Genomic DNA, 57,113 nt, shown 5'->3' with positions numbered 1-57,113 from the left:
AGTTCATGGGCGAGTGCCGTATGCACGGCCTCGGTCAGCCCGATTTTCTTCAGCGCCGCGACCCTGCGGGCCAGCGCGTCAGTCTCCGGATTCTTGATATGGAAGGCCATGCGGCGCTCCTCTAGCGTGTATCGTGTATCCTTATATAACGTTCCGGATACACCGCGTGAAGGCCGGGTATTCTCGCGAAATCTGATGGAGAAGGTCGTAAAGCACACGGAGGCCCGAGATTTCTATGGTTAGCATTCTATGAATGCCACCTTCTGGCCTTCCGGGCCCTATTTCCCATCAAGACCACACGCCATGACCTCGACCGGGCTCGGGCTGAGGACAACCTGGTCCCGGCTCCTGAATTCATTAGGGCGCGGATCGTCGACGACTAGAAGGACGCGCGTCGGCGGCTGGAAGGCACAGATTGTTGTCAGCTGACAACATCCATTTCGTAGGCCCGGCTCTTATTGTCAGCTGACAACAATCCTCCAAGGTCGGTTGCTGCCTATGACCGCAGTGCGAGGCGACTTTCCGGTCGACCTCATTCGGCGCCACGCAAACCCGCGAGATTGGATTGTCGATCCGTCTTGCTGTCTGCCGATGGAGTGCCACTCCGACGCTGGATGCTGTGGATCAAACTTCCTGACAGGCAGGATCAAGGCGTGAGCTCAGCCTACTCTTCGGCTGGTTCTCCCCGAACGATCCACGGTCATGGCTCGAGCCGATGCCGGCCGTTGATCACCCAAGGTCCGGCGGCGCCTCCGCCTTACCCGACCGTGAAGCCGCCATCCCGTTGCGCTGGTCTAAGGGGATGTTGTCAGCTGACAACAATCTGTGCGGCGCCCCCGATGGGACTACGTTCCGCCGCGATCGGAGCGTCTCGTTCAGGAAGAGATTCGATGCGGCGTGCCCGCGTCGAAGGCTCACGATGGCATCTCGGGCAGTTGGCCAGGTGTGAAGAATGTATGCGGCCCGGCGCGAGGTCGCTCCGCCGCACAGCGGTGCCCGTTAAGGTGGTGGCCCGACTGAGCTTGGCTTCCTTCGCCGAAACAGATCGCATGTGCGGTCGATGATGAGCCCCCGCCGCGCTAGGTGCTGGTCGGCCTTGCGGCTGGTGGTCCGGGAACAGCGAGCGCGAATGACCCGGAATGCACTCGGTCGATTACTCGACCCTTGTTCTTCGGCTGATTGGCGGAGACCTGCTGCCGTGAGGGGCTTGCTTGTTGCCCTGGCAAGCGGCGGCCTAGCGAAGTGCCGCAGTGGCGCGTCGATCCACACTGCGACGGCCCGGCGAACCGACATCGCAAAATCCCGTCGCTCGCCACCAGCTCCGGCGCTTCAACGAGAGGGGGAGGGTGCTTTTGGGGGACCGTTGGTCTTCGGCATCAGGTACGAGCCCACCTACCTTACGAGGCATGCGATCTTCCGGGCAGCGACTTGCTGGAAAGCAAGGAATAGGGACGCTCGCGCGCCGATTGGTCAACGACCGTCAAGCACCGGTACACGCTGACTCGACCCCAGAAGGGAGGGTTTGCGGCGCATGGAAAGACGCCCCGGCGCATCCGCACGATAGCAACACTGATCGGAGTAGCGGCTGGCATCGTACCGAATGATGCTTGAGGGATCCACGCAGCCTCGCCGAATCGCGCTGTAGTAGAGGCTGGCTCGGCTGGCTGGGGCCATTGTTGTCAGCTGACAACAACAGGGCGACGCGCCAAAAAGCGGCTGCTCGCCGTTAGGCACGCCATCGAGCGTTAAGAACTCGTTAACCCTTTATTTCTTGCTCAAATCATAGAATCGTGGCCATCTCTCAAGACGGAGATTAGGCGTCTGACGCGCAGAAACCGTCTTGAGAAGGCAAATGGCGATCTTAGCGGAAGATTCGGTTACGATGAGCGAGACTGCGTCTGCGCGGATCTCTCGGCATGCCGGCATTCTTTCCGGCCAACTTCGCTCGCTCGCGACGACGCTTTTCCCGCCTTCGGCGAGCAAGTCGCTCCGGTCGTTCACCTCAGGAGAGGTCGCCCGAATTGCGGGCGTGTCCGATGGGTACCTTCGACAACTTTCTCTCGACGGACTTGGACCGACCCCGACGACGGGAACCGGTGGCCGCCGATCTTATACTCTGGCTCAGATTCATGAGTTGCGCGGGTATCTCGCCACCGCGCGGCCGCGCGAAGCATTGGAATTTCTCCCGCGCCGCCGCCTTGGTGACAAGCTCCAAATCATCACCGTCGCGAACTTCAAAGGCGGTTCCGCCAAGACGACGACGGCATTGTATCTTTCGCAATACCTCGCCCTTGCCGGCTTTCGGGTCCTGGCGATCGATCTCGATCCGCAAGCTTCGCTGTCAGCAATGTTCGGGTACCAACCCGAGTTCGACATCGCCGCGAACGAAACCCTCTACGGCGCCATACGATATGACGAACACCGGCGGCCAATGCGCGAGGTCGTTCGGCCGACCTATTTTGACGGGATAGGTCTCGTTCCAGGCAATCTCGAGCTTATGGAGTTCGAGCACACCACGCCTCGAGCAATGGTCGAGCGGCGTGAACGCGGACACGACCTATTCTTTCGCCGTGTCGCCAGCGCCATCGACCAGGTCGCCGACGACTACGACGTCGTCGTCATCGACTGCCCACCCCAACTTGGTTACTTGACCATGGGCGCGCTAAACGCGGCGACCGCGATGCTCGTGACCATCCATCCTCAGATGGTCGATGTCGCATCCATGAGCCAATTTCTCCTCATGACGTCGGACCTCATGTCCGTCATCGAGGAAGCGGGTGGGCGCCTCGACCACGATTTCATCCGGTATGTCATCACGCGTCACGATCCTAATGACGTGCCCGAAGCTCAAATCGTGGCGCTCCTCCGCACCCTTTTTGGATCGGATGTGCTCCAGGCCACGGTGTGGAAATCGACCGCGATCGCCAATGCCGGCCTCACTAAGCAATCACTGTATGAGCTGGAGCGCGGCGCCGTAGGGCGAGGCGCCTACGACCGGGCGTTGGAATCGGTCGACTCGGTCAATGCCGAAATCGCGCAACTTCTTAAGAAGGTGTGGGGTCGATGAGCAAACGCACAGACACCATCAAGAGCCTTTTCACGGCCCCGCAATCAACCGCGTTGTCAGCTGACAACGTGCCCGGTGCACTGCCGCGGGTCTCGTCAGGCTCGGTCCGCTCGTTGAAAGATTCCTTTTCCGAAGTCGAGAAAGAGAACGACGAGCTTCGCGAAAGAATTGCATCCGGGGCTGTGATCCTTGAAATTGACCCCTCGCTTATCGATCCGTCACCGCTGGCCGACCGGTTTCGCGATCAGGATGATAGCTCGTTCGAAGCACTCAAACAGTCGATCGCACAGCGCGGCCAAGAGGTGCCCATTCTCGTTCGGGAGCATCCTGAAGCGAAAGGGCGCTACCAGAGCGCCTATGGTCATCGCCGCGTCCGCGCCACACGCGAACTAGGCATTTCAGTCAAAGCGGTCCTGCGAGCGCTGTCAGATGAAGCGCTTGTCGTGGCGCAAGGACTCGAGAACGCACCACGCGAAGATTTGAGTTTCATCGAGCGCGCGACCTTCGCGATGCATATCGAAGATGCCGGGCACAGCCGGTCAATCGTGCAAGACGCCTTGTCGATCGATCGGGCAGAGGCGTCAAAGCTTCTTGCCGTGGCTCGATCGGTCCCAGCCGAAGTCATTCAAGCAATCGGGAAGGCTCCGAAAGTTGGCCGCGGCCGCTGGCAGTCATTTGCTGAATTGATCAAGGATGTAGCGGCGCTCAAACGTGTCAGGACGGCGATCGCCGAACCTAAATTTGCAGAGCGAGAAACTGACGCTCGATTCCTTGCAGCATTCACGGCGGCAAGCCGTCCATCTTCCGCGGGACCATCGAAGCCATCCGAAGAGAAGCCTGTCTTTTCCGTATCCGGAGACAAAATCGCGCACGTGCGTCAGGCCGAGCGCGAATTGAAGCTCACCATCGACAAGAATGTCTCGACGACATTCGCGGCATTTCTTGTCGACCAACTCCCGGCCCTGTTCGACGCGTTTTCCAAGACGAGCAGCGGTCAGGAAAGCACCGAGGCCTGACGGCCTCGTCCCGCAAACGCAGACCAGGAGCAGACAAGGCAAAAGAAAAAGGCCCCCGAAACGGAGTTCCGGAAGCCCTTCTCTTCAAGTTTGGCGACTGACAGAGAATCACTTTCGCGAATCGCAGTCAAGAGTTTCTACGCGATTTTATCGTCGTTTCGGCGAGCAGGTTTCCTTTGCCCAGCTGAGGCAAAGACATGCAGTCACACTCTCCAACGACGCCCTTCGGGCGGCGATCGCTGACACTTGCCCATGTGGCAAGCCATATGGTCGCAACAGAACGCCCGCCCGAAAAGATCGTGCACAAATGGAAGATCTTTCATGCCATCTGTACGGCACGGCCGCGGCTTGGCGTGTCCGAGCGCGCGCTCTCAGTGCTTAACGCGCTCCTGACCTTCCATCCTGAGACGGCGCTCACAGGAGAGGATGAACTGATCGTCTTCCCGTCGAACCATCAGCTCAGTCGGCGAGCGCACGGTATGCCGGCATCGACGCTGAGGCGTCACCTGGCCGTACTGGTCGACGCGGGGCTGATCGTCAGGCGCGACAGTCCGAATGGCAAGCGGTATGCGCGGAAGGACAATGCTGGCGAAATCGAGCTCGCCTTCGGCTTCGATCTTTCACCGCTCGTAGTACGGTCAGAGGAGTTTGAGGGCCTGGCGGCCGATATCGAAGCGGAAGCCCGTGCACTCAAGCTGGTGCGTGAACGGATCACGCTGTGCCGGCGCGACATCGCGAAGATGATTGCAACCGGCATCGAGGAAGGCGTCCCGACGCGAAGGGCAGGGCAGGGGCCTGCCGATTGGCAGGAGGTGCATGCCGCCTTCCGCGCAATGGTCGCTCAGATTCCGCGCACCGCGACGCGCCAGGAGCTCGAGCCGATCGCTGACGAGCTGTCGCAACTGGCTGACGACGTGCTCAATCTTCTGGAAACACACATCAAATCCAAGAATCCGAGCGCCAATGAGTCCCATTCTGAGCGCCACATACAGAATTCAAATACCGAAGCCCTCACTGATCTTGAACCTTGCCTTCCAAAAGGCAGGGCGGCGGGAGCTGAGCCAAGACCTCAACCATCGCGAGTCGCCGAAAGTTCGTATCCGTTGGGAATGGTCCTGAGTGCATGTCCGGACATCGTCGATTATGCGAAGGGTGGGATTTCGAACTGGCGCGATTTCCTCGCCACGGCGGCGGTTGTGCGATCGATGCTGGGGATCAGCCCGAGCGCCTGGGAGGAGGCGCAAACCGTCCTGGGTGAAATGCAAGCGGCGGTCGTCGTCGCCTGCATTCTGCAACGCGGCACCACGATCAGATCCGCTGGCGGTTACTTGCGTGGGCTGACGCGGAAAGCGGAGGTCGGGGAATTTTCTCTTGGGCCGATCCTGATGTCGCAGATCAACTCCCGGCTCCATGAAAAACGAACGGCCTGACGGATGGGTAAGCGTCTCTGTGCGCCACCGGCTCGGGCTGACGCGTACGTGGTTCGCTTGCGGTTGAGGTCGAATTTGATGGGGCCTTGGCTGCGGCGGCAAATCCTCATCAGGGTGCCGCGCAGGAGACTGGCGACCCCGAGATCGTCAGTGCGGCCATTGCGCACCCCGGGCGCCATGCGACAGCGGCCGGTCGGATGAAGCGGCCGTTTTACCGAGCACGCCGCGCTGCCGACCGACCGATCGGGCCCGCGAGGGGCGGCAGGGCAACGCTGCCAACGGGCCGAGCAAGATCGATGAGAAGGCTCGCGCGCAACGCGGCGCTAAAGGAACAACGCCTAGCGCGAGGATGACGAGAAAGTGGGGGACCGAAACGGAGCGTACTGCGCTCGAGGAGCGAGCTCGGGCGGAGGAAGTCCGCTGGCAAAAACACGAGGAGACGCCGGAGGAAGTGTCTACATCGTGCGCGCGAGTAGGCCGCAACTTCGTCGGGCTGTCTTCCTTCAGAACGGCGCCGGGCCAAGCGCGAGGCTGAAGGCCATGGCCGCCACAAGGGACAGCAGCAGACCGGCGCCGGAGAAGATCGCGACGGTCTTCAGGTCCTCGACGTCGGTTTCTGCACGGGCGCCGCGCGAGAGCGCCCTCGACAAGGTGGCTATCATCTGTTTCCTCCAAAGAACGCGGGACAGGACCATAGAGGACCGGAACGCGGAGCCGTGTGAACTAGGTCTCAATGACGGCTCGATCTTCGATAGCCGTTCTTGGGCAAGCTTGCTCGATGCGCCCAACTTCGTGCCACCGACTTGCAGTCGTTGACCGCGGATCCGGACGCCGTCGAATGCCACAATAGCTTCGCAGCAGATACTAGAGAGGTGGCGTCTGGACCGACCAGCGGCAGTCAGTGAACAGTCGCCCCGGTCTACGAAGACACGGAAAACCAACGACCGGACCGCGCTCGACTAGGTCCGCCGGGATGGATTCGTTAAGCTTGGCCGGACCCGGAAAAAAAGGGCCGCCGGCGTCGCACGCGGGAGCGGGTCGCCTCCGGATCCTGGTCTGCTCTTCAGGTCGTATCGTTGTGCCAGATCGAGCAGCCGCCGCCTGGTGAACGGGTCCGCCTTCTCGGCCAAATCGCGAGCCCGCTGCGCGAAGCCCCTGTAGAAATCTTCCACGACGCCACCCCCGCAACTTCACTGAAGGCTTAATTTCAATCTTGAGGCGCTACGCGTCAAGCGAGCGGCACCATCCGGACAGATTTCGGCGCGCACCGCTTGTGTCGGCGGGCTGCATGAAACTAACCTGGGCTCGGCAGGAAATATCGATTCCTGCGCAAAGTTCGAGCCGCAAGCTGTGCCCGTCGCGCGGAAAGGCGATGACGGCCATTCCCGTCGATGTCGCCGATGGGCGGTCGCGTTATGTTTGCCTTGCCTGCAAGGATGATCCGCTGCACGACCCCGCCGCCCGGAAGTGGGCGGATAGCCCGCTGCGGCCACCCGCCAAATAGCGTCCGATTGAAATCGAGCCCGGCAGCCGGATTGCTGCTGGGGCCGATTGTGCTGACAAACCTGTCTAATGCTGTGGGGTTGCAACCCGCACTTCCAGCTTCGTTCCGTCGTGCGTGCCGGCGGAATCGCTGCGGAGTCGGCGGCCGGCATGTCCACGACGCTAGCATCTGTTTGGCCCATTGGTCGCATGGATGCGGAGGGCGAGGTTGCATCCACATGGCGCGTACGTGGGTATGGGCGCAGCTCTCTAGAGCGTTTCACATTTTGACGGAAGCATATCCGGCGTTTGCGAAGTAGTTGCTGCATTCGCGAGGTTGGATTGTTGCGACGAGATTGCCGAGGTGTCGCCAAGTATCTTCGAGGGTGCGCTTCTGCGCGATGCGCATCCAGTGCTTGACCTTGGCGAAGGGCTGGTCGATCGGATTAAGGTCGGGTGAGTAAGGTGGCAGATACCACAGCCTGGCACCGTGCCCGCGGATGAGGCGACGCAGAGCAGCCGACTTGTGGCTGCCGAGATGATCCATGATAACGATGTCGCCGGGCCTGAGAACTGAAACGAGCTGCTGTTCGACATAGGCTTGGAAGCACTCACCGTTGATCGGCCCATCGAAGACGCAAGGGGCGATGAGGCCGTCACAGCACAAAGCGCCGAGAAAGGTCAGCGTCTGCCAATGCCCGCGCGGGGCAGACCCCGGCACCCGCTTGCCCTTTGGTCCCCAACGCGTAGCGGAGCCATGCTGGTCTTGATCCAGGTCTCGTCGATGAAGACGAGACGCTTGGGATCCAGGCCGGCCTGCCAGGACCGCCAACGGTGACGCGTCGTGCAACGTCGGAGCTGGCCTGCTCAAGGGCGAATAGTGTTTTTTTGAACCGCAGCCCTTCGCGCCGTAGAAAATCCGGACCGCATTGTGCGAGACCTTGATCCCACGCGCGGCCAGTTCGTCCTTCAGCTTGTGCAGCGTCAGATGCGGCGTCTGGCTGATCCGTTCCTTGATGAACGCGCGATGAGGTTCCAGCACCGGCTTGCGGTGTCCGCCCATCTTGCCAGGCGCCACCGAACCAGTCGCCGATGGCGTTGCGACAACACGCTCACGAAGATCGTTGGAAAGAGGTCGGCTCATCAGATGCTGGCCTCCAGCCCAGCCAGCATCTTGAATCACAAACCGCCTTCAGGGGAATCCCTATCGATTCAGCTTAGCCATGAAACGCTCTAGCGTCCGCTTCCGGGCAACGCGCCAAGGTCAGCTTGTGGCGCACTACGGTGTAAAGCATCAATCTCCTGACCGTATCGATCTTGGCTGACTTGCTCTGCGATTAAGCGATACAAGGCGATCTGACCTGCGGCCCAGGTTTCGAACTCCCACAGAAAGTCGGGCATGACCGTCACTGTGCGGCCGCCGGGATCAACTGCAAAGCAGCCGCGTCTCTCAGCCTCATTGAAGATATTGCCGATATGCTGGCGTGAGAGACGGAAGCGCTCTGCCAGTGCGCCGTAGGAAAGTAGCACAGGTTCAGCCTTACTGATGCCGCCGCCATAATGCGCACTCAGCACGGCCGAGAGAACCGGGTAGCCGCAATCCTGTTCAGTCAGCCGAACAATGTTCACGAAAGGCGTAAAGTAGAGGTCTTGCTGGACGAACAGATCGTAGGAATAGCCGAGCCAGTCGCCCAGCGTGTCGCCTTCGGCGCGCAGTTGTGTGGCGAGTGGTCTTGGCGGGGGATCAATGAGCTCGGAGGCTTCCAGAAACGCCAGTGGGGAGCGAGCAATTTCCAGGCTTAGCGTCATCGTAGGCTGCAGCCGCACAACGCGCCGATCGTCAGAAGAGCGGATTGCGACGACATACCCGCCCAACTTCAACGATGCGACGAGATTAGATACCTGCCGGGCGCTCGCATGCGCCGCCCGTTGAAGTGAGGAGAGCGTCGGCAGCTCTCCTCCGCTCCTCCGCCAACGGGCATCTTGACCGATCAAGGCATAGGAAACGAGATAGCGCAGCTTCTGCCCGAAGAACTTATCCGCCGGCCAAGCGCTCTCCGGCGGCTGCATCATCGCCTTGCAGTGGGCATGCAAAGCGGGGCGGAATGATGCCAAGCGGAGCAGGTCTCCCGCTCGGCGCCAAACCGGCCATTCCGCATAAGCAGCCACCACGGGATGAAGGCGCCCGGAGTTACAAGCTGGCTCGAAACCGTTGTTCATCGTGAGATACCTGCAAAGTTTGGACTTCGCCGTTTCCGGCATCTGTACGAGAAGCGGTTAATCCTACGCGGCTTCCCTCGGTTTACGCGGGTCGTACTCCTCACGCTTTTCTATGCTCCCGACCTTCACTAGGCCCCATGAACGTTGACTTAATCAACATGACCGCCTCCTCGTCTGGCGCCGGGTAAAAATGGTGCCCGATGAAGATCGTTGACAAATCTCGGTTCGTGCAGAGCTCCCGTTTCATTACAAGGAACGTGCGACGTTCGCAGCTGCGCGGAATTGCTCACGCCGTTGTTATCCTTGTCCTATTTGCGCCTCACCTTGCTGCTGCCCAGTCCGGAGGCAATGGCGGATTTGGCAGCGGCGCCCAGCCGGGCGGTGCAGGCGGCGGGCCCTTTATGGCTGGAAGTCCAGGCAGCGGCGGCACCGGAGGCGGCGGCGGAGGAGGAGGCGGGGCCGGTCAAGCTGGCGGCATCTCATCCTCCGGCTCAGCCGGCGGTGCAGCTGGCGTGGACGGGCACTTCAGCAACGGTGGCAAAGGGGGAGACGGCAACGGTTCCGCGGGCCCGGGCCAGAGCGGCAGCGGCGGTGGCGGCGGCGGAAGCGGCCTGGTCGCTGCCGGCGGGCCTGTGAATGTCAACAGCTCCTTCGCCGGAGGTGTCGGTGGCCGCGGCGGATTGGCATTAGAGGGTGGCGGTGGCGGTGGCGGCGCCGGCGGTTACGGCATTCTCGCCACCGGAGCAGGCGCGATCGTGGTCGATGTCAGAACATCGGGTGCAATCAGCGGCGGGGCCGGCGGTAATGGGTATGGTCCGGCCTCTCTCAACGCAGTTACGAATATCGGCGGCGGGTTTGGAGGCGGCGGAGGCGCAGGCGTCGGCTTCACCGCCGCGGGCTCTCGTCTCGATCTGTTGTCTGGCACCCTCGCGGGTGGAGCGGGAGGGATCGGCGGTGGTTGGGGAGGGGCTCTACAGGGGTCCACGATCGCCGGAGGGGATGGAGGAGCAGGGGGAGCCGGGGTGCTGGGCTCCGGCCAGGTCATCAATTCGGCCGGCACGATCATTGGCGGTGCGGGCGGAAGAGGCGGCAGCTCATACGACGCGCCCGCCAGTTCCGGAGGGGCGGGTGGAGATGCCATCCACGGATCGGGCAACACCATCTTCAACAGCGGGACTATTTTGGGCGGCAACGGCGGTGCAGGCGGATCCATCTATAACACTACGACGACGGGCGCCGCTGGCTTGGGCGGGATCGGCATTTCAGGTTCGGATCTGTCGGTCACCAATGCCGGGTCGATCAGTGGCGGTTTGGCGGATGGGGGCGCCGGCCCGCGAGCCAATGCGATATTGTTCAGCGGCGGTGTGAACCGGCTTGAACTGCAAGCCGCGAATGCTCGCGGGACCTATTCCGCGATCACCGGCAATGTTGTGGTCGATACCGGTGCGGGCGCCAGCGGAACGCTCGCCCTTGGCGGGACGAATGACGCTTCATTCGACATCTCGGAGGTCGGCGCATCCGGGCAATATCGCGGCTTCGCGTCGTTCGAAAAGCTGGGGGCCGCAACCTGGACCCTGATTGGCACCACCTCGAATGCCACGCCATGGTCCATTAACGGCGGTACATTGTCGGTTGCATCGAATGGCAGTCTGGGCGCCGGTGCCGCGGGCCTGAGCTTCGACGGTGGAGCCCTCCGCGTGACCGGAACGGGATTTCCGGTTCTTGCCCGCACGATCACTCTGGGTCCGGGAGGCGGCACGATCGATGTCGCGGATTCGACCCACACATTGCTGCAATCCGGCGTGATCAGCGGGACCGGCGCGCTCACCAAGGCGGGCCCGGGATCGCTGCTGTTGAGCGCGGCGAACTCCTATTCGGGCGGCACGACTATCGCAGACGGTTCGGTCACGCTAGCGGCCGCAGATGCGCTCGGCACGGGCGGCCTGACCATGGCCGGCGGAACACTGAATGTCGGCGGGTTCGACTTGCGGTTGCCTTATCTGCAGGGGAGCGCAGGCCGTATCAGCAACAATGTAGCCGGTTCCGCAACGCTCAGTGTGGGGTCCGGCTCTTTCAAGGGATATCTGGAGGATGGGGTTGGCCGTCTGTCTCTGGTCAAGGAGACTTCGGGCACCCTGACATTGGAAGGCAATAGCGCCTATACCGGCTCGACCCTCGTCAATGAGGGGAAGCTGGTCGTGAACGGGTCGATCGCGTCGTCGTCAGGCGTGACGGTGGCAGCGGGGGCACGGCTTGGCGGCTCCGGCGCGCTCCCTACGACAGTCGTCAATGGCGGCATCCTGGCTCCAGGCAATTCGCCGGGAACGTTGACCGTGAACGGCAATCTGACGCTCGGTGCAGGCTCAGTTTACGAGGCGGAGATACAGGGCGCGGTCTCGGATCGGATCAACGTCACCGGCACGGCCGCGCTCGCCGGCACGCTCAAGATCATTCCGCTCGGCGGCCCCTATGTTTTCAACACGCCCTATACGCTGCTTTCGGCGGCTGGCGGCCGCACCGGCACGTTCAGCCCCGTCGATGTGACCGGCACGTTCGGCGTCGGAGTCGCGATGGCGATGGACTATACTCCGACCGACGTCCAACTGACGCTCACGCCCCAGCAGCTGGCGCCGACCGTTGGTGCTCTCAATCCCGCGGGCGTCGCGCCAGCCAATGCCTATTCGGTGGCAACGGCGATCGACACGGCCGTCGCGGCTGGGGGCGATCCCTCCCTGCTGTTCGCGATCTACAACCTGCCGGCTGCGGTGATCCCAGCTGCGATCAACCAGCTTTCCGGAGAGATACACACCGCCGCCCCGGCTATGGCCAAGGTAGCAGCCGACCAATTCCTACGCGCGATGCTCGATCCGATGGCGGCAGGGCGACTTGGTGCCAGTGCAGCAGGCACGGGATCTGCGACCCTGTCCGGGCTGGTCCACAAAGGCAACGAGAAAACGGGCGTCGCGTCGCAGCTCGATGCGTCCGGTTATTCGGTCTGGGGCTCGGCCTTCGGTTCGCATGGCCGCACCGACGGCGACGCCGCGATCGGTTCGGCCCGACGCACCATCGACGATACCCATCTCGCCACCGGCATCGATATGCGACTGACGCCGGGCACGATCGCCGGCCTCGCCGTCGCCGGCGGCAAGGCCCGCGCCTCGCTGTCCGGGCTCGTCGGCAAGGTCGATGCCGATGTCTTCCAGGCCGGACTCTACGGCATGACCCAACTCGGCCCGGTCAGGCTCGGCGCCGCAGCGGGGTACGCAAGGCTCGAAAACGACGGCAGCCGCAGCATCCCGGCGCTGGGCTCGAGCCTGTCCTCATCCTACGAGACCACGGCCTGGAGCGGTCGGCTGCAGGCGAGCGCGGCCGCCGTCACCTGGAACGGACTCAGCCTCTCGCCCCTGGCCGCACTGCAGGCGACGCACGTCCGCAATCCGGCGGTCGTCGAGGCGAACTGGGCGGGTGCCAGCGCGGGGGCGCTCGCCTTGAGCAGGCGTAGCGAGACCACCTCGCGCAGCGAGTTCGGCCTACAGCTCGACGCCGACGGCCTCTTCGGCGGCGTTCCCGCCACCGGCTATGTCCGCGCGGCCTGGGCACATCACTTCCAGCGCGAGAGCGACCTAACGGCGAGCCTGGTGGGGCTGTCCTCCGCCGCCTTCAGGGCCACGGGCGCGGCAGCCGATCGCAACAGCGCGCTTATCGCCGCCGGCACCAGTGCCCGCCTCAGCGAATGCGTCACGCTCGGCCTCAACCTCGACGGAGAACTTTCCGCCAACGCCAACCGCATCGGCGGATCAGCGCAGATCAGGGTCAGCTTCTGAAGGTCTGTTTGGTATACTAAAGCAGCGCGTCGCCAGCTTTTGCTGCTGGGGCTTTTGTGTTGTCACGGCTGGGTCCATCTCCGGCCGTGACGCTGTCGCCGAACGTGCCGAGCTCGGGCGCGGGTATCACCGCCCTGAACGCGATTCCCGAGGCACCGCCGGGCGATATCGACCTGATCGCGCCGCTCGGGATCATTGATGCGGGCGAAGCCGGCATTCGCGTGTCTGGCAACGTCAATCTCATCAATGCCGCGAATATCTCCACGTGCAGGGCTCCGCGACCGGCCTTCCGACGGTGCAGGCGCCGCCGGTCACGGCATTGGTCACCGGCAATAACATGACCGCAGCGACGCAAAGGCTCAGCCGGCCGCGCCAGCACTAACGATCGTCCTTCGATCATCGTGGTCGAATTCCTGAGCAGCGGCGGAACGCCGGAGGGTGAAACGCCCAACCGTCGCTCCAGTCGCGCGCAGCGCTCGTCGCCTTCAAGTGATCGGTCTCGGCGATTGACCAGCGAGCAAGAGCACTTGCTGACCAACAACGAGCGGCGCAATCGCGCCGGACAATGAGTGATATGGAAAGATCTACGTGGGAAGGACGCGTCGTCAAGGCTGAGGTGCAATTGTACGCGATAACCGTCGAATTTGAGCTAATGGATCCAGCGTGTTTCGGCAGGGACTCGATCGACCGGGACTGCAAGTTGCGGGTCGATAAATCCCGAACATGGCGCTTTGGCGCCGATCGCCGCCGGCTTTCTACGCTGGAACGTTGCTCAATAGCTCCACAAGGAAAGGCTGTTCAATTGGAGGTGCGATCTTTCGTGCCAACTGCAATTGGCGAGAGGAACGGATCATCGTGGTGTCGGTTGGCGCAGCGGGTGCAGCAGCTCTGTGAGGAAACGATGAAGATCAAGACGATCAGCTTAGCCGCAATATTTGCATTGTCGTCCACCGTGGCGATGGCTCAATCCGGCAGCAGCGCCGGTGGTAGCTCGCAAGCTGGCGGGCCGGCTGCGAGCAAAACCACCACGGGAGAATCCATGAGTGGCTCGACGACCGGTGGCGGCGCGAACATGAAGAACAGCGGGACCGGACCCGCCGCGCAAAGCTCGGCTCCATCCGCCAAAGAGCCGAGCACCCAGGGGGCCGGCCCGGCCGGGGCTCCCGATCGTAAGGGCGATGCCGCATCGCCAGGAGGAGTCATGAAGAAGTAGTTCCGGCCTAGCGTCTAGCCTCGGCTCCTGCTCGGAGCTGAGGCCATATGCTGTGTGCCTCCCGACTTGCGACGAGGTTGGCTTCGGTCTGCGGCGAGAGCGATCGCCAGATAAATCCGCCGATCATCGGCGATTCAGTGGAGATTCCTCGTTTCGTGCCATCGGCGCAAATACTCCAAGCTGATATGGGCGGGAACTGATGACGCCTGGTCTAAACTCGTTCCGGGAAGCAGCAGGGTGCATTCCCGTGGCTGCCCTCGCTAGGTCGTTTGTAGAGCGGGTGTTATTGTGTCGCCGCAGAAGGAGGAAGACACGATATCGACTTCAAAGAAGCCGCTAAAGCCCAATGATTTTCCGGTGGGTGCCGAAGGCAAAAAGATGAAGAAGCAGGACGGCACGCCGATCGCGGACACTAAAGATTCACCTATCGCTGATGACGTGGCCGAGCGCCTCAATGAGGACGAAGCCCGCCGCGAACAAGAGAAGTGGTCGGCCTGATTGTCGTGCATCAGTCGACTGGCAGCGGCGTGCGATTAATTTGGATCAACGCGCCGATCAACTCGAGGAGAGGGCGGTGCTCGGGCCCGTTTGCCCCATCTCGAAGAAAATGGCCAATGGCTGCGTAGGAGGCCTGTCCCCCAGATTGTGGATTCGGCTGATGCCTCACGACAGGCATGTTGGACGACGGATCGTGCGTCAGATTGAATCGAACAAAACGGCCTATTTCCGCGGCGACCGTATCCCCGAGTCGCTCCCAAATATCGAACTCCGATGATCCGGCTGGGACCCCTGCCGGTCGGGGCAAGTGCCCGCGCTGGCTGGCAAACAGTTGGAATCACGCGGCGGATGGACGACTTCAGAATATGAGTTGGAGGGGCGGACTTCGCCTCCTCGAAGCGCGGTACGTTGGGCGGGCCGCGGCCGCCGCAAGAAACAGTCCCCCATCTCCTGGACAGGCGACCCGCTCGCCCGGCGGGAAGGACTATGGTCGCGACCAACGCGTGAGCTCCACTTGCGACAGCTGCTGCATTTCCCGAGATTAGAGGCCGCGCTCTCGGCGTAATCCAAATCGCCACATCGCAGCGATAATCGACAGCACCACTCGAAGTACAAGCACAAACATCGTGATCTGAAGCCAGATCAAACCGCCGATCTCTCGGAAGACGAACTCAATCCGTGGTCCCCACGGCGGCGGGATCGCGTCGCCGATGGCTTCTATGCCACGTTGCAGGAAGCGTTGGGCGCTGGTGAGCAACTCTGGCTTCTCATAGAAGGCTGCGACAATGAGCAGCCATGCGACGATGACCGTGAAGATGCGAAAGGAGTGAACCTTCAGGTGATGCCGGAAGTTCGGCCGATACGTATTCGGAAGTGGCGCCATCGTTATACCGGCCACGAGATTACATGCGTATTGACGGCGAACGTCCAACCGGGCTCACGGGTGAACGGGCTTCGACTCCGGCGGAGTTATGGTCCGGACCCGGCTGTCGTCTGGAGACGAGTTCCGTTCAGCATGGCAACGCGGGCATCTATAGGTCAGGCCAGAACTGGTCCATGGCCCCTGCGAGCCGGTCACGACCATTGGCCAGGCGCTACAGCGCGGACATTGGACGAGGACGTCATCGAAATTGGTCATCGCAAGACTCCGAAGCGGAGGCCCCATTTGCCCCGCAACCACAAATGCAAGCAAACGTTCCTCGCTCCAACGACTTTGCCGCGCGAGTGATGGAGATGAGAGACGATGGACGAAGCTGTCACATATCGTCGCGGAAGAGTGCCCGCCGCTGCGGAACGCTCGAAGTAAAAGCCGCTCTACGATGCCTGGCCTGGCAGACACCGGCTACCTTGATCTGGATCAAAAGGCGCAACTTGATTTCTCCGACCGTCAGGCCATGAAGCAGCCTCCAGAAGAGCTTCGACCGGATCAGGAAGCGCCGGAGCCCAAGCCGTCGCGCTTGGATGAGGCGCGCCATCAAAGAGTACGCGGACGATCTACGGGAAATTATCAGGAAGCTTCGTCGTCGTCCCGAGCAGTAAGGCCACGCGATGGAGCTCCGCCGGAGCCAAATGCGCTCTACGACGTCTGACCAAACGCAGGTGTCTTTGCCCACCTTTACTTAGGGGGTCTTTCGCTCGCAGTGCCGCCCGTTCCCCCGTTCGTGGTGGGAGGCGCTTTGCTTTCGCCAGATCGTCCAGGAGCATGGGCAGAGCCTCCCGGCTTTTCCTGCTCGCCGACGTAACCTGACTCACCCGATTGCCGTGTCTTAGCGCCCTTGTCCGCCTCCTCCTGCATCTGGGGGTTCGGCACGGTTTGCTGTTGCGCCGAGGCAGGCAGCGCCGCGCCGCTTGCCAGGGTGACTATGATCAAAACAGTTGCTCGCATATGCAGCGATCCTTCTAAATACTCCGCTCCCGACTTTTAACGCGCGGAGCGGCAAACATTCCAGTTCAAGTCAATGACCGAGCTGATCCACGCGTCACTGTCGGCGTTACTGCACTAACTTGGCCTGCAAAAAACGCGGCCAGAGCACCAAGCAGAAGAGCCAAAGCACCGAACAGAGCACCGCGCGACACCGTCTTGGCTGTTGTATCCGCCGCCTGCTTTGCTTGTATTTTGGCTTTGGCAATCGCTTCTCGGTATTGCTGTTGGTACTGTGCAACCTGAGCCTTCGCCTCATCGCGAGAAATATTCTGCGCCTTGGCCAGAGCATCAGCAGCCTTATCCGTCGCAGCGGCCTGTTGTGCGGGGTCTCCCGACAGCGCCGCACGAACGGCTGTTGCTGCGGCTTCTCGGAGCGCTGCGGGATCCTGGCCGCCCGAGGCGCTGCGAACCTTGTTCTCGATGGTCGCCATGGGATCGCTCACGTTGTTCAAGGAAGGCGCCGCGGTCTGGACCGCAGTTTGAACGGACCCGCCGACCGCTTTGCCAGCTCCTCCGAGTGCCGACGATGCCGTGCTCAGGGCGCCGCCGATCAGACCCGAGGCGGCCGATGAGAGCAGGTACACGACAACGAGGGTCGAAACCGCCCATGCAATAAGCCCGTGATAGGCAGTTGTCGATCGCGATGCCTTTCCTGAAAGCCGCCCAGCGATGTAGCCTCCAACTGCAGCCGCAATTATTCCGGATAGAACCCACCAGATACCGGCCGCGATGGAAAGTGACCCGGCGCTCGGCGTATCTCCGGCCGCGACGTCGATGGTCGATAGGCCTACGCCGACGCCAACCATATTCAGGATTATCTGCACTACAAGAGCAATCGTGGCACCGGCGAAGACGGCGCCCCAAGAGATCTCATTCAGCATGATGGTGCGGACCTCGTCGGCGGGAGCGACTGCACTCGCCTGGGGAGGATTTCGGTGGTCGCTTGGACGACCCACTTCCGGGGAATAGGCCATTTGGAGTGCCTTCTAAAAAAGAACTTGGGTCCGTAACCTCCTCTTTTCAACGATGTTCCTACGCTTGCGAGATTACTGCTTCGTCCAGCTAACACAGGCAGCTGCTTTTCCATTCCAAATTCCGAGCCGTCCACGAGTCGCATTCAGGTCGAGCGGGCAAATGTGCTGGCTCAAACGGCCCCAGTTCGCCACTGGGGCCGCCAACCTGGTTGGGGTGCCCACGCATCAATTCCAGTGAGGAAGAGGCAGCATGACTGACAAACCAGCGACCCTGTCGATTGACCCGGCCGAATGGCGGGCGTTGTTTGTGGAAAACGTTCAGCGGCTCGCGAACTTCGTCGGCCAGAACACCCACCGCATTCGCATGCCGCGGTCGACAATGCGCCGCATGCAGATCGTGGGCGCATATCGCGACGTCGAGCTGGGCCAGCCGACACAGCCGCGGGAGTCGACGGGGGACCTGGCAGGACTGGCGCGCAATTTTGAGGATCGGGGCATTCTTGCTGTCGCTCCATCGGGCAAGACCCGCTTGATTGAGTTCGGCCACCACGCGTCAGCCGAGCGCAAGAAGCGCGGCGTCGGTAGACCGGAGACCTTCGCGTTCTTGGACTTCACCTTCATCTGCGGCAAATCTCGACGGGGCGCCTTCCAATTACAGCGGAAGACCCGGCGCGACCGCATGCGGGCGAAGCTGCGGGAAATCAAGGCGGAGCTGCGGCAAAGAATGCACCAGTCTATCCCGTCTCAGGGACACTGGTTGAGGCAAGTCGTTACAGGCCACTTCGCCTATTATGCCGTGCCCACAAATAGTCGGGCGCCCTCAGCGTTCGGGCATTACGTGGCCGACGTCTGGCGCCGCACGCTTCGGCGGCGCGGCCAGAAAGACGGCTTTACCTGGGACCGGATGACGAAGCTGGTCGCCAGCTGGCTTCCCGCGCCGCGCATCCTTCATCCCTGGCCCGACCAGCGGCTTCGCCATGAAACACTCGAGGTAAGAGCCGGATGCGCGAATCGGGCTTGTCCGGGTCTGTGCGGGGTGTGCCCAGCAACGGGCATCCCTACCGCGATCCAAGGGCCGTTGCGGACGTAGTCAGAAGCTTCATAAACTTGGTTCGAGGAAAGACTTTATGGCGCCTCACCGCTGCGCGTTGGGGGAGGAGCCGATTAGAAGGAGGTCGCGATGAGGATTGAGAGCACCAGATTTGGCGCGATTACGATTAATGGAAAGACGTATGAGCACGACGTGGTCATTCGCCTTTCCGGCAAGGTTGTGAAGCGGAAAAAGAAGTTATCAAAGAAGTTTTATGGTACCTCGCACGTACTTTCAAAGGTCGAGGCGAAATTTCTCTTTGAGAAAGGATGCGACCAGGTCGTCATTGGCTCGGGTCAGATGGGCAACGTCGTCCACCTATCACCGGAGGCCGAAGCCTATTTCGAACGGAAGGGCTGCGAGGTCTTGTTGAAGCCCACAGCCGAGGCGATCCGGATGTTCAACCAGTCGCACGCAAAGAGGATCGGGCTGTTTCACGTGTCCCCTCCAGTGGAGGCTTGGTCGCGCATCAAGTCTCTGCGCAAACTGTACCGGAAAGTTCTAGCCGAAGATACGAGCGAAGCGCGGGGCTTGCGGCTTATGCGGGACCGGCTATCGCCAGACCAACGAGAGCAATTCGATGACTCAGGCTGTTTCGAGGTTGTCGGTTGCGACAGCGGAAAACGATACCGCATCTATTATGGTACAATTCCGCCGAACGTTTATGAGATCGACGATGCGGGCCGTCTAAAGACCGGTTTGTGTTTCATGCCGCTTGGCCGCCTGCCGGCGGGGGATGTCATTCTTGCCCAAAAGGTTGCCTTGGAGACGGACGAGCCCAGCGCATTAAAAGTCGCCAACAGGTTTTCGCCAAACCGAGAGTTGCTCCGCAGCCGAGCTCTTTGAGCCAAGTTTTTGGTGAATTCGAACGAACGGGCAGCCAACGGGGCCGTCGCGGGCGAGCGGGCGTAGGCACGTGGGCGCCACCTGTACCTCAATTCAAATCCCTGACTTCTCCGAAAGGAAATCGGATTTTCGCAAGGGGTGTCTAAGCATCGGAAGTCTCTCGGGAGGCAAACGCTGCTTCTAAGATGCGGTCAGCGCTCGCGGTCGGTCGCGCGATGCATCAGAGGAGGTGCCGCTGCGCAGACCGGGGCAGGGTTAGGCCATCGCCAGGGGAGTTTCTGGCGCCACAGAGGACAACCAGCGTTCAAGGGCTTAGACAAAGATCACAGTAGCGCAGCACAACACCGTCCTCCCGCGGTGCGAGCCGTGCAATGGCGGCGCGGGATCACCTTGTCGCGCTTCAGGAACGGATGCGCTGTCGCTTCCGTTGACTCCGAAGACAGCAACCTCCAGGAGGTCGACATGGCCGTGGAAGATCGGGAGACCGTCAGTCTCATCGGAAGCGATAAGGTCGAAGGCACGAACGTGTACGGGTCCGACGGGCAGAAAGTCGGGCACATCGAGCGCGTCATGATCGACAAGGTCGGTGGCAAGGTGTCCTACGCGGTGCTCAGCTTCGGCGGCCTGTTCGGCATCGGGGACGATCACTACCCGCTGCCGTGGCAAACGCTGAAGTACGACACGAACCTCGGCGGATATGTCACCGGCGTCACCCAGGATCAGCTCCGCGGCGCCCCAAAATACGCTGACGAGAGCAGTTGGGGTTGGGACGCGCAAACGAGGCGCTCGGTCGACGACTACTATGGGGTGCCGGTCGCCTAGCGAGGCGGTCCGACACGCACGTCGCGCACAGGAACGAAGCCGCCGCGTCACCGTTGTCGCGATCGGTTGCGAGGCCACATGAGAACGGTTTTCGCGCGTTGCGGGCGAGCGCACGGACATGCCGAGTATCGGTCGGAACGGTCCTGATCGCGATTGTCGCCGGCCTTCCGCTGGTATGCACCACCTCGCGCAGCGTCGCGGAGAGCTGAGGCCGGAGACCGATGCGGATCGCCCAACTTTACGGCGGCACGGAAGGCTCGTGGCCTGGCTGGTCGACGAGCTGGTCAATCTCAGGCATGAGGTGACCCTGTTCGCGAGCGGCGATTCCAGGACGCGCGGAGAATTGCATGCGCTGTGGCCGCGCGCCCTGCGCCTCGGGCGCCCGCGCGTCGACCCGAACGCGGCCTGCATACTCTTGATCGAACTTGATCGAAGTGGTCTCGCGTCGCGCCCGCGACTTCGATGCGTTCATGCGCACATCAACTGGCTGCACCTGCCGGCGCTCACCCGGTCCGGGATCCCGTTGAGCAAAGCGATTGGGCGATCTAACTGATCGCGCCGGACAAGCTCGCTGGCGCTCATGCGGTCGAACCCGCGCGGCTGGGCCCCAGATATGGAATGGGCGAAGAAGATTTTTTCCCCAGCCCAGCTAAGTAGCTCATGACGGCGCAGCAGGTTCCGACTTGGCACGCTGAACTCCGACGGGGACGACCTCCTGCTAGAGAGCCTGAGGAACGTTCCTCACTGGAACTGGTTGCCTACGGATGAATAAGCCTTTAGCGCCTCATCTCTCGGCCGACGAGCTTGAGGAGTTGCGTACCCGTTGCAAGGAGCGCGCGAAGATGGTTGCGGCGGAGATAACCAGCGAGCCCAGAGGCGGCGGACGCGAGTCCCGCGACGCGGCTGCCCGGTAGTCCCGGCAGGACGGCTTGATCTGGGACGCTCCGAGCGGCTCCGGAGCGAGGCTGTCGTCGGCAGAAACGTGCGCTAAGGCCGCGAGCAGCCTGGCGATGTCGTCCGTGTTCCGGCTCAAACGGTCGGGATCCGCCTAGAATTTGAGCGTCGTGCGCAGGCCGAAGACTGCCGCGTTCTTGAGCGCTCGGCCCGGCATCGGGCCCGCTGGGTCCGTCGCTCCGCCGCCCGGATGAATGATGTATTGGAAATTGGGCTGGAGAGTCCAGCCGTCCCTTAGCTGATACTGATACACCGCCGTCAACAATCCTTCGAAGCTGCGCACGGGCCACGCCGGACCGAAAAGTGCGCGGTAGTCGGCGTCGAGGGCCTGAGCCCGCTTCGAGACGTGCGCGTAACCAGCCGCGATGCCGAACTTGTCGTCCGGCCGTTTGTCGCTAAGGCCGATGAATTCGATTCCGGCGTCGGCATAGAGATCGATCAGATTGCGGTCGGCGGGAGCACCCGAGACGCGAACGAACACGCCAATTCCCCGGTCATCGCTCTTGGGCACGCGATAGATCTGCTGCTCGAAGACTGCCCATCCTCCGATATCTCCTGCCAACACGAGGGGAGTACCGCTGCTGGTCGACGACGCAAGCGAAACGCCGTTGCTGGCGAGTTGAATATCGGAGAATGGCCCGAAGTGACGCCAACCGCCGAACTTGATCTGGCCCGTCAGATTGGGATCGCCCTTCTTGTTGTTCCAGGCGTATTGGATTTGCCCGAGCAGCAGAGGCGGATCGTTGATCCGGAAGTTGACGCCATATCGGTTGCGTTCTTGTGGGTCGCCCGGCCCCGGACCTGCCTGGTTGCCGTCGAAGATGCCTCCAAGGACGGATAGCCGATCCGTGATGTTGACCAGCAGCCGGGTGCCCATTGCTGCCAACGGCGGCGACGGACCGCCGCTGGGCAGGTCGAGCGATGTGATCGCCGGCCAACCCATGGAGGCGTTGGTGAAGACATCGGTGTATTTCGTGTTGAAGAACTCGCTGTCGGCGGCGAGCTGCCCGAACTTCAGAGAGACCTTTTTGTCGCCCCACTGCTTCTCGAAATAGGCTTCGTAAAGCCGCGTCGACGGTAACGCTTCGATGCCGCTGATGACGAAGAGATTGTCGAGATAGTTGCGCGACAGTCCCTCGCCGTGAATCTGAAACATGTTGGCGTGGAAGGTCAGCTTGTCGACGCCGGCGAGCTTCTGCAGGTCGACATCGACCGCGAGGTTCAGCCGGCCTTCGTAGATCGCTCTCTGCTTCAGCCCGCCGGAGACATTTCCGAGCGTCTCGCCGATGTAGGTCGCGGCGAACTTGATCCCATATTTTTGGAACGGGTTCGGCAGAAGTTGAAGGGTCTTTTCCTCGACGGTGCTCTCGCCGGTGTCCGGATCGGCGGGCTTGTCTTCGTCGGTCTTCTTGTCCTCCTGCGCGAAAGCGTGAGCGCTTGCGAGGAGCCCTGCAACGAGGATGGCCAGCGCCCGGCATTTAATGGCCATGTTCAATCGAACCGCATACCGAGGTCTCCGCAAGGCGGTCGCATTGGGACATGGTCGACCGGCAAACTCAAGAGGGGGCGCCATAGCTTGTTCCGCTTCGATCCGGGAAAAGCTGCGGAAGGTGCTTTTCCACCCCCGTGATTTTGCGGCAGCGCGAGAACCGAGCCGTAGCTCTGCAACGACAGGAGGCCGGGAATAACCGGAACTTTGTCTTGGCGCCTCCGTTCGTAATTGGGGCCAGAATGGAGGAGACTGAGATGAATAGGCTGATCGTCTGCGGCGCTCTCGCCGCTTTCGTCCTCGGTGCGCAGGCTGCGAGCGCCGCCGAGTTCTACATCGTGCGCGATGCCACGACCAAGAAGTGCACCGTGGTCGACACCAAGCCGACGACGACCACCACGACGGTCGTGGGCGACGGCGTCTACAAGACCAAGACGGAAGCCGAATCCGCCGTGAAGACCACCAAGGTCTGCACCGAACAGTGATTGAATCCGGCGGCCCTCGTTCGGGCCGGTCGGAAAACAAGGAGGACGAACGATGCCTGTATTGCTGCTATGGGCCGTTCCCGCCGTCATCGTGATCGGCGGCGCCGAATATTTGTTGGTTCACATGCACTGATCGAGCAACGACTCGATCGCGAAGCGGCCCCGCCCGGTCATCCCGGCGGGCCGCTTTTTTATGAGGGAGCGAACCGGGCAGCAGACGGGGCCTGCGGAAACCAAGGCTTCCCGATTTCCAACAACTGCGCCGAGAGCTTGGGCCGCAGAAGAGCACGGATTCGTTATCATGCGTTTGATCTGTTGTATCTGGACGGGTACGACCTGCGGAACGCAGCCTATTCCCATCGCAAACGGCTTTTGCAGGAGTTGCTGAGCTAAGCGCCCGAGACGTTCATTTTTGTCGAGCATATTGAGGCCGACGGCGACGAGATATTCCGCAACGGCTGTAAAATGGGGCTCGAAGGTCTCGTTGCGAAGCGTGTCGATGCTCCTTACCGTTCCGGGCGGCAAGAAAGCTGGATTAAGCTGAAGTGTAAGAAAACAGAGACGTTCCCCATCATCGCGTTCGTCGAGAAGCTCGGGGCCAGCCCGCGGAAGATCGCCTCGATGTATGTGGGCCGCCATGAAGACGGCAAGCTCGTCTAGCCAGGTCGTGCACGAAGGTGGTCGGCGGGTGGGGAAGGGCGGCGAGATCGACGTCGCGTCGGGTCTTGCAGCGAGAGCATTCAATTTCAAGCCAAGTGAAGCCGCCGTTGACCGCTTGATCGATGGTCGGCGACGGGTCGATGGGCTCACCGTCGGCCCACATCCGTTCGTTCCAGCTCTCGCAGAGTAGTTTGTCCGCTTGACGGATAAGTGCGTTGCCTTTGTGGCGGGTCGCCTCCGACTGCGCGGCGAGAATTGTGGTCATCGCGCGAGCTTTCCCCAATTCCTTGGCGAGCGCCTTGCGGTCGCCTCCTGACAAGGGCGTGGGATGATGCTTGGGAGCCATCACAGGTTCTCAAATGCCACTGCAGGCGAAGCATCAATTCGTTGCGAATGAAGGCCAGCAGCCGTCCTCTTCGTGGCGACCGCTGCGATTCTGGCACGTTTGATCGAGGAGCTTCTGTCCGACGTCTTTCCAAACGGAATGTTGACCGAAGAGCCGGACCGCGTCTGCTTTCTGAATCTCGACCACTCGTTCGCAGCGCTGGCAATTAACGCGCAGAACATGTCGCGGGATCTCGGAGAGACGGCGCTGTTGGATGGGAATACCAAATGTCGCCAGGCGCTGTGTGTACCGAAAACTTAAGCTCGGGCGTAGTGGTGATGAAGTCCGCCCAGGATGGGGCGTGAACTGATCGCACCGGTTCGCTGAACCGGGCGAGAAATCGGCGCGTCCTTGGCCAGGGATCGATGCGTTCTGACGTTATTGTAATAGTCGGCGTAGGATTGCAGAACCCGACGCAGATGCGCCTCGCCCAAAACAATGACGTGGTCCAAACACTCACGCCGGATCGATCCGATCAGCCGTTCGGCAAACCCATTCTGCCAAGGCGAGGCTGGCGCGGTAGGCTTGTCCCGGATGCCCATGGCGCGCAATCGGCGCGTGATGACGCTGCCATAGATCCAGTCGCGATCGCGGATGAGGTAGTGCGGAGCCTCATCCCAAGGAAATGCCTCCGTGATTTGACGTGCAACCCATTCCGCCGTCGGATTTGCTGTGACGTTGATCCAGACGAGGTCTCTGCGGTCGAGTCGAACAATGACAAATGCATAGAGCAGGTCGAAACCGATGGTCGGAACAACGAACAAGTCCATGGCGGCAATGTCCGGCGCGTGATTACCCAAGAAGGTGCGCCATCCCTGGCTGGGTGGCCCGCGTCGCTTCACCATGTACTTGGCGACGCTGGACTGCGCGACCTCGAACCCGAGCTTGAGCAGTTCGCCGTGGATGCGTGGCGCGCCCGACAGCGGATTGTCGACGCTGATCCGCCGGATCAACGCGCGCAGCTCTGTGTCGATGGGCGGTCGCCCTCCGATCGGGCGCGACTTCCAACGCCAGTAGCCGCGAAAGCCGGCCCGGTGCCAACGCACGACCGTCTCGGGCCGGATGATCGTGAGGACCTGCAAGATCGATTGAAACCAGCGATACAGCTGAATGAAGAACCAGCGATCATCGTTGCTGAGCCGGACGCGACCCCGCATCTTACGCCTCAAGACAATCAACTGATGTCTGAGCGCCGCATTCTCTGCTTCAAGTCGGCTCTTCGACTTGAGGGGCGAAGCCAAGACGGCCAGTACGAAACAGAGCAGCCCGATCATTCCGCCAGCTTAGGCGATTCCATTACGTCATCAACTCGGATGAGGTTTTCGGTACACACAATGGGACGCCGATCGCCTATGACTCCTGGTGCCACCTGCGCAAGATGCTGGACTGGGTGGCGCTGGACCGGGCGATCCGCCTTGCGCAGAAGCGGAGCCTGCCGCTGGACCGCACCCACCTGGCCGCGGAGCGCGACCGCATCTACGAGGCCATCATGACGCGCGGCTGGGACACCGAACGACAGACCTTCGTGCAGCACTTCGGCACCAACGCGGTGGATGCATCCAACCTGATCATGCCGCTCGTCTTCTTCCTGTCGCCGACCGACCCCCGCATGCGCGGGACGCTGGATCGGACCATGGCGGAGCTGGTCTCCGACAGCCTGGTGCACCGCTACGAGATCGGCAGAGCAGCCGGCGACGGTCTGACCGGGAGCGAGGGGACGTTCAATATGTGTACGTTCTGGCTGGTGGAAGCGCTGGCCCGGGGGGCCGCGCCGAGGAGGCCCGCTTCATCTTCGAGAAGATGCTGACCTACGCCAACCACCTCGGTCCGTACGCGGAGGAGACGGGTCCGTGTGGCGAAGCACTGGGCAACTTCCCGCAGGCATTCACTCACATCGGGCTGATAAGCGCCGCATTCAACCTGGACCGCCGGCTCGGCGTGGGACCTTGAGTTAGGGACGGACCATGAGCGCGCAGGTCGCTTACCTAGGGACTTCCGTTGTTGGCCCGTTTGAGACCCTCCGGTCGGCGCTGAAGACGTCTGGGGTTGACCAGAAATCACCGCCCCGGGGCCAAACCGACGCGATCGACCGATGCTGTCGAAAAAGTCCCAAACTGCCTTACGGCTAATTTTCTGCCGAAAGACCAAACGCGCGAGGATTGTTCGTCCATATGCCCTGAGGCCAGTTGGAGAGGTCACTGGCGAGTTCATCGCTTTATGATGCTTCCCCCGACACAATTATAGTATCGCCGCACCTACGGCTCGGAAAGTTTGCGTCCAGTGATGCAAAAAGACGTTCTCGACAGCATCGGCCCAACTCGGACATTAGGACCAAACTCTGGCTGTGATGCACAACGGCTCAGCCATCGCGGATTGATCAGCTTTGGTCACAAATGGAGTCAGTCGGCCGACTGATGAGGTTTTCGCAGAAAGCTTATCAGTTCTGCCGAGCGCGCTGGCGCGCCTTGGCAAACAGCGGGCGAAGGCCGCCTAGGCGGCCTTTCCCTCTAGCATCGGTGGCTCGTCGATGGTCCCAATCTCGGGCATGGCCAGTCCCATGATGCCGTGAAGATCGCCTACCAATCCCGCAGTCGATACGACCATCATGTTGACTTGGACCTCTCGCTTGGCCCAAGCCTTCATCATGAACTTGCGCTCTTTGTCGATATCGTCGCGCATGTCTTTAAACTGCTCAAGATGGCTTCAATCCGCTGCTTAAACCGCGCACCGGTCAGATACTGATAGACGTGTTCAGCTTTGGACTGCTGAGCAGCTTGTGAGGTGCGCGCGCCTTGGTGACTTCCAGAAGACCTTGGCGGAGCAGTCAACGCTGCTGGTCTTGCGAATCGGGGATGCGCAACATATTCCCGTTGATAATAGTCCGTTGAATATTTGCGGTTCGCGAGCAGACCGGGAATGGTGTGACCTTTGCCATCGATCTCACGGGACGCGCTCGAGCTCCCGCTTGCCTGAGTTTCTATGTCCAATCCGTCCCCGACGATAATGTAACTGTTGTTGCCTACAAAACGCTGCTCATGGTTTCATAAAACCAACTGGCCACCGGCCAAAGATCTACTGGCGCGCTAGCCAAGTGATGTCGCGCGATTGCTCGCTCTTGTGCGAGATCAATACATCCCAGATGCGGTCAGTGGTTGAGAAGCGCACATAGATCCTGCCTGCGTCGTCTTGTCCGTCGCTCATATGTCGTTCCCACCATTGCTCAAGACCTTTGAGCTTCTTCCACGGTGGAGGCAGGCGCCCAATTGCGGTGCGTAACTTCGCAGGGCCACGATAGAGCCCGACGGAGAATCCAGCCGCCACCACGTCCAGGCTGTCCCGCATCAATCGCACCTTTGGAATAAGTGCGGCCAGAACAACTTCGATCTCCTCCCGGATCTTGCCGACCCGAGGCGGTGGCCGGTCCTGACGCGCTGCGTCGAGGAGTTCCTGTGCGTCAGCCGCCGCCAAATCAGCCTGTTGCCGGGCCTCGCGTTCCAGGTCGACTGCGAGTCTGAGTCCCTCGATCTGAACCTGCGTGTCGGCTGCACTCGCCGATTCGAGTTTCAGTCGCGCGATCTCGACCCGAAGGGCTGCTTCGCGCGCTTTGGCCGATGCGAGTTCTGTAGCGATGAGCTCCGCGCGATATTCGCCTAAGGTCTTATGGCTATCTCGTTCGGTAACTTGATCGCCGAGAACATTTCTGAGAACTGTTGATAGCGCGTCGTTCGAGCCATTGACGAAGAAGATGATTCCGCCGACGTGGCCTGAGGGCGAAAACCCTGCTGGCTCTCGAATCGGCCCAGACGGAGAATTGGAGTAGATGACTGAGGAAGAGGCCGACGCCTTCGTCAAGCGCGCGATCGGTGAGGCGATGATTGCAGCGGGCTGGCGGCGCGATAGGACTTTGCACTAACGATCATTTCCGCTGAGTCTGATGAACCTCCGGTTCAACGGACCGGCTGGCTGCAGATCGATGACGTTACGAGAGCGTGTACTCACAGGCCTGGCGCCGCAGATCACGATGCGCGTGAGGTCCGCTGCGCCACTGATAGGGCACAATAGCAGATGTCACCAGAGGTCTGGGGCCAACAGCCGACGTGAGCCAGGGTGTGATAAAGCGCGACTGGTAGCGCCGCGCGATCCGTCATAGTATTCTGTAGGTCGGAGTTGCGCGCCATGGTGGAAGACCGACTCATCCGGGTCAAGCGTAGTCTGTCGGCGATATTGGCCGCCGACGTCGCCGGCTACTCGCGGCTCATGCACCACGATGAGGAGGCAACGTATGTCAAACTGACAGTGCTACTCGCCGATGCTGTCACGCCCGCGATATCCGGACACGGGGGTCGCATTGTGAAGAACACCGGCGACGGATTCTTGGCAGTATTTCCGAGCGCGGTCCAAGCGGTTCGAGCTGCTGTGCAATTCCAGACTCGCATCAAAGAACTTACAATTGCCGATGCGGAAGACATGCGTATTGCTTTCCGTGTCGGCATCAATGTCGGCGACGCGATTGTCGAGCCGCATGACGTTTTTGGTGACTGCGTAAATGTCGCGGCACGGCTTGTGAGCATCGCAGAGCCTGGCGGCATCTGTATCTCGTCTTTTGCCTACGTGCAGACCCGCGGCAAGGTCGGTGTCGAGTTCGTCGATATGGGCGAGCAAAAGTTCAAAAACATTGCCCTTCCGGTTCGAGCCTATGCCGCGGTCCTGGACGGACATAGCCGGCTGCGCAAGTCGAGCCACGCAGGGCCAGCGTTCACCGCCGAATCTCTCCATCGTTGTGCTGCCATTCGCCAATCTCAGCGGAGACACCAAGCAGGACTACTTCGTCGATGGCGTCACTGAGACCCTTACCACGGACTTGTCGCGCATCAATGGCTCGTTCGTGATCGGCCGTCACACCGCCTTTCCCTATAAAGGCAAGTCGGTCGATCTGAAGCAGGTCGGTCGCGAGTTAAACGTTAGTTACGTCCTAGAAGGGTCAGTACAGCGAGGAGGCGATCGGCTTCGCGTAAACGTGCAGTTGGTCGACGCCGAAACCGGAAATCACCTATGGGCTGAGCGGTTCGATAAGCCGATCGCCGATCTGCTCGATATGCAAGACGAAATTGTGGCGCGGCTCGCTAACACACTAAATGCACAGCTCATTGAGGCTGAGGCGCGTCGGGCGGAACGTTCGCCGCATCCCAATTCCTTGGACCTGTATTTTCAAGGTGCTGCGTGGTTCAACAAGGGACTAAACCCCGACCACATAGAACAGGCGCGTAGCATTTTTGAGCGGGCGCTAGCCCTCGACCCCAAGAACATCGAGGCGATGGTCTGGATGGCGACGGTTGACATGGTCGTCGGCTCAACCTGGATGAGTGGCGATCGGACCGCGCGGCTCGCGGCTGCCGAGGCAACGCTGAAAGAGGCGCTGTCTCTCGCTCCGAACCATGCGTGGGCCCACGTGGCCCTGGGACACGTGCACGTTGCGACTAACCGTGTCAACCAAGGCGTCGCCGAGAGCAAGCGAGCGTTGGCGCTGGATCGCAATTTGGCGTGGGCCCATGCGCTAATCGGTCTAGCGAAGTATTGCACCGGCCAGGGGGCGGAGACTGAGGCACATGTGAACGAGGCATTTCGCCTTTCTCCGCGCGATATCTTTGCCCATCGCTGGTTCGCAATAATCGGTGCATCCAAGCTGCAGATTTCGGCCGATTCGGAAGCGCTCGGCTGGTTCTGCCGCAGCATCGAAGCCAACCGAACTTATCCCCTCGTGCATTTCTTACTCGGTGCTGCACTAGCGCTGCTGGGCTCGCTGGATCATGCGAGAGCCGCCGCAAAGGCTGGACTGACGCTTGTTCCGAGTTTCACTATCCGTCGCTACCGGGACGGCGCTTACACAGATAACCCGACCTACCTCACCCAACGCGAGCGCATCTACGAGGGCATGCGCTTGGCTGGGGTACCGGAGGAGTGATGGCGAAGTTGGATCACGAGCGGCAATGCTCCGACTGATCGGAAGACTCCGCTTGGACGTCAGAACCAGACATCTACGCCTTTATGAGTAGCACGTCCTAGTCGAGGGAGGTACTTATAACCGGCACCGCAGATCACGATGCGGGTGAGGTCGCTGTGCGCTGCGCCCTGATAGCGGCGCAATAACAGACCTCACCAGAGGTCCGGTCGGGCCAGCCTAGACCGGTCTTCTTTCCGACCGCCACAACTTTGGCCGCTCGACTACAATCGCAATCGTTTGCCGACGGACTGAAACAGCCCTGTAGTGCCGCCGGTTCAGTTTGATAGCAAAAGACTGGTAGCACGACACCAGTCAATGACGGTCGGCCATGGGTGCTATCTCCACGCCGGCTCTCCGCGACGAACTGATCAGTGCGGCGGGTTGCCGGAATTTGATGCAGAGATAGATAGCGAGAGCGACGACGCACTGGCGTATGAAGCGCGCCAGCAGCAGGAAGCCGAGGTGATGGTCGACCTGCTCGCGGTCGAAACTGGCGAAGCGGCGCTTGTGTAGCAGGCGATGGAGCAGAAGCTGCCGTTGAGCATCGGGGCGATTGCGCACCGCAGGCGATCCTGCAATGCAGGCTGCTGACGATTCCGCAGACGAACGGATCGCCGGGTTCGTCGTGGATGTCTCCTTGCGCGGACTTCGCCCGGTATTCGATCTCGGCCATAAGCTCGCGCTCGACCCAGATGCCCTTGTGCGCGATGCGCTTAGTGTATGGTTGCGCTTTCCGGATCAGCGTCGTCAGGCGCTTCTGCAGATCGGCAGCGGATGCGTTGTCGAACCGTGATCGACTTTACCCGCATAGATCAGGTCCTCGCCCTTTCGGCGGCCGACATAGATGCCGTCCCATTTGTTGCCGTCGAGCGCGAAGCCTGCGATCACCAGCATCTCCCGCTGCACGCAGGTTTTCTTCACCCAGTTGTGCCCCGGCCAGAGGTGTAGGCGCTGTCGCGCACTTTCGAGACGACGCCTTCGAGCCTGACCTTGCGGCGTGGGCGTACATCTTCTTGCCATCGACCCCGAAGCTCTCACTGAACTGGATGTCTGTATCGCCGATGATCTTCTTCAGGTGCCCTTGCGCTCGATCAGCGGCTGCTTTCGCAGATCCCGGCTGTTGAGATAGAGCAGATCGACGGCGATGGACGACGAGAAGATCGTGGAGACGTGGATGTGAACCGCATTGCATGGATCGGCTCCCTACACTGTCTCGGCCGCGAACACGATTCCGCGACCGCAAACTGGTGCAGCGGCGGTGCAGCGCACAAGTCGGGAAAGACAAGCAACCCGACCCACGAAAAAGAAACGAAAGGCGAATAACCATGCTTTCACCAAGACAGTATGAGAAGAAGCCGTGTATGCTCGCCGCGGACCACGCGTTCCGAGTGATCAGCTTGGTCACCGAGTCGTTGGAAAACGACAAGCAGGCGCGGCGTTTGATGGTGACTGTACTGATGGCGCTTCACGACGACACCGCCTTGCAGATGGCGAAACCGCGAACTTGCCGAACGGCTCCTCAAAAGCGGTAATTTCCGGCAAGGTCACGAACGCTATCAGCGACCTCGAATACAACAATGCGCAGCCACGCCAATGGCCTTCATGACATCCGAAGAGCTGGACGCGCTTACGAAGCGTCCAAGCGCGGCATCACGGCTTTTGTCGGCAACGAGATCCGGCAATTGATCGGCGAAATTCGGCAGCAATGCGACGAAGACCAGTGTTTCCAGGTTCGACATCGCCCACATTCGACGCCGCCTTTATCAAGCCTCGGAGCGCCACCGCTTGGCGTCCCGATTGCAGTTCGGAGAACGCTTCACACAATGGCGCTTGTCGGTGGACTGGCGCGGTCGGTCTCGTGCGGCTGATTGTGAGTGGGAAATGCTAGTAAAGGGCAGCCTGTTATCACGCCTGTTCGCGCTGGTAGCTGCGGCCATGCTGCCGGCAATCGCGATACAGGCGTACAACGAAATCGACCTGCGTCGCACGCGCCAAGTTGAAGTACAGGACGAAGTCCTCGGGCTCGCCAAGCTCGCCGCCGCCGAGCAGCAACAGATCGTCCAGGGCGTTCGTCAGGCTCTGATAGCGCTTTCGGAGCTTCCGGCGATCAAGGCGAAGGACGTCCAGGGATGCGACGCTTACCTTTCCAGGATCAAGCAACGATACCCGGAGTTCATCGTCTTTATCGTGGTCGACATGCGTGGCGACGCCTTCTGCGACTCAGCCAGAGAGCATAAGCCGGCTACCGCAGCTGGACGTGCCTACTTCGCCAGCGTCGTGAGAACCGGCAAATTCACAGTCGGAGAGTTCGCAATCGGCCGAACGACCGGTCGCAATGTCGTTCAGTTCGCGCTGCCATTCTACGACGACGAGGACCGCATGGGCGGCGTCGTTATAGCGGCCCTCAGCCTCGACTGGCTCGCCGACTACATCGCGAAAAAGGGCGTTCCCCCGGGAGCTGCGCTCGCCATCACGGACCGCAACGGCATCGTTCTCGCTCGCTATCCTGACAATGACGTGTTTGTCGGCAAGAAGTTGCCCGTTGGTGAAGACCCGATGCTCGACAACGGGACCGTAGCGGACATGGTTAACATTGACGGCGTGCGAAGAATTGTCGGCTTCGCCGCTGTGGGGCAAGATCTTCTTGTCGGCTTCGGCCTCGGCAAGGCCCAGACTTTCACCAAGATCGAACATCGCACGCGGCGCGACGTGTTGTTCATCATTTTCAGCGCCCTGCTTGTCTTGATCCTGACGGCGTGGGGCGCCCAGCGGTTCATCCAGCGCCCGTTTGCGCAATTGGTTGATGCTGCGAACCGATGGCGGCTCGGCGAATTCGGCCGGCGCGTGGACATCCCGGGCAACTCGGAAATCGCACGGGTCGCCAGGGCGTTCAACGCCATGGCCGATGCGCTGAAACGCCGTGAGCACGAATTGTCCGAAGCGAGGGAGCAGTTCCATCAGAGCCAGAAGATGGAGAGCGTCGGCCAGCTCACCGGTGGCGTCGCGCACGACTTCAACAACCTGCTCACGGTGGTCTCCGCGAATCTTGAACTCATCGAGGCTGGCGACGATATCGGCAAAGCTCGGCGGTTCGCCGCGGCTGCACGGCGTGCGGTCGATCGGGGAGCAAGGCTGACAGCGCAACTTCTCGCCTTCTCGCGACGGCAGGTACTGAATCCAAAACCGGTCAACGCAAACCAGCTTGTTTCCGAGTTCCAGGGACTCATTCGCAAAGCTGTCGGCGAAGCATGCCGGGTCAAGGTGTGGACCACTGAAGGGTTGTGGCTGTGCCATGTCGACCCGGCGCGACTGGAGACCGCTCTCCTCAATCTGGCCCTGAACGCGCGCGACGCCATGCCAAATGGCGGCGTGCTCGACATTGAGATGAGGAACATCGTCGTGAACGAAGGAGCCGTGGCGGGGTGCGCGCCCGGGTCGTATGTCAGGCTGTCGGTTAGAGACACTGGTTCGGGAATGCCTCCCGAGGTGGTGGACCGGGTGTTTGAGCCCTTCTTCACAACGAAGGAGGTTGGCAAAGGCACCGGGCTCGGGCTTAGCATGGTCTACGGCTTCGTCCGTCAGTCCGGGGGGCACATTGCCGTTGAAAGCGCATTGGGAAAGGGGACCACCGTCGCTCTCTACTTGCCGAAATCCACGCAAAAGACTGAGATCGAAATGGAAGAGGTCCAATCCCAAGCGTTTCCGGCCGGCTCAGAGCGAATCCTGGTTGTCGAGGACAACGACGATCTTCTGGACCTCACGTCGGCGATGCTGACCAGGTCGGGCTATCAGGTTCGTTGCGCTCGGAGCGGCACTGAAGCCCTTCGCATGCTCCAGAGCGAGGAATTTGATCTGGTGTTAAGTGACATCGTGATGCCAAACGGGATCAACGGCATCGAGGTAGCTCGCGAAGCGAGGCGATTGAACAAGCGCATCAAGGTCCTGCTTGCCTCGGGCTACGCGGGAGACGTGCTGGAGCGACATCATGCGGTGGGGGAATTTCCGATTATCGACAAACCGTTCCGCATGTCAGATTTGGCGGCGCGCTTGCGGTCAATCCTGCACGAAGGTTGAGATGATCTCCTGCCGTTGCTTTCTTGGCGCGCATGGCGCCATTAACTAGGTTTACCTGACACACCAATGAATCTAACCTGTACTTCCTTCACATTTGACGTAGGTCCCGGTTTAAAAACCTCCAAACAGCGGGGAGCAGCAGTCGACGAGCCTTGGTGGGTCAAGCTGAGAAGAACTGAGGGCGAGCAATGCTGATCGCTACTCCCTCGAACTCGGACATCGCCCGATGAAGTAACCCAGTTCGCATTTGGGCCAATACCCGACATTAACGTGAGCGATAATTTCCCAAGCATAAGCGTGGGTGCCCCGGCGCACGCGGAAATCCTCGACGACCATTCTCATCGAACAGCGGATCGAACCACCTTCGCCGCGAGCGTAGCTACAGCGCTGATCCAGCTTCCAGGGCTGATCTCTCCGGCATGCGCTCCGGAATGGCACTCGCATGCGTTGCGAAAAAGTCACAGTGCGAAATGAAACTCGGCAGTGTCACGTCGCCGCGCATTGTGCGACATGTCTCCTGCGCTAAAAATTGTGGGGCATTCGATTTCCGAGTGGACGTACAGGTCTCAGGCGGAGGCCGGTAATGGCGACAACTCGAATCCTTCTGGGTCCGGCGGCGAGCCTTTTGCTCGCAACCAGCGGAGCCGCGGGCGCTGACCTTCCTGTCAAAGCGAAGCCGATCGAATATGTGAAGATCTGCTCGGCTTACGGTCCCGGCTTCTTCTTCATCCCCGGTACCGACACCTGCATGAAGATCGGCGGCTACCTCCGGGTCGACACCACATTCGATGGCGGCGTGCAGGGCTCGCCGGCCTGGAACGGCGACGCAGGACAACATAACCGCTACTTCGACTACTTCGCCGCCCGCTCCCGTATGCTGTTGTCAATTGATACCCGCACCGCCACCGACTATGGCGTGGTCCGCACCTTCGGGCAGGGCCGGTTTCAGTTCTCTACGCTCGGCAACAACACCTTCAACCCGAACTCGATCAACGGCTCGCTGCCGGTCGCAAACTCGCAGCTGCTCGACACTCCCGGCGGCGGCGTTACTACCATCCAATTCCTCTTTATCCAGTTCGCAGGCTTCACCTTCGGTCAGTCGGCGTCTGCCTACTCCTCGCCTTGGCAGGGCTTCCCCGGCAACATCTCGGACTTCCTGCTCGGCGGCCAGAACAATGATACCGGCGTCAACAACATCCAATACACTGCGGATTTCGGCAACGGAGTGACCGGCACCATCGGCCTCGACGACCCAACGGTATGGGACCGCACCGCCGTCTACAACCTGTCGCTGCCGCTGAACGCCACGCTGAACACGGGCAACGCCTATGCCGGCGTCCACGCGCCCGATGTGGTCGGCAACATCCGCGTCGACCAGGCTTGGGGTCTGTTCCAGATTTCCGCCGCGGCGCATGAGGTCAACGCCTCCTACAATGTCCTGAACGCCCTTGGAGCGCCAGCGGGCGCCGTCGGCCTGCCTGGTGCGGCGCCGACCGGAGCATCCGAGCTTTCCGGACATCCGGACACCTCCTGGGGCGGCGCGGTCATGGCGGCGTTACAGATCAAGAACATCCCGACCGGTACCGGTGACGACATCAAGATGGACGCGAGCTATTCCAAGGGAGCGACCAAATACATCATCTCGTCGGCTTCAACCTCGCCGAGCTTTGCCATGTTCGGCAGCTCCAGCACTTTTGGCGCCTATCAGAGCATCGGGTTCGGGGCGACGACCGATGCCGTCTATCTGCCGGTCGCAGCCGGCGGCGACGGCTCGCTGCATCTGACGGAGGCCTTTGGCATTCGCGGTGCGTTCAACCACAACTGGGACCCATATTGGTCATCGAGCCTCTTCGGCTCGTATGTGGGCGTCCGCTATGACGGCGCGGCCAAAGCCTTCATCTGCGCGAACTACACCACGCCTGGCAAAGCGGTCAGCGCGGACTACGTCTGCAACCCCGACTTCAACTTGTCGCAGCTCGGTGTCATCACCCGCTGGACGCCGGTCAAGAACCTGACCTTCTCCGCCGAATTCATGTGGTTCCACCTCGACCAGAAATTCCAGGGCTCCGCAGTCCTTGGAGCTTCGGCCCCCAAGCCTACTGCGCGTTACGAGTTCAGCGATCAGGACACATTCCACCTGCAGCTTCGTGCCCAGCGCAACTTCTGAGGCCTGTTCTTTTAGTGTCTAGACCTGACAAGTCACTCTGTATGTCTAGATTTAGGCGTCGGCAAAATCGCGGCATTGGGCAGCTAAGACAAGATGGCTGACGTCCGTGACGCGGGGATTGCAACGTCGGTATGTCCCGATTTGATTTGCGACAGGTATCGCGAGCGCGCTCGATCGATCCGCCAAAACTTCGGGCGCAGCGTGGTCGACGTTATTGAGACACCCGGCCACGCAGCGTACTGACGTCCGTGGACTGGACTGCTGACGCGGCATTTCCCCAGGTATTGCGAACATAGGTCAGGACGTCCGCAATCTCTGTGTCACTGAGATTCCAACCAAAGGGCGGCATGGCCGGTGCGGTCGGGGCAGCTGAAGTGGCGACGGCGCGATTGCCGATCAGAACGACGCGGATCAAGGATGTCGGATCAGTGGACTGGACGAGTGGCGCTTGTGCCAGTCGCGGGAATAGCGTTGGAACGCCGGCGCCGCTAGACTGGTGGCATGCCGCACAACGGTTCTCATAGATCGCCTTCCCCGCCACCATGCGTGTGTCATCGTGCGCCAGCGCGACGGCCGGGTTCGCGGTTCGAGGAGCACGATCCTTCAGATAGGTGGCGATCGCGAGAAGGTCGGCGTCTGTCATATGAGAGGTGGAGTTCTCAACCGCCTCGGCCATGGGCCCGGACGCAATGTCGAAAGAGTTGGCACCGGTCTTAAGATAGCGGACGATGTCTTCCGTGGACCAACTGCCGATGCCCATACGGGAATCCGCGGTCAGATCAGGCGCATACCAGTCCTGCAGCAATGCGCCGCGCAAGGCTTCTCCACCCCGATCGCCGCCGGTGATGTTCTTCGGTGTATGACAGGTTCCGCAATGGCCAAGGCCTTCGACCAGATAGGCCCCACGATTCCACAGATCCGACTTTGCCGGATCGGATTGAAACACTCCGGGCTTGAAATTGATCAAATCCCAGGTGGATGTTGCCGGTCGGCGGACATTGAACGGAAACCTAAGCTGATTCGGCTGAACCTCGTTACGCACCGGCTCCAACGTGCGCAGATAGGCCCAGATCGCCGAGACGTCCTCGCGGGTAACCTTGGTGTAGGCCGGATACGGCATGGCCGGATAGAGGCGAACCCCATCCTTACCAATCCCCTCATGCATCGCCCGCCACAAATCGGATTCGGTCCAGGCACCGATTCCGGTCGCAACATCAGGCGTAATATTTGGCCCGAGCAATTTTCCGAATGGCGTCTCCAGCGCAGCGCCGCCGGCAAAAGGCTTACCGCCCGGCGCAGTGTGACAGCCGGCGCAATCGCCGAGCACGGCCAGATACCGGCCGCGCTCGATCCTCTCGAACGCCTGGTTGTCTTCCGCCGCGCGCGCCGCAGTAAGGCCGATCGCGCAGGCGGCGAGCGCAAGAGCCGTGAGTTTCCGCATTCTCATGCCATTACCTCGGGGCGCTGGCCGTCAAACCTGCACGAGCGGGCCAGGACTCTTCAGGTAGCGGTTTACGATCACATCTGCTGCCCAATAGGCGAGTGCGCCTACCGTATCCGTCGGATTGTATCCGGGGTTCTGCGGGAAGGCCGTGGCACCCATGACGAACAGGTTGGGCACGTCCCAGCTCTGCAAATAGCGATTGAGCGCGCTAGTCTTGGGCTCGACGCCCATAATGGCACCGCCGCAGGTGTGCGTTGTCTGGTACACGGTCACGTCGTAAGGACCGCGACGCGGGTGCTTCTCAAGCTGCCGCGGCCCCATCTTCTGCGCGACCTCAGCCAGCCGGTCCGTCAGGTATGTCGACATCTTGAGCTCGTTGTCGTGGAAATCGAACGTCAAGCGCATCAACTTGCGGCCGAAGCGGTCCGTATAGGTCGGATCGAGGTCGAGATATGCGTCGCGATAACTATAACAGCTGCCGTGCGTGACGGTCTCATAGCTGCTCAAATAACTCTTCGCCACCGCCTTCTTCCACTCGGCGCCCCACCTCGGCGCTGTCTGTGGTGTCCTCCCAGTCTGGATCGGTCGGCCATTGGTCTGCACCGCGCCCATATAGCCGCCGCCGACGAAGCCATGCGGTCCGTGATCGAAATTGTCGCCGTTGAACTCGTCGATGCACATTCCGATCGAGCCCGACGCGATGAAGGGATTGAAGATCTTGTCGTCGAAGAACGCGCCTACGCTAGATGTGACTTGGTAGGAATAGTTTCGCCCAATCACGCCCTCGCCGGTGCGCGGATCGTAGGGCTTGTCGATTCCCGAATGCAGCAGCAGGTGCACGTTGAACAACTGGAAGGCGCAGAGCAGCACAAGGTCGGCCGGCTGCTCCCATTCGTTGCCACTGGTGTCGACATAGGTAACGCCGGTGGCGCGTTTTCCTGATCTATCCAAGTTGATCTTCGATACCTCGCACTGCGTGCGCGCCTCGAAGTTCGGACGGCGGATGAGTGCCGGCAGAATCGTGGTCTGCGGACTAGCCTTCGAGTAGTTGCCGCAGCCGAACCATTCGCAGAAGCCGCAATAGGTACAAGGGCCTATCGTGACGCCGAGCGGGTTCGTATATGCCTGTGAGAGATTCCCGGAAGGTTGCGGGAAGGGCTTATAGCCCATCTCCTGAGCAGCCTGTGCGAACAGCGTCGGGCCGTAGGGCTGCCTCTGGGGCGGCGTCGGATATTCGCGGGACCGCGCTCCCTCAAAGGGATTGCCGCCCGCCTGTATCCGCCCTTTTATGTTGCCGGCTTTGCCGGACGTGCCGCACAAATATTCGAACTTGTCGTAATGGGGCTCGAGGTCATCATAAGTAATCCCCCAGTCCTGGATCGTCATGTCCTCGGGCAGGAATTTTTCGCCATAACGCCCCACCAGATGCGTTCTCAGCTCGAAGTCGCTGGGCAGGAAGCGCCACGTCTCGGCATTCCAATGCACGCCACCGCCGCCGACGCCATTGGGCGGCATGAAGGATCCCCAGCTGCGGATCGGCAGCGCCGTCTGGCTGGCGTTGTTACGGAAAGTCATCGTCAGCTGGTCCGGCCGCAGGAACAGATCGTGGCGGATGCGGTAGCGCAGCTCATCTTGCGCATAGGCCGGCGGGAAATCGGTCGCCGTGTCGCGCCACGGGCCGCGTTCGATCGCCACCACGTTCAATCCGGCACCAGTCAGTTCATGCGCCAGGATGGAGCCAGTCCAGCCCAGCCCAACAATCACCACATCAGTTGCTGGCAATTTGCGCGTCATATTCCCGGTACTCCAAACGAGATTTATTGCGCCTTTGGCGCCTATTCGGGTCGGGCAGCAATGCCAATGGGTGGCAGCGGATAGCGCTCGTTGTGCCGCTCAACCCAGTCCCGGTAATCATAGCGCGCGCCGGGAAAACCGATCATCTTCCAGCCGACCATGTCGCGGTTGCCGCCGTAAACTGGGTCCGCAAAGAATCCTTCCCGCGTGTTCTGCAGCAGATACTCAAAGAACGCGCGACCGCTGGTTCCTTCCAGTTGCACCTGATCCTTCTCCAGCCCGGAGAGAACCTTGTCCTTCTCATCGTCGGGAATCTGGGGAAAAGGCTTTCCCGCGTAGGTCGCGCGGCAATATTTGTCCAATGCGGCCAGCGCCTGGCGATACCGCGCTGCCGGGGTCAACGGCGACTGATCTCCCTGCTCCGGCGTTCCGTCGGCGAAGGGGCCGTGCATGTAGAGCCCCTCGGCGCTGCCATAGGATCCCGCAAGTTGTCGGTCGATGAAGACCGCGCAACCGGCATCCTTACCCCCCGGGGTCTGAGGGTCCGGCGGGATCAGCCGGTCAACGAGCGCTTCGACTGCAGCTCCTTCTTCCGGAGTGAAATACACCCACGGTCCAGGCCGCACCGCTGTGGGTGGAGTGCCGGCACTTGGTCCCCACGGCAAACTGCCCTTGACGACCAGTGCGCGAGCGGAGGTTGCAGAGAACACCAAAGCCATGGCGGTGGTTATGAGTAATTCGCGGCGGCGCACGCCATGATTAGAGCGCGACGAGCGGGGTATTCCCTCCCCGGCACTATCAGCACCGGGGGCGATCTTCCCGATACCGCTGGCGCTCAGCGAAATCTCTTTCGCGACCATAGTGCTCTCCTGGATCGTGAAGTCGGAATTCCAAGGTGGCGTATCAAAAAGATAAGGATAGCACAGTCTAAACGGTTCTCAAGTCGAGTGCGTCCAGTTCGGCAATTCAGGCCGTGGCAAGGCGGGGTTGGGCGTGGCTCTTTGGGGTACGGTGCGCCGGGCTTGCCTGAAAGAGCTTGAGCGTGCACTGATCGCGTATTGCAATGCACATCCATGAAATCGAATCGTCGAAGCGGTAGACTTGTTGCTCAAGCAAGAGAGATTTACGAGCGGGTTAAGCTGAAAGTACATCTGCATCAGCGTGACCGTTCAGGGCGATCGCTCCAACTTGACTATGCGCGCGCCACTTCCGATCAAGACCGATAGGTGAAATTCCAATTGTTCTTCATGCTAGGTTGCAGTCCATTCCTTGCTTCCCCTAAAAGCGTTTGTCACGCCGACTCTAGACCCGGGAAGCCCTTGTGATTGCTCGCATGCGCGTTGGCGTTGAACGACGCCGCGCAAGTTCAACATCATCAACTGCGCGCCATCGCCCCGCTCCGATGCAAACGGCAGATTGCGGCAAACAGCGCACCAGTAGCCCAGACGTTCTGATTGAGCCATCACGCATCGAGGCAATCGGCGCCCAAAGGATTCGTTGTGTCAGTAGGGCAGCCAATGACCTCCAAAATGGCAGGCGAAGCCGCAAACACGTCCGGTACCCTAATTCGTATTTGGCAAGCTTCCGAGAGCGGCCCGGCTCCGCAGTCGCCCGTCCGGTCCGCGGTCCCGATCCGCAGAGGAGCGGATCTCTTTATCCACCCGAAAACTGCGGGGGCTCAACAGCTCTGGGAAACTATCAGAACCCGCTATATTGATGGTGCATCAAGAAGAGGCTGACGCCCTCGCCAACCTGCTATCCCGGGCAAGGTGGTTTCCGCAAGGAGATGCGGCCAATTCGGCAACGTACGGGTCGCGCGGCCGTCAGCCTTCTCGCCTATGCAATGGAGGTATTTTTTGACTGACGTATTCTCTGATCCCCTCGATGAGCACCAGAGTGCATTTGTCGATCTCTGGAGTCAGCAGCCCCGGAATTGGGAGATATTCCAGACCCGCGATCTTTGCTGGCACCTAAACGTCGGAATCGACACTATTCATGAGGCACTCTTTCTTGCTCGGGATCACCGCGGGGACCGGCCGTGGTCGCTGACAACATCCACTGACAAGTGCACGCGAGAGAGTCTAAGGGCACGCGAGCGGAGCGATCGCGACTGGATCAAGCGGAAGATCAGTTGTGGCTGTGTGGCCGGCTCGCCGTTGGTCAATGCTCTTTAGCTTGGCCTCGTCGAGGTGGCGGTCAAAGTTTGCCTCAATGGCCGTGACCATGCGAGCTCCAGCTAACCGCGCCAGGTCGGCAGGGATGTTGCCGTCCAGCCCCCATCCATCGAGAGGTTGGCGCCCGTGATCTGAGCGGCGTCGTCGCTGCACAGGAACAGCGCGAGGGAAGCAACCTGCTCGACGGTGACGAACTCCTTGGTCGGCTGCGCGGCGAGCAGGACGTCGCTGATCACCTCATCTCGTCGCATGCGGCGGGCCACCATCGTGTTCGGGATCTGCTTCTCGACGAGCGGCGTCCAGACGTAGCCGGGGCTGATGCAGTTGCAGGTGATCTTCGAGCGTGCCAGTTCCGGCGCCACCGTCTTGGTCAGGCCGGCGATGCCGTGCTTTGCCGCGACATAGGCCGACTTGAATGGCGAGGCGACGAGCGAATGCGCCGAAGCCGTAGTGATGATGCGGCCTCAACCGCGCTTCTTCATGCCGGGCACGACGGCGCGGATGGCGTGGAAGGCGGCGGACAGGTTGATCGCGATGATCGCATCCCATTTCTCGGCGGGGAATTCCTCGACCGGAGCAACGTGCTGGATGCCGGCATTGTTGACCAGGATGTCGACGCTGCCGAAGGTGTCCTCGGTATGCGCGATGAGCCAGGCGATCTCGCGCGGGTTGGTCATGTCCGCAGGCGAGTAGATCGCCTTGACCGCGAATTCGCGCTGGATCGCGACTCGCTCCCCCTCGATATCTTCAGGCGCGCCCATGCCGTTGATCACGACATTGGCGCCGGCTGCGGCAAAGGCCTTTGCGCAGGCAAGGCCAATGCCGCTGGTCGATCCGGTGACGACAGCCGTCTTCCCCTTCAGAATGTCCATCTCGTACACTTCCTCATAACGTGCAAACAGGATCGGCGCCTCGCCCCGGATCGCGGCGCTCAGTTGAGATCAAAAGACAAGAGCCTTCTCACCCGTTCGAATCGAGCCGCGCGCCGGCTGTTGCAGATAATCGTGCACCACCGTCCCGAGCCCGAGCGTGAGGTCGGCGCAGATGTGGACGGCGGAGACGATCTCAAGGACCGGCAGTTCGGCGACCGGCGCCAAGGCGTGTGGCGTCAGGGCGAGCGCCGCCGGTCCGGTCCAGGCGCCCTTCAGTACGATGTCCTCGAGATGATATTGAACGATCTCGCAGATCCGCGGGCTGCCGTCGACGTGCGGGATGATCTTGAGCAGGAAGTTCGGCTCGTTAAGCGCAGCCTTGACCTTCGCCAGATCGGCCTCGCGGTGCTTGTAGCCCATCGTCCCAGTCGCGACCCGCACGGGGCCGTAATCCAGCGTGCCGATCAACGTATCGATCTCGGTTCGCAGGGTCGGTTGCGCAAGCTTCTTCGGAAAGCCCCAGAGCTCGCGTCCGCCCGCAATCGGTCCTTCGTCGTTGAGGAACATGCAATGTGTGTAGCCGCCCTTGCGTCCATGGAAGGAGACGGGGATGACTTGTCCGCTTTCCGTGTAGTCGCCAAAGCCGTTGGAATCGGGCATGCGGATGAACTCGTATTTGACGAGAGCTTCTCGCTCGTCGACCTCGAGCGGACCCGGAACCACTGCCCGGAGTTTTGTCGGATCAGTACGATAGGTGATGATCAGATACTCGCGATCGACGAACCGATACGGCCCGGGCGGATAGGCCGGGCTGGTCAGCGGCATGGCGAAAGCACGTTGTTTCACATCAGTCTCGCGCATTTGGGTTATCTCCAGGCGATGAGGTTGGGTCACTCGCGGCCGTCGTGTTCGAGATCGAAGGTGAAGACTCCGTCCGGGCTCGAAGGCCGAGCGAGCACCTCGGGATGGCGCAGGGTGCGCAATGCGTCGTGGTAGCCCGCTTGCCAATGGTCCTGCATCGACAGCCGCGAGAACTCATAGTCCTTGGAGTGGCCCTCGTGATTGCGCGCGCGATAGATCAGCTGGACGATGTTGTAGACGTTGCGGGAGACCGCCGTGCTGAGCAGTTTCACGTCCTGATGCTGCCTGAGGTCGTCTGGTAGCCTCCCCAGCAGATCCGTGAGTGCGCGCCGCAGACGCTGTACGTGCTTGAACTGGTCGGTGCTGGCGCGCGTACGGCTCGAGTACTGGATTTCCTTGTGCCGCGTGATCACCTCAGCCATGTTGCGAGGTATTTGACCGCGCGCGCTCCAGAGATCGACCTGGAAGGCGAGCATGTCCTGCGGCGCATCAGATTCGATCACCCATTGCAGCGGCGTGTTCGAGACGAGACCGCCGTCCCAATAGTGCTCGCCCTCGATCTCCACCGCCGGAAAGCCCGGCGGCAACGCGCCGCTCGCCATGATGTGCTCGGGTCGAATCGTATGGGTGGTATTGTCGAAATAGACGAAATTACCCGTTCGGACGTTGACCGCGCCGGCGCTGAAGCGCGTCAGACCGGCATTGATACGATCGAAGTCAACCAGGCGCTCCAGCGTGGTCTTGAGCGCGCGCGTGTCATAGATGCTGGTCGCATCGCTGGCTCCGCCGGGCTGCAGCCAGGGCAGAACGGGACGGGCAGAGAAGAATCCGGTAGCGCCACACGTGGCCGCCAGACCGGCGCTCATCTGGTTGATGAGGTTTCGCGTATTGTCGCTCCGCGTCCAATCCAGGAAGGGATTGCCGGACCAATCCCAGGGCGCGGTCGAGGTGACTTGGGTCCAAAAATCGCGCAGGCGGTCAACACGGGACTCGGGCGGGTTGCCGGCGATGGTGGCGGCATTGATGGCCCCGATCGATATGCCAGCAACCCAGTCGGGATGAATGCTGGCTTCGGCCAAGGCTTCGTACACGCCCGCCTGGTACGCACCAAGCGCACCGCCGCCTTGCAAAAGCAGCGCGATGCAGTCGAAGGGAAGCTGCCGTTGAGCGGATGAGAGCTGTGATCGAGGCTGGAAGTTCATGGCGAATGGACTCTTTGATTGCTGATGAACATGCTCGTGTTAATGGCGACTCGTGTCTTGCTTTCCGACCTTGGGAGGCTCGAGCAGGACCTCCTTCAAATGGTCCGCGGAGGCGACGACGATCACGAAATTGAGCTTGCCGTCCTGTCGGATCAGTCCACCGGCCAGCGCGCTGCCGGCCGCCGCTTTCTCGGCGACCTGGACGACATCGGACAATTCCGGCTTGGGCCATTTCAAGGCAAGGATCTTGGCGAGGTCTTCCCGATCGAGCTCCTTCAGCGACGACGTCATCTCCTTGCCCGTGATGCTTCCAGTATTTGCATCGATGGCGTTCTCCCACACGTGCTCATTCCGTATCGTGCGAACGCGGTACACGGGAGAGCCGTCGATCTCGAAGCTGATGTCGGCGGTCTTCGAGCCATCATGCAAGTGCTCCGCGATGGCGATCGCCCGACTGAGCGGGACGCGTACAGTGCGGAATTCCGAGAGAACGCGTTGGATAGCGACCTCTTCGACCTGGCTTTGTGCAGTGGCGGTTCGGGCGCTCGTATCCGCGGGATCTTGGACCTCCGCGATGGCGGCGGTCGCGGCGAGCGTGGCGGACCACATGATCAGGGCAAACAAATGCTGCTTCGACATCGGATCAATCTCGGTGTGGTTGGTCAATCGCCCGCGACGGGCGTGTGAGCGACGACGATCTCCTTGTCGGGGAGCGTGGGCAGCGGCTGATTTGTATCGATCACGACGCGCTCCGGCCCCTTCACGTCGGAGTGGATGCGTATCGGCGGCCGCGCAGGATCCGGTTCGGAAAAGCGACCCGGCACTTGCGCCGGCAGGACCCAGTTTGTCAACCAAAGCAAGCAGACCAGCGCTCCACCCGCCGACACGAAATAGCCGCGCCAGGGAAAGGCGCTCTCGGTGGACTGGCTCGCGCGCATGAACATGGCGGATCGTCGGCTCATGGCGCACGGCTCCCGACAACGGAATCTGTCCGTATCATCGTCAGATGCTCCATGGTCGCGGTTGCCGGCGCGCGCGGTCGGCGTCGAGATAGCCGCGCTCGTCGAGCCACTCGGTTGGACAATAGGCAGCGGCCTTCGGATCGATCGTGAGTCCGTCACGCTGGAGCGCTGTCCGTGTTCCGGTCACACCGGTCCACACGAGCTCGCCGCTGGTCGGGTCCACTTCCATCCCGTCAGAGACTTCGATGAAGTTCAGCATCTCGGTTCCCAGTCCTCCCTCACGCCGTGTGCGTCAGCCGGTCGATTTCATCAAGCGCAATGCCTCTGCGCGCGAGTTCGGACTCGATCACGTCGAACACGCATTCGACCGGCGCGGTCCAGACGTTGACCCAGTAGATGATGCAGTCGGGGGCGATCAGCAGCGCCGGTGTCATGCGACCGTCCTCCGCTCCAGCCGGATAGTGCTGGGCTGGCGCGCGGCAAGCCAATGAGCCCACGCGATCATCGCGATCGTGATGCCAAGCAGCACGCTCAGTGCCACGAGGCACAATGCGACAGTGACGTTCAGCGATGCGGCGGCGAGGCCGGGGCAACGGGTTTTCGCGCATCACCGCGAACAGCAGTGTTGACATTCGGCACCTCTTTAATAAAATATACCGTATAGTTCATATAAATCACGCGGCATGGCCGAAGTCAAGACGAGTGCGTCACAAGCGCGTGTGCAGCTCGAGGCGGCGAGGCTCTGCCTCAGCCAACCACAAGCCTAGAGCAGAGAAAGGATCTGATATGACGAGATTGAAGCAGGCGCTGTTCGCAGCGGTCGTGGTCGCGCTCGGGAGCACGGCGGCTTTTTCCCAGGAGAACCGAGGCACACCCGAGCAGCGAGCGGCTTGCACGCCCGACGCCTTTCGCCTCTGCAGTGCCTACATTCGCGACCCATCCGGAGTCGAAGCCTGTCTGCGGCTCAGGAAATCGGATCTGAGCGAAGGCTGTAAAGCGGTGTTCGAGCAGGCATCCACCGGATCAGTCAGGGGCAGATAACGAACGACGTTGCGGCGTGATGTGACCAGGCACTGCCTTGAACCACATCCGCACTGCGACAGGAGACAGGAGCGATCTTATGAGCACGGTATACATACCGGCCTTGGCTGCCTTCGGCGGCTCTGCGTTCGGCGCGGTCTCGACCATCGTCAGTGGATGGTTTAGCGGACGCCGAAGGCGTCGCGAGCGTCATCATGCCCGCTCGTTTTCGAAGCGCGAACAATTGTACCATAGCTTCATCGAGGAGGCATCACGCCTCTATGCCGACGCCCTGGTCAATGATCAGGCTGAAATCCCGCAACTGGTCAGCTTCTATACGCTGGTCGGACGCATGCGGATCTTGTCGAGCAACGAGGTCGTTCAGGCCGCCGAGAGAACCGGGCACTTGATCATCGAAGCGTATCTCTCGCCAAATCGCACATTCGTCGATCTCCCCAAATTCATCGAGGAAATGGATCCCTTGCGCGATTTCGGAGAGGCCTGCCGCCGCGAGTTGGTGAACCTTCCGGCGCAGTGAGAGACGTTATGAGCGATCAGATTGACGACCGAATGAGGAGCGCCCGCCGCAGGATCGTGCAGGCCGCCATCCATCTCTATGGCGAGATGGGACACAACAAGACCACCGTCGCCGACATCGCGTGGAGTCTGTCGATGTCTTCGGCAAGCGTCTATCGATTTTTTCCCTCAAGGGGGCGATCGAGGAGGCTGTGGTGCAGGAGGTGCTCGAAGAGACGGTCAGTGCCGCGGCCGAAGCGGCCCGCGCCAGTGGGCCAGTGCTACGGCGCCTGGCCGCAATCCTGAAGGCCATCGCCGACTGCAATGAAGCTCGACCGGCAAAGCATCGACGACTGCAAGACCTGGTAACCCTGGCTGTCCGGCAGAAGTGGACGGTTGTTCTCGCCTACGACGACAGGATCCGAGGGCTGGTGCGACCGATCATCGGCAACGGGCAAGCACGGGGCGAACTGCAGGGTGGCAGTCCGATGGCGCTGACCTGCTGCCTGCTGGAAGCCATGGATGTCTATATCAACCCATCGCGGGTCGGCGCTGCGACGCTGCGGCCAAGCTTCGACGAGATGTGAGATTTTGTACCGGCGCTTTGCGTCGCACGCCACTCCAGCCGGCCGAGATGGCAGCTCACGTGCAGCTCAAGGCCGCCGGTTAATGCGAATGCTTCCAAGGCAACCGTCTAAAAAAAGACAGCTAGTACGACCAATCTGTCTCGCAGGCTGCCAGGAAAAAGCCGACGCGCTCGCGCACGAAGCCGGGAAGCTCCTTCTTCAGGTCCTTCTGAGTTTCTCCGACGAGCGACCGAAACAGCATCGGTAGCAGAATTAGGTCGAGAAAGATCTGCGCGGTGGCGCGGCTTCGTTTGGAGCTGAAAGGGCCCTTCGGGGTGCGAGCGAGCTTCTGCGTGGCGTCGTCCAGCAACTGGGACACCGCATTTAGGGAGCGATCGCGCGCAGCGTCGTGAACGTTGCGGCTCAGTTCGGGAAAGCGCTGCGATTCCGCGATCGTCGCGCGCACCATGCCGAGCGATTCCTCGACCACTCTCTCGACGATGGCGGTCCCGAGGCTCATCAACTTGTCCTCGATGGTGCGGCCCTCGGGCAAGAAGCCTTCGAAGTCCGTCAAGCCCTCGATGGTGCGGGCCACCACCGCCGCGAACAGCGCTTCCTTGCCGGGGAAATGAGCGTAGATCGTCGGCTTGCTCGCAGGAGCGAGCTCGGAAATGTCGTCGATGCTGGCGCTACGATAGCCTTTCTCCAGAAACAGCTGCTGGGCTGCATCGAGAATGCGCGCCTGCGCGTCGCCGGCAAGATCCTTTCGCGGTCTACCTCGCTTCGTCTTCTTCATTCTTGAACCTCCGAAATCACGAGTCTGTGCGCGTCGCTTTCCCGCTTGACATGGCTTGTGAAGAAAGGCAATAAAAAGAAAATATACGGTATAGTTTATTAATCCGCTAAGTCCTCATGTTTCGGGAGCTTGGCGAGTGCTCCCAAGAGATCGGGATCCCAAAGGTGTGGGGGCGGCGACCCCGATCGTCCGAGCCGAATGAGGAGAATGTCGTGACTGTTTTGAGCCCAGCCCCGTCCGGCTTGCAGGAAGGCGTGCTGCTGCGCGAGCTGAATCGCAGGGTCACCAACGGTGTTGTCTTGGCCATCGACCTTGTCTCCGCCGCGGCCATCCGGGTCGAGGGGACGGAAGCCAAGTGCGCTCTCAGCGATATCGTCGAGCTGCTGCATGGCTACGCCGACGTGCATCGTGCGCTGGCCATGCCAACGGGCGACACGCTGATCCATGCCGCGACCTACATTCGCAAGCTGGGCTGTGGCATGCGCCGCGCGCTGCTGGACCGGATGAACATTCAACTGGCATTCGCCACCCAGTCCATCGCGCTCCAGCCGGAGCGCTGCTGGCATCTGGGCCTGATCGTCCATGAACTCGTGATGCACGCGGCACGGCACGCCTGCTTCGACGCGCTGGCCGGGCAGATCAAGATCAAGCTGACGCGCACCGGCGCGCTGGTGAACTGTGTGATCCTGGACAACGGAACGCGCCCCGCCCGGGATGCCTCGGATCGCGAATTGCGAATTGCGAAGGATATCGCGAGGGCGCTCGGCGGCCGGATCGAGCAGGGTTTCGGCGCCGAATTCACCTCGATCGTCCTTTCATTCCCGCTGACCGAGCGTGAGCGCAGTGCAAACTGGACCATTGCGACGCGCCAGATGAAGGCACCGCGCCGCACGAGAGCCATTGCTTCAAACGACGCAGTGCTCACCGCAAGCGCGGCGGCCGATCATCACGAGCCCGCCGTCGAGGCCGACCCCCTTGCGGGACTCCTGCGCCAGCAAGAACGCGAAATGGTCGTCCCCCGCCAATCCGCCGATGCGCTTGGCGGGCTGTTGTCACCTTCCCATCATACGGCCGCGTCATGACAAGCCAATTCTCCAGCCCCGTTCGAACGGCTTATGTGGGGAAGGCCCTCGCCGCAACGACCGTGCTCGTCAGCATTGTGTTGACCGGTTGCAACGATCATGCGGCGCAGACGGCCACACGGGCAACACTGGTCCGGACCACGATCGTGCAGCCGCGCGACCGGCAAGCCGCCATCACGTTGACGGGCGAGGTTCAGGCGCGCTTCCGTGCCGATCTTTCGTTCCGTGTCAGCGGACGTGTGATCGCTCGTACCGTTGACGTCGGTGATCACGTCAACAAGGGCGACGTCCTCGCCCGTCTCGATCCCGCCGAGCAACAGGCTGATGTCGATGCTGCGACGGCGGCAGTGGCTTCCGCGGAAGCCCAGCTGCGCGTGGCGAAAGCTACGTTCGAGCGGCAGAAAGCGCTGATCGCAAGCGGCTTCACTACGCGGACCGTTTATGACCAGGCCCAGGAAGGTCTGCGAACCGCAGAGGGTGTGCTGGAGGCGGCCAAGGCTCAGCTGGGTACCTCGCGCGATGCGCTCGGATATACCATCCTGCGTGCTGAAGCGGACGGCATCATTACCGCGCGAAATATCGAGGTCGGCCAGGTCGTTCCGGCTGCCCAACCCGTGTTCTCGCTTGCTCAGGACGGGGAGCGGGATGCCGTTTTCGAGGTCTACGAATCCGTATTCCTTGGCCAGACAGAGAGCCACCGGGTAGCGTTGGCGCTGGTCTCCGATCCCATCGTGACCGCGACGGGAGAGGTGAGAGAGATTTCACCGGCGATCGACGCGAAGAGCTCCACGATCCGCGTCAAGGTGTCCATCGAGAACCCGCCGGCTCAGATGACGCTGGGCAGCGCCGTCGCGGGAACGGTCAAGGCGAAAGCTCAGAAGGAGATCGCCTTGCCATGGAGCGCGCTGATGGCCGCAGGCAGGAAGCCTGCCGTCTGGACCGTAGACCCGAAAACCCGGACGGCGTCGCTTAAGCACGTCACGGTCGGCGCTTATGAAGCCGGTCAGGTGCTGATCAAGGCAGGCCTCGAGCCCGGCGAGCGCGTGGTCGTCGATGGCGGCAAGCTTTTGAGCGTCGGTCAATCGGTCACTGAGGAGTAAGGTCAATCATGAAGCGACAGGTCATGATGATCGCCGGCACGGTTGCGGCGGCGTCGTTGCTCACCGGATGTCAGCAGGAGACGAAAGCGCCGGAGCCGGTGCGCCCCGTGCTCTCAATGGTGGCCAAGCCGAATAGCGGTGACAGCACGATTGCCGTGGGCGTGGTCGAGCCGCGCTACAAGACCAACCTTGGCTTTCGCGTACTCGGACGGCTGACTTCGCGTCCGGTCTACGTTGGCGACGTCGTCAGTGAAGGACAAATCATCGGGACGATTGATCCCACCGCACTCGATCTCGCCGTTCGCGCGGCCAAAGCCCAGCTTGCGAAGGCCGAGACGCAGCTTGCGACGGCCAAGGCGGCGGAGGAGCGGCAGCGCACGCTCATCACCAGCGATGCGACCACCAGGCAGACGCTGGACAACGCCGAGCAGGCCCGCGCCGGCGCCGAAGCGACCGTCGCGCAGGAGCAGGCGAACCTGACCAAGGCGATCGAGCAACTCGGCTATGCCCAGATCAAGGCCGACTTCGGCGGCGTCGTGATCGCCGTCGGCGCGGAAGTCGGTCAGGTGGTCTCGCCCGGTCAAACCGTGGTGACGGTCGCGCGGCCGGACATTCGCGAGGCGGTCGTCGATATCGGGGAAGACCTGCCCGTGCCGCTCGAAGTCGGTCTCCCGTTCACTGTCGGCCTGCAGCTCATTCCCGCCGTTCAGGTCGAGGGCAGGATCCGCGAGATTGCGCCGCAAGCAGATCCCGTGACGCGGCTGCGGCGAGTCCGGATCGCGCTCGACAACCCGCCTGAAAGCTTCCGTCTCGGCGCGACCGTCACGGCAAAGTTCGGCAAGGACCAAGCCAAGGTCTTGCGCTTGCCGTTGTCGGCGGCGCTCGCGAAGGACGGGACTGATTTCGTCTGGGTGGTCGATAAGGCCACCAACACCGTCTCACTGCAGAAGATCGATGGTGTTGCCGAACAGGCGGGCATCCGCGTCACCGGCGGGCTTGCCGCAGGCACCCGCGTCGTCACCGCCGGAATTCACAGCCTCAAGCCGGGACAGCACGTCCGCATCGAACAGGATCAAGAGCCATGAAGTCGTTCAACCTTTCTGACTGGGCGCTCGGCCATCGCTCCCTCGTCTGGTATTTCATGATCGCCTTCATGGCGGCCGGCTTGTTTGCCTATCTCCAGTTGGGGCGCCAGGAAGACCCTGATTTCACGATCAAGACCATGGTGATCCAGGCGCAATGGCCCGGCGCCTCGCCAGAGGAGATGACGCGTCAGGTCACCGACCGGATCGAGAAGAAGCTGGAGGAGCTCGAATCCCTCGACTACACCAAGAGCGTGACGGTCGCAGGCCAGACCACCGTCTTCGTCTACTTGCGCGATTCGACCAAGGCGGCCGACGTCAAGCCGACCTGGGTGCGCGTCCGCAATATGATCGCTGATATCAGGGGCGATTTCCCACAAGGGGTGATCGGCCCCGGCTTCAACGACCGCTTCGGCGACGTCTTCGGCAATGTCTATGCCTTCACCAGCGACGGCCTGAGCCAGCGGCAGCTCCGCGATCAGGTCGAGGACATCCGCGCCAAGGTGCTGACCGTGCCCGATGTCGGCAAGGTCGACATTCTCGGCGCGCAGGACGAGGTCATCTACCTCGAATTCTCCACCCGCAAGATCGCGGCTCTCGGCCTCGATATCCACGCCATCATGAATTCGCTTCAGGGCCAGAACGCGGTGGCACCCTCCGGCGTTTTGCAGGAGGGGCCGGAGCGGATCAGCGTCCGCGTGAATGGCCAGTTCGCCTCCGAGGCGAGTCTCAAGGCGGTCAATCTCCGCATCAACGACCGCTTCTTCCCGCTGACCGATGTTGCGACCATCACGCGCGGTTACGCCGATCCGCCATCAACCCTGTTCAGATACAACGGCCAGCCCGCGATCGCGCTCGCGATCGGCATGAAATCCGGCGCCAACCTGCTCCAGTTCGGCGAGGCGCTGAAGGAGGAGATGACCAGGATCATTGCCGACCTGCCGATCGGCGTCGGCGTGCACCTCGTTGCCGACCAGCCCGTCGTGGTCGAACATGCCGTTTCGGGCTTTACCGAAGCGCTGTTCGAGGCCGTGATCATCGTGCTCGGCATCAGCTTCCTAAGCCTGGGCTTGCGGGCGGGGCTCGTGGTCGCCATCGCCATTCCGCTCGTGCTCGCGATCACCTTCGTCGTGATGGCCTATTGCGGCATCTCGCTGCAACGCATTTCGCTGGGAGCACTGATCATCGCGCTCGGCCTCTTGGTCGACGACGCCATGATTGCGGTCGAGATGATGGTGGCGCGGCTTGAGATCGGCGATCCCCTCGAAAAGGCGGCAACCCACGTCTATACGTCGACGGCATTTCCGATGCTGACGGGAACGCTTGTCACCGTGGCCGGCTTCATCCCGATCGGGCTCAACAGCAGCAACGCCGGCGAGTTCACCTTCACCTTATTCGTGGTGATCGCGGTGTCTCTGATCGTCTCTTGGATCGTGGCCGTATTGTTCACGCCGCTTCTCGGTGTCACCATCCTGCCGGCCAGAATGAAGGGACATCACGTGCAGAAGGGCCGCCTGGCGCAGATGTTCGCACGCCTGCTCCTGTTCTGCATGCATCACCGCTGGAGCACCGTTGCCGTGACGGCCGGCGCCTTCTTTCTCGCCCTGTTCGGCTTGCAGTTCGTGCAACAGCAGTTCTTCCCCTCGTCCGACCGTGCCGAGCTCGTGATCGACTGGAACCTGCCGCAGAACGCTTCGATCACCGAGACCAACACGCAGATGGCGCGTTTCGAGCGCGAGCAGCTGCAGGGCAATGATTCGGTCGAACACTGGTCCACCTATGTTGGCACCGGTGCGCCGCGCTTCGTGCTGTCGTTCGACCTGCAGACCGCCAACACCTGGTTCGGCCAGCAGGTGATCGTGACCAAAGGCGGCATCGCCGCGCGCGACAAGCTCAAGTCGCAGTTCGAGGACTATTTGAGGAAGACCTTCCCGGGCACCGACACCTACGTCAAGCTGCTCGAGGTCGGCCCTCCCGTCGGTCGTCCGGTGCAATACCGCCTGAGCGGCCCCGACATCGCTGAGGTCCGCGACCTGTCGCAGAAGCTTGCAGGCGTCATTCGCAGCAGTCCTGACCTCGGCAACGTGGTGTTCGACTGGATGGAGCCGGCGCGCGTCGTCAAGGTCGATGTGCTCCAGGACAAGGCGCGCCAGCTCGGCGTCACCTCGGAAGACATCGCCACCACCCTGAACTCGGTGCTCCAGGGCTCGCCGATCACGCAGGTGCGTGACAGCATCTATCTGGTCAATGTCACGGGACGAGCGACCGCGCCGGAACGTGCCTCGATCGATACGCTGCGCGACCTGCAACTGACCGGGCTCGGCGGCCAACCGGTGCCGCTCGGCGCCGTCGCCAACCTGCGTTATGAGCTGGAGCAGCCCACGATCTGGCGCCGCGCGCGGATTCCGACCATTACTCTGAAAGCCGCCGTCGTCAGCAACGTTCAGCCGAAGACGATCGTCGACCAACTCGCGCCGAGGGTGGCGGAATTTGCAAAGCAGCTGCCCGCGGGCTACTCGATCAAGATCGGCGGCTCAGTGGAAGAGAGCGCCAAGAGCCAGGGGCCGATCATCGCGGTCGTACCGTTGATGCTGTTCGTGATGGCGACCGTGCTGATGGTACAGCTGCAGAGCTTTTCGCGCCTGTTCCTGGTGTTCGCGGTCGCGCCGCTCGCGTTGATCGGCGTCGTCATGGCTATGCTGCCGAGCGGCGCGCCGCTGGGCTTCGTCGCCATGCTCGGCGTGCTCGCCCTCATCGGCATCCTGGTCCGAAACTCCGTGATCCTGATCGTGCAGATTGAAAATCTCAAGAAGGAAGGCAGGCCCGCCTGGGATGCCGTGGTAGAGGCAACCGAGCACCGCATGCGCCCGATCCTTCTGACGGCCGCTGCCGCAAGTCTCGCGCTCATTCCAATCGCGCGCGAGATTTTCTGGGGCCCGATGGCCTACGCCATGATGGGCGGCATCATCGTCGGCACGCTGCTGACCCTGCTGTTCCTGCCGGCGCTCTATGTGGCGTGGTTCAGGATCCATCCTGACCGTGCAACTGGATCACCTGCCCATGAACCCAAAGCTGATGCGCAGGAACCGCCTGCCGAACAGACCGCCACTCACAACGCACCTGAGCCTGTGCTCGAGGTCCAGATCTAGAACGGAGGCGACGATGCTTTCGAAGACGCTATCAACCTGTGCGGTCGCTGTGACTGTCGCAGCGAGCCCGCTCATTGCCACTGCTGCGTTTGCGCAATTTCCGCCGCCGCCACCGATGGTGCCGGCCGGGCCACCTCGGATGGCTCCAGCAGCTCCGCCAACATTTGCAGGTCCCCCTCAGCCCGGCCCTGTCGCTGGCCCGGGGCCTCGGCTCGGTCCGGGAGCTGGGCCGCGCGCTGATCTCGCCGCGCGAGGAGTCGGGGATGGGCCGGCTGTCGTGAACGCCGCGCGGACGACGGCAGTCAACGTCGGCGGTGCCGGCGCCTATCGCTACGGTGGGGCGCACGGATATGGATATGGCGCGCGTGCGGCATCATATGCCAGCGCATACGCGGCCGGCGCTTACGCCGGATACGCCTATGGCGGCGCGCGCTCAAGCTACTACGCGAGTAGTGACTGCTATTATGCCTATACAGGACATCGCAGATATCTCGTCTGCGATTAGCCGAATTTCTTTCGCCCGCCTCAAGGCTAACGAACCTGTGCGAAGGAGACATTGTAGGGCCGGTTGCTGTGGGGCAAAAAGGCAATAGTCCCAGTATGCCCCGACGTTTCGGATATCTCGATCTGCCAACCACGAGGCGATCTTGTGGTTGGATTTTTCGTTGTAAGCCATTGAGCTCTAATGACCGGATTTTGGCTCGGTTAGAAAAATTCTCCTGCGAAATCAATGTCGATCGACACGCATATGTCGCACGAAGCGCGCGGTTTCCCGAACACCTCGCGGGATGAGCCCAGTTGACGCGCCACAAATTGCCTCCGGCGAAGGATTGGATGAGGTATCGTAGGTTTGGTTGGTGTGGGGAAAGGCGGTAGCGCTCCCCGCTACCAACGATCCCCCGACATAGCCGTATTGGGGAACAAAGCCGGATTGTCGCAGAGCGCGGCGAGGCGCCCCTTGATGTCGATCCGCACACTCCGGTCATCCTCGGCGTTGGCCTTGGTTCCGGCGCCGCCCGGTCGGCTCGGGCTGGCGTGCACAATGATGGCCGTCATCAATTCACGGATGGTCGCAAACTCCATCGGGCTGCCGCGCTTCAATTCATCCGCCAACTCCCTCACCGCGCGCTTATAGCGGTCGATGGCCTTCGGGTGCAGCGCGATCACGTTGTCGGCTTCCTTGGCCGTCTCAAGCCGCGCGGCAAGCGTCTTGCGCTCGGCTTCCAGTTCATTCATTCGCGGGATGAGCGCGTCGGTGGCCATGCCCTTGACGATGAAATCGACGATGCGTTTTATCTCGCGCTCGATCTCGCCGAGCCGCCGCTCGATCCGGTTGCGTTCGGTGCTCGCCTCTTTCTTGAGCCGCTGTCGCTCGGAATTATAGGCATCGCCAAATTCGCCGATCAGCTCGGGGTGCGCGAGGGTGCTGGCGCAATCCCTTGATCGCCAGTGCCTCGATTTCGTCGAGATAAACGCGCCAACTGTTGCTACAAGAGCCACTTTCCCGGTGGGCCGAACATTGCAGCCTCAATCCTTTGCCGTCGCTGCCGATCGACGACATGCCACTGATGCGCGACAAGGTCCGTCGCCAGTGTCTCAGTTAAGCCGTCGACGAAGTTGTCTTGAAGCCCGTAAGCTGGAAGGATTAGGCGCGTCGCCGCGCCATCTTGCGTTTGCCCAAGGCTGTCCTAGCCTACGGGTCTCTCCTAGCAGCTGACGGAGGAGAACATGCGCACCCTCAGAACGGCATTGATAGGTGGATTCACCGGAGCCTTGATGGCTGGCAACGTCGCGACGCTCCATGCGGCTCCTTTGCCGACCAACGTGGCAAGCATGAAATCCATGATCGCTGACAGTTCGATCCAGGTCCGG

48 protein-coding genes, 6 pseudogenes and 1 riboswitch (1 of these 55 running past the window's edge) are annotated in these 57,113 nt (G+C 61.3%); of the genes and pseudogenes, 26 read left to right on the top strand and 28 right to left on the bottom strand.

From position 1 onward, the window contains the following. Positions 1-110, bottom strand: the start of a protein-coding gene (locus tag ACZIRK_RS35435) for a type II toxin-antitoxin system VapB family antitoxin (protein ID WP_130230413.1). Its footprint begins 136 nt before the window's first position; the window shows 110 of its 246 coding nt (coding positions 1-110); its start codon is at positions 108-110; the stop codon falls past the left edge of the window. A 1,742-nt stretch (positions 111-1,852) separates the two neighbouring features. On the opposite strand from ACZIRK_RS35435, the gene repA reads away from it, so the two are divergent. The 3 genes from repA (at position 1,853) to repC (ending at position 5,513) form a co-directional block, all read left to right on the top strand. Next, a complete protein-coding gene (gene repA / locus ACZIRK_RS35430) occupies positions 1,853-3,067 on the top strand; it encodes a plasmid partitioning protein RepA (protein WP_130230411.1) in 1,215 nt (404 codons plus the stop codon). Continuing rightward, entirely contained in the window at positions 3,064-4,083 is a 1,020-nt protein-coding gene (gene repB, locus ACZIRK_RS35425; RefSeq protein ID WP_130230409.1) for a plasmid partitioning protein RepB, read from the top strand. The genes repA and repB overlap by 4 nt, the downstream gene beginning before the upstream one ends. 197 nt (positions 4,084-4,280) lie before the next feature. Further along, positions 4,281-5,513 (top strand): plasmid replication protein RepC, encoded by a 1,233-nt coding sequence (repC, locus tag ACZIRK_RS35420; protein ID WP_130230407.1) that lies wholly within the window; start codon positions 4,281-4,283, stop codon positions 5,511-5,513. 503 nt (positions 5,514-6,016) lie between these two features. Here repC and ACZIRK_RS35415 read toward each other — a convergent pair. The 3 genes from ACZIRK_RS35415 to ACZIRK_RS35405 all read right to left on the bottom strand — a co-directional run bounded on the left by ACZIRK_RS35415 (position 6,017) and on the right by ACZIRK_RS35405 (position 9,215). Beyond that, positions 6,017-6,175, bottom strand: a complete 159-nt coding sequence (locus tag ACZIRK_RS35415) for a hypothetical protein (RefSeq protein WP_165435593.1) — start codon at positions 6,173-6,175, stop codon at positions 6,017-6,019. A 1,100-nt stretch (positions 6,176-7,275) separates the two neighbouring features. Next, on the bottom strand, positions 7,276-8,073 hold the full coding sequence (locus ACZIRK_RS35410) for an IS630 family transposase (protein WP_474419068.1): 798 nt from the start codon (positions 8,071-8,073) through the stop codon (positions 7,276-7,278). 155 nt (positions 8,074-8,228) lie between these two features. Continuing rightward, on the bottom strand, positions 8,229-9,215 hold the full coding sequence (locus ACZIRK_RS35405) for a hypothetical protein (protein ID WP_130231932.1): 987 nt from the start codon (positions 9,213-9,215) through the stop codon (positions 8,229-8,231). A gap of 401 nt (positions 9,216-9,616) precedes the next feature. On the opposite strand from ACZIRK_RS35405, the gene ACZIRK_RS35400 reads away from it, so the two are divergent. The 4 genes from ACZIRK_RS35400 to ACZIRK_RS35385 all read left to right on the top strand — a co-directional run bounded on the left by ACZIRK_RS35400 (position 9,617) and on the right by ACZIRK_RS35385 (position 14,750). Next, complete coding sequence (locus ACZIRK_RS35400; protein ID WP_474419067.1) at positions 9,617-13,039, top strand: autotransporter outer membrane beta-barrel domain-containing protein; 3,423 nt, start codon at positions 9,617-9,619, stop codon at positions 13,037-13,039. Between the two features lie 56 nt (positions 13,040-13,095). Continuing rightward, positions 13,096-13,380 (top strand): filamentous haemagglutinin family protein, encoded by a 285-nt coding sequence (locus ACZIRK_RS35395; protein ID WP_130229792.1) that lies wholly within the window; start codon positions 13,096-13,098, stop codon positions 13,378-13,380. A gap of 560 nt (positions 13,381-13,940) precedes the next feature. Then, a complete protein-coding gene (locus tag ACZIRK_RS35390; RefSeq protein WP_130229793.1) occupies positions 13,941-14,252 on the top strand; it encodes a hypothetical protein in 312 nt (103 codons plus the stop codon). A 288-nt stretch (positions 14,253-14,540) separates the two neighbouring features. After that, positions 14,541-14,750 carry a hypothetical protein gene (locus tag ACZIRK_RS35385; protein ID WP_245475065.1) on the top strand — a complete coding sequence of 70 codons (210 nt, stop codon included), beginning with the start codon at positions 14,541-14,543 and terminating at the stop codon, positions 14,748-14,750. 541 nt (positions 14,751-15,291) lie between these two features. Here ACZIRK_RS35385 and ACZIRK_RS35380 read toward each other — a convergent pair. Together ACZIRK_RS35380 and ACZIRK_RS35375 are read right to left on the bottom strand one after the other, a co-directional pair. After that, positions 15,292-15,633, bottom strand: a complete 342-nt coding sequence (locus tag ACZIRK_RS35380; protein WP_456646554.1) for a hypothetical protein — start codon at positions 15,631-15,633, stop codon at positions 15,292-15,294. A 1,067-nt stretch (positions 15,634-16,700) separates the two neighbouring features. Continuing rightward, the gene (locus ACZIRK_RS35375) at positions 16,701-17,555 is read right to left on the bottom strand and encodes a PhnA-like protein (RefSeq protein WP_245475066.1); all 855 of its coding nucleotides are present in this window, start codon (positions 17,553-17,555) and stop codon (positions 16,701-16,703) included. 343 nt (positions 17,556-17,898) lie between these two features. Between ACZIRK_RS35375 and ACZIRK_RS35370 the strand changes: the two genes are divergently transcribed. The 5 genes and pseudogenes from ACZIRK_RS35370 to ACZIRK_RS35350 all read left to right on the top strand — a co-directional run bounded on the left by ACZIRK_RS35370 (position 17,899) and on the right by ACZIRK_RS35350 (position 20,959). Then, positions 17,899-18,738, top strand: coding sequence for a hypothetical protein (locus ACZIRK_RS35370; protein WP_474419066.1), 840 nt, complete (start codon positions 17,899-17,901; stop codon positions 18,736-18,738). A 90-nt stretch (positions 18,739-18,828) separates the two neighbouring features. Beyond that, positions 18,829-19,143, top strand: a pseudogene (locus ACZIRK_RS35365) (MTH938/NDUFAF3 family protein); the annotation flags it as partial. Beyond that, positions 19,135-19,584, top strand: a complete 450-nt coding sequence (locus tag ACZIRK_RS35360; RefSeq protein ID WP_456646563.1) for a hypothetical protein — start codon at positions 19,135-19,137, stop codon at positions 19,582-19,584. The pseudogene ACZIRK_RS35365 and the gene ACZIRK_RS35360, both read left to right, overlap by 9 nt. A 462-nt stretch (positions 19,585-20,046) precedes the next feature. Then, a complete protein-coding gene (locus ACZIRK_RS35355) occupies positions 20,047-20,406 on the top strand; it encodes a PRC-barrel domain-containing protein (RefSeq protein WP_474419065.1) in 360 nt (119 codons plus the stop codon). A 259-nt stretch (positions 20,407-20,665) separates the two neighbouring features. After that, entirely contained in the window at positions 20,666-20,959 is a 294-nt protein-coding gene (locus ACZIRK_RS35350; protein ID WP_130229798.1) for a glycosyltransferase family protein, read from the top strand. Between the two features lie 495 nt (positions 20,960-21,454). Here the strand turns inward: ACZIRK_RS35350 and ACZIRK_RS35345 are convergent, their stop codons facing one another. Then, positions 21,455-22,849 carry a carbohydrate porin gene (locus ACZIRK_RS35345; protein ID WP_474419064.1) on the bottom strand — a complete coding sequence of 465 codons (1,395 nt, stop codon included), beginning with the start codon at positions 22,847-22,849 and terminating at the stop codon, positions 21,455-21,457. 257 nt (positions 22,850-23,106) lie between these two features. Between ACZIRK_RS35345 and ACZIRK_RS35340 the strand changes: the two genes are divergently transcribed. Next, positions 23,107-23,334 (top strand): hypothetical protein, encoded by a 228-nt coding sequence (locus ACZIRK_RS35340; protein ID WP_130229800.1) that lies wholly within the window; start codon positions 23,107-23,109, stop codon positions 23,332-23,334. A 120-nt stretch (positions 23,335-23,454) separates the two neighbouring features. Here the strand turns inward: ACZIRK_RS35340 and ACZIRK_RS35335 are convergent, their stop codons facing one another. The 4 genes and pseudogenes from ACZIRK_RS35335 to ACZIRK_RS35320 form a co-directional block, all read right to left on the bottom strand. Beyond that, on the bottom strand, positions 23,455-23,973 hold the full coding sequence (locus ACZIRK_RS35335; RefSeq protein ID WP_207231143.1) for a hypothetical protein: 519 nt from the start codon (positions 23,971-23,973) through the stop codon (positions 23,455-23,457). Further along, positions 23,906-24,340, bottom strand: a complete 435-nt coding sequence (locus tag ACZIRK_RS35330) for a hypothetical protein (protein WP_130229801.1) — start codon at positions 24,338-24,340, stop codon at positions 23,906-23,908. Before ACZIRK_RS35330 ends, ACZIRK_RS35335 begins: the two co-directional genes overlap by 68 nt. A gap of 33 nt (positions 24,341-24,373) precedes the next feature. Continuing rightward, a pseudogene (locus ACZIRK_RS35325) lies at positions 24,374-24,595 on the bottom strand (hypothetical protein); the annotation flags it as partial. A 41-nt stretch (positions 24,596-24,636) separates the two neighbouring features. Then, positions 24,637-25,653, bottom strand: coding sequence for an integrase core domain-containing protein (locus ACZIRK_RS35320; RefSeq protein WP_474419063.1), 1,017 nt, complete (start codon positions 25,651-25,653; stop codon positions 24,637-24,639). Between the two features lie 104 nt (positions 25,654-25,757). Between ACZIRK_RS35320 and ACZIRK_RS35315 the strand changes: the two genes are divergently transcribed. Continuing rightward, positions 25,758-26,186 (top strand): glycoside hydrolase family 15 protein, encoded by a 429-nt coding sequence (locus ACZIRK_RS35315; RefSeq protein WP_474419062.1) that lies wholly within the window; start codon positions 25,758-25,760, stop codon positions 26,184-26,186. 683 nt (positions 26,187-26,869) lie between these two features. On the opposite strand, the pseudogene ACZIRK_RS35310 reads toward ACZIRK_RS35315, so the two are convergent. Together ACZIRK_RS35310 and ACZIRK_RS35305 are read right to left on the bottom strand one after the other, a co-directional pair. Next, positions 26,870-27,064 (bottom strand): annotated as a pseudogene (locus ACZIRK_RS35310) (DUF2130 domain-containing protein); the annotation flags it as partial. A 387-nt stretch (positions 27,065-27,451) separates the two neighbouring features. Then, positions 27,452-28,231, bottom strand: coding sequence for a hypothetical protein (locus tag ACZIRK_RS35305; RefSeq protein ID WP_130230619.1), 780 nt, complete (start codon positions 28,229-28,231; stop codon positions 27,452-27,454). A 324-nt stretch (positions 28,232-28,555) separates the two neighbouring features. Between ACZIRK_RS35305 and ACZIRK_RS35300 the strand changes: the two genes are divergently transcribed. Together ACZIRK_RS35300 and ACZIRK_RS35295 are read left to right on the top strand one after the other, a co-directional pair. Then, a complete protein-coding gene (locus ACZIRK_RS35300; protein ID WP_349645134.1) occupies positions 28,556-29,224 on the top strand; it encodes an adenylate/guanylate cyclase domain-containing protein in 669 nt (222 codons plus the stop codon). Further along, positions 29,160-30,341 (top strand): adenylate cyclase, encoded by a 1,182-nt coding sequence (locus tag ACZIRK_RS35295; RefSeq protein WP_474419061.1) that lies wholly within the window; start codon positions 29,160-29,162, stop codon positions 30,339-30,341. The genes ACZIRK_RS35300 and ACZIRK_RS35295 overlap by 65 nt, the downstream gene beginning before the upstream one ends. Positions 30,342-30,692: 351 nt before the next feature. Here the strand turns inward: ACZIRK_RS35295 and ACZIRK_RS35290 are convergent, their stop codons facing one another. The 3 genes and pseudogenes from ACZIRK_RS35290 to ACZIRK_RS35280 all read right to left on the bottom strand — a co-directional run bounded on the left by ACZIRK_RS35290 (position 30,693) and on the right by ACZIRK_RS35280 (position 32,128). Then, positions 30,693-30,941 carry a hypothetical protein gene (locus tag ACZIRK_RS35290; protein ID WP_130230621.1) on the bottom strand — a complete coding sequence of 83 codons (249 nt, stop codon included), beginning with the start codon at positions 30,939-30,941 and terminating at the stop codon, positions 30,693-30,695. Between the two features lie 19 nt (positions 30,942-30,960). Further along, positions 30,961-31,526: pseudogene (locus tag ACZIRK_RS35285) on the bottom strand (ATP-dependent DNA ligase); the annotation flags it as partial. A gap of 410 nt (positions 31,527-31,936) precedes the next feature. Further along, positions 31,937-32,128, bottom strand: coding sequence for a hypothetical protein (locus tag ACZIRK_RS35280; RefSeq protein WP_130230623.1), 192 nt, complete (start codon positions 32,126-32,128; stop codon positions 31,937-31,939). Positions 32,129-32,261: 133 nt separating this feature from the next. Between ACZIRK_RS35280 and ACZIRK_RS35275 the strand changes: the two genes are divergently transcribed. Together ACZIRK_RS35275 and ACZIRK_RS35270 are read left to right on the top strand one after the other, a co-directional pair. Continuing rightward, complete coding sequence (locus ACZIRK_RS35275) at positions 32,262-34,454, top strand: ATP-binding protein (RefSeq protein ID WP_474419060.1); 2,193 nt, start codon at positions 32,262-32,264, stop codon at positions 34,452-34,454. A gap of 583 nt (positions 34,455-35,037) precedes the next feature. Further along, complete coding sequence (locus ACZIRK_RS35270; RefSeq protein WP_474419059.1) at positions 35,038-36,621, top strand: porin; 1,584 nt, start codon at positions 35,038-35,040, stop codon at positions 36,619-36,621. A 211-nt stretch (positions 36,622-36,832) separates the two neighbouring features. Here ACZIRK_RS35270 and ACZIRK_RS35265 read toward each other — a convergent pair whose 3' ends face one another. The 10 genes and pseudogenes from ACZIRK_RS35265 to ACZIRK_RS35220 form a co-directional block, all read right to left on the bottom strand. Further along, on the bottom strand, positions 36,833-38,068 hold the full coding sequence (locus ACZIRK_RS35265; RefSeq protein ID WP_245475012.1) for a c-type cytochrome: 1,236 nt from the start codon (positions 38,066-38,068) through the stop codon (positions 36,833-36,835). 24 nt (positions 38,069-38,092) lie between these two features. Further along, positions 38,093-39,859 carry a GMC family oxidoreductase gene (locus ACZIRK_RS35260; protein WP_130229175.1) on the bottom strand — a complete coding sequence of 589 codons (1,767 nt, stop codon included), beginning with the start codon at positions 39,857-39,859 and terminating at the stop codon, positions 38,093-38,095. Positions 39,860-39,900: 41 nt separating this feature from the next. Then, a complete protein-coding gene (locus ACZIRK_RS35255) occupies positions 39,901-40,719 on the bottom strand; it encodes a gluconate 2-dehydrogenase subunit 3 family protein (RefSeq protein ID WP_165435498.1) in 819 nt (272 codons plus the stop codon). Between the two features lie 856 nt (positions 40,720-41,575). After that, positions 41,576-41,677: riboswitch (SAM-I-IV-variant riboswitch) on the top strand. Between the two features lie 418 nt (positions 41,678-42,095). After that, positions 42,096-42,905: pseudogene (locus ACZIRK_RS35250) on the bottom strand (3-hydroxybutyrate dehydrogenase). A 69-nt stretch (positions 42,906-42,974) separates the two neighbouring features. Continuing rightward, positions 42,975-43,766 (bottom strand): acetoacetate decarboxylase, encoded by a 792-nt coding sequence (locus ACZIRK_RS35245; protein ID WP_130229176.1) that lies wholly within the window; start codon positions 43,764-43,766, stop codon positions 42,975-42,977. Positions 43,767-43,795: 29 nt separating this feature from the next. Continuing rightward, the gene (locus tag ACZIRK_RS35240) at positions 43,796-44,968 is read right to left on the bottom strand and encodes a patatin-like phospholipase family protein (protein WP_130229177.1); all 1,173 of its coding nucleotides are present in this window, start codon (positions 44,966-44,968) and stop codon (positions 43,796-43,798) included. A 39-nt stretch (positions 44,969-45,007) separates the two neighbouring features. Beyond that, positions 45,008-45,607, bottom strand: a complete 600-nt coding sequence (locus ACZIRK_RS35235) for a PepSY domain-containing protein (RefSeq protein WP_130229178.1) — start codon at positions 45,605-45,607, stop codon at positions 45,008-45,010. Positions 45,608-45,630: 23 nt separating this feature from the next. Further along, positions 45,631-45,930 (bottom strand): hypothetical protein, encoded by a 300-nt coding sequence (locus ACZIRK_RS35230; protein ID WP_130229179.1) that lies wholly within the window; start codon positions 45,928-45,930, stop codon positions 45,631-45,633. A gap of 40 nt (positions 45,931-45,970) precedes the next feature. Further along, the gene (locus ACZIRK_RS35225) at positions 45,971-46,189 is read right to left on the bottom strand and encodes a hypothetical protein (RefSeq protein ID WP_245475013.1); all 219 of its coding nucleotides are present in this window, start codon (positions 46,187-46,189) and stop codon (positions 45,971-45,973) included. A 19-nt stretch (positions 46,190-46,208) separates the two neighbouring features. After that, entirely contained in the window at positions 46,209-46,364 is a 156-nt protein-coding gene (locus tag ACZIRK_RS35220) for a hypothetical protein (RefSeq protein ID WP_165435499.1), read from the bottom strand. Positions 46,365-47,050: 686 nt separating this feature from the next. Between ACZIRK_RS35220 and ACZIRK_RS35215 the strand changes: the two genes are divergently transcribed. The 3 genes and pseudogenes from ACZIRK_RS35215 to ACZIRK_RS35205 all read left to right on the top strand — a co-directional run bounded on the left by ACZIRK_RS35215 (position 47,051) and on the right by ACZIRK_RS35205 (position 48,053). After that, a complete protein-coding gene (locus tag ACZIRK_RS35215; protein ID WP_245475014.1) occupies positions 47,051-47,488 on the top strand; it encodes a hypothetical protein in 438 nt (145 codons plus the stop codon). Positions 47,489-47,496: 8 nt separating this feature from the next. Next, positions 47,497-47,604, top strand: a pseudogene (locus tag ACZIRK_RS35210) (TetR/AcrR family transcriptional regulator); the annotation flags it as partial. A gap of 5 nt (positions 47,605-47,609) precedes the next feature. Further along, a complete protein-coding gene (locus ACZIRK_RS35205; RefSeq protein WP_245475015.1) occupies positions 47,610-48,053 on the top strand; it encodes a hypothetical protein in 444 nt (147 codons plus the stop codon). 121 nt (positions 48,054-48,174) lie between these two features. On the opposite strand, the gene ACZIRK_RS35200 is transcribed toward ACZIRK_RS35205, so the two are convergent. Next, positions 48,175-48,828 carry a TetR/AcrR family transcriptional regulator gene (locus ACZIRK_RS35200; RefSeq protein ID WP_474419058.1) on the bottom strand — a complete coding sequence of 218 codons (654 nt, stop codon included), beginning with the start codon at positions 48,826-48,828 and terminating at the stop codon, positions 48,175-48,177. A 212-nt stretch (positions 48,829-49,040) separates the two neighbouring features. Here ACZIRK_RS35200 and ACZIRK_RS35195 point away from each other — a divergent pair, with 212 nt between their 5' ends. The 5 genes from ACZIRK_RS35195 to ACZIRK_RS35175 all read left to right on the top strand — a co-directional run bounded on the left by ACZIRK_RS35195 (position 49,041) and on the right by ACZIRK_RS35175 (position 55,746). After that, positions 49,041-49,910: a sensor histidine kinase family protein gene (locus tag ACZIRK_RS35195; protein WP_245475016.1), complete on the top strand. Its 870-nt coding sequence runs from the start codon at positions 49,041-49,043 to the stop codon at positions 49,908-49,910. Beyond that, complete coding sequence (locus ACZIRK_RS35190) at positions 49,907-51,010, top strand: efflux RND transporter periplasmic adaptor subunit (RefSeq protein WP_130229183.1); 1,104 nt, start codon at positions 49,907-49,909, stop codon at positions 51,008-51,010. Before ACZIRK_RS35195 ends, ACZIRK_RS35190 begins: the two co-directional genes overlap by 4 nt. Positions 51,011-51,018: 8 nt before the next feature. Continuing rightward, positions 51,019-52,095 carry an efflux RND transporter periplasmic adaptor subunit gene (locus ACZIRK_RS35185; protein WP_474419057.1) on the top strand — a complete coding sequence of 359 codons (1,077 nt, stop codon included), beginning with the start codon at positions 51,019-51,021 and terminating at the stop codon, positions 52,093-52,095. Further along, positions 52,092-55,241, top strand: a complete 3,150-nt coding sequence (locus ACZIRK_RS35180; protein ID WP_474419056.1) for an efflux RND transporter permease subunit — start codon at positions 52,092-52,094, stop codon at positions 55,239-55,241. Before ACZIRK_RS35185 ends, ACZIRK_RS35180 begins: the two co-directional genes overlap by 4 nt. Positions 55,242-55,518: 277 nt before the next feature. Further along, complete coding sequence (locus ACZIRK_RS35175; protein WP_130229187.1) at positions 55,519-55,746, top strand: hypothetical protein; 228 nt, start codon at positions 55,519-55,521, stop codon at positions 55,744-55,746. A 380-nt stretch (positions 55,747-56,126) separates the two neighbouring features. Here the strand turns inward: ACZIRK_RS35175 and ACZIRK_RS35170 are convergent, their stop codons facing one another. Further along, positions 56,127-56,741: a hypothetical protein gene (locus ACZIRK_RS35170; RefSeq protein WP_130229188.1), complete on the bottom strand. Its 615-nt coding sequence runs from the start codon at positions 56,739-56,741 to the stop codon at positions 56,127-56,129. Positions 56,742-57,113 lie beyond the last annotated feature (372 nt).

Source organism: Bradyrhizobium sp. Leo114 (genome assembly GCF_055229415.2).
The sequence above is the reverse complement of the archived record's forward strand: the minus strand, read 5'-3'. Positions and strand labels throughout refer to the sequence as shown.

Excerpts from the sequence above, each read along its gene's own strand:
- repA (WP_130230411.1), top strand. The coding sequence starts at position 1,853 with ATGGCGATCTTAGCGGAAGATTCGGTTACGATGAGCGAGACTGCGTCT.
- repB (WP_130230409.1), top strand. The coding sequence starts at position 3,064 with ATGAGCAAACGCACAGACACCATCAAGAGCCTTTTCACGGCCCCGCAA.
- repC (WP_130230407.1), top strand. The coding sequence starts at position 4,281 with ATGCAGTCACACTCTCCAACGACGCCCTTCGGGCGGCGATCGCTGACA.
- ACZIRK_RS35415 (WP_165435593.1), bottom strand. The coding sequence starts at position 6,175 with ATGATAGCCACCTTGTCGAGGGCGCTCTCGCGCGGCGCCCGTGCAGAA.
- ACZIRK_RS35405 (WP_130231932.1), bottom strand. The coding sequence starts at position 9,215 with ATGAACAACGGTTTCGAGCCAGCTTGTAACTCCGGGCGCCTTCATCCC.
- ACZIRK_RS35400 (WP_474419067.1), top strand. The coding sequence starts at position 9,617 with ATGGCTGGAAGTCCAGGCAGCGGCGGCACCGGAGGCGGCGGCGGAGGA.
- ACZIRK_RS35390 (WP_130229793.1), top strand. The coding sequence starts at position 13,941 with ATGAAGATCAAGACGATCAGCTTAGCCGCAATATTTGCATTGTCGTCC.
- ACZIRK_RS35380 (WP_456646554.1), bottom strand. The coding sequence starts at position 15,633 with ATGGCGCCACTTCCGAATACGTATCGGCCGAACTTCCGGCATCACCTG.
- ACZIRK_RS35375 (WP_245475066.1), bottom strand. The coding sequence starts at position 17,555 with ATGCTGAATGAGATCTCTTGGGGCGCCGTCTTCGCCGGTGCCACGATT.
- ACZIRK_RS35370 (WP_474419066.1), top strand. The coding sequence starts at position 17,899 with ATGACTGACAAACCAGCGACCCTGTCGATTGACCCGGCCGAATGGCGG.
- ACZIRK_RS35360 (WP_456646563.1), top strand. The coding sequence starts at position 19,135 with ATGTTCAACCAGTCGCACGCAAAGAGGATCGGGCTGTTTCACGTGTCC.
- ACZIRK_RS35355 (WP_474419065.1), top strand. The coding sequence starts at position 20,047 with ATGGCCGTGGAAGATCGGGAGACCGTCAGTCTCATCGGAAGCGATAAG.
- ACZIRK_RS35345 (WP_474419064.1), bottom strand. The coding sequence starts at position 22,849 with ATGGCCATTAAATGCCGGGCGCTGGCCATCCTCGTTGCAGGGCTCCTC.
- ACZIRK_RS35340 (WP_130229800.1), top strand. The coding sequence starts at position 23,107 with ATGAATAGGCTGATCGTCTGCGGCGCTCTCGCCGCTTTCGTCCTCGGT.
- ACZIRK_RS35335 (WP_207231143.1), bottom strand. The coding sequence starts at position 23,973 with ATGGCGGCCCACATACATCGAGGCGATCTTCCGCGGGCTGGCCCCGAG.
- ACZIRK_RS35330 (WP_130229801.1), bottom strand. The coding sequence starts at position 24,340 with ATGGCTCCCAAGCATCATCCCACGCCCTTGTCAGGAGGCGACCGCAAG.
- ACZIRK_RS35320 (WP_474419063.1), bottom strand. The coding sequence starts at position 25,653 with ATGATCGGGCTGCTCTGTTTCGTACTGGCCGTCTTGGCTTCGCCCCTC.
- ACZIRK_RS35315 (WP_474419062.1), top strand. The coding sequence starts at position 25,758 with ATGCTGGACTGGGTGGCGCTGGACCGGGCGATCCGCCTTGCGCAGAAG.
- ACZIRK_RS35300 (WP_349645134.1), top strand. The coding sequence starts at position 28,556 with ATGGTGGAAGACCGACTCATCCGGGTCAAGCGTAGTCTGTCGGCGATA.
- ACZIRK_RS35280 (WP_130230623.1), bottom strand. The coding sequence starts at position 32,128 with ATGTGGGCGATGTCGAACCTGGAAACACTGGTCTTCGTCGCATTGCTG.
- ACZIRK_RS35275 (WP_474419060.1), top strand. The coding sequence starts at position 32,262 with ATGCTAGTAAAGGGCAGCCTGTTATCACGCCTGTTCGCGCTGGTAGCT.
- ACZIRK_RS35270 (WP_474419059.1), top strand. The coding sequence starts at position 35,038 with ATGGCGACAACTCGAATCCTTCTGGGTCCGGCGGCGAGCCTTTTGCTC.
- ACZIRK_RS35265 (WP_245475012.1), bottom strand. The coding sequence starts at position 38,068 with ATGAGAATGCGGAAACTCACGGCTCTTGCGCTCGCCGCCTGCGCGATC.
- ACZIRK_RS35260 (WP_130229175.1), bottom strand. The coding sequence starts at position 39,859 with ATGACGCGCAAATTGCCAGCAACTGATGTGGTGATTGTTGGGCTGGGC.
- ACZIRK_RS35255 (WP_165435498.1), bottom strand. The coding sequence starts at position 40,719 with ATGGTCGCGAAAGAGATTTCGCTGAGCGCCAGCGGTATCGGGAAGATC.
- ACZIRK_RS35245 (WP_130229176.1), bottom strand. The coding sequence starts at position 43,766 with ATGCGCGAGACTGATGTGAAACAACGTGCTTTCGCCATGCCGCTGACC.
- ACZIRK_RS35240 (WP_130229177.1), bottom strand. The coding sequence starts at position 44,968 with ATGAACTTCCAGCCTCGATCACAGCTCTCATCCGCTCAACGGCAGCTT.
- ACZIRK_RS35235 (WP_130229178.1), bottom strand. The coding sequence starts at position 45,607 with ATGTCGAAGCAGCATTTGTTTGCCCTGATCATGTGGTCCGCCACGCTC.
- ACZIRK_RS35230 (WP_130229179.1), bottom strand. The coding sequence starts at position 45,930 with ATGAGCCGACGATCCGCCATGTTCATGCGCGCGAGCCAGTCCACCGAG.
- ACZIRK_RS35225 (WP_245475013.1), bottom strand. The coding sequence starts at position 46,189 with ATGCTGAACTTCATCGAAGTCTCTGACGGGATGGAAGTGGACCCGACC.
- ACZIRK_RS35220 (WP_165435499.1), bottom strand. The coding sequence starts at position 46,364 with ATGACACCGGCGCTGCTGATCGCCCCCGACTGCATCATCTACTGGGTC.
- ACZIRK_RS35215 (WP_245475014.1), top strand. The coding sequence starts at position 47,051 with ATGAGCACGGTATACATACCGGCCTTGGCTGCCTTCGGCGGCTCTGCG.
- ACZIRK_RS35200 (WP_474419058.1), bottom strand. The coding sequence starts at position 48,828 with ATGAAGAAGACGAAGCGAGGTAGACCGCGAAAGGATCTTGCCGGCGAC.
- ACZIRK_RS35190 (WP_130229183.1), top strand. The coding sequence starts at position 49,907 with ATGACAAGCCAATTCTCCAGCCCCGTTCGAACGGCTTATGTGGGGAAG.
- ACZIRK_RS35185 (WP_474419057.1), top strand. The coding sequence starts at position 51,019 with ATGAAGCGACAGGTCATGATGATCGCCGGCACGGTTGCGGCGGCGTCG.
- ACZIRK_RS35180 (WP_474419056.1), top strand. The coding sequence starts at position 52,092 with ATGAAGTCGTTCAACCTTTCTGACTGGGCGCTCGGCCATCGCTCCCTC.